A 48,288-nucleotide genomic window follows, 5' to 3' on the forward strand; every position below is an offset into this window, starting at 1 on the left:
ATGAATTGCGCGACTTCCGCCTCGGCGGCGCCGAATTGGCGGACGAGGTCAAACCTCGTTTCCAAGAGCTGATCGAGGAACTGGCGCGTCTCTCGGCCAAATTCGCGGAAAACCTTCTCGACGCGACCAACGCTTTCGCAGAGCGGGTCACCGACGAGTCCGAACTGACCGGCCTGCCCGACGACGCCCGTCAGGCGGCGCGCCAGGCCGCCGGGAGGGACGGCCTGGACGGCTGGAAGTTCACCCTGCACATGCCGTCATACCTCCCGGTGATGCAGTACGCGGACAGTCGGCGCCTGCGCGCGGCGATGTACCGTGCCTACGCGACCCGAGCTTCGGAATTCGGCGCCCCGGAATTCGACAATACGCCGCTGATCCGCAGGATTCTCGAACTCCGTCGCGAACAGGCCCGGATGCTCGGCTACCCGCACTTCGCCTCCCTCTCGCTGGTCCCGAAAATGGCCGAGTCGGTCGACCAGGTTCTCGACTTCCTGCGCGACCTCGCGCGCCGCGCACGCCCTTTCGCCGAGAAGGACGTCGCCGAACTGCGCGAGTTCGCGAGCAGCGAACTGAACATCGACAACCTCGAGGCGTGGGACGTGGCCTACGCATCCGAAAAGCTCCTGCAGGCGCGCTACGCCTTCTCGGAAAACGAGGTCAAGCAATACTTCACCGAGGACAAGGTCCTCGCCGGACTGTTCAAGCTGATCGAGACGCTGTTCGACGTACGCATCTCCGAGGACCAGGCGAGCACCTGGCATGACGATGTGCGCTTCTTCCGCATCGACAGGCCGGGCGGCGAGCTCGTCGGCCAGTTCTATGTCGATCTCTACGCGCGGGAAAGCAAGCGCGGGGGCGCGTGGATGGACGAAGCCAGGGGTCGCCGCAGGCTTCGTGAAAGGCTTCCGGCAAGCACCGGCCCGACTGCCCAGACGCCGGTGGCTTACCTGAACTGCAATTTCTCGCCTCCCGTGGCCGGACGCGACGGGCGATCGCGTCCGGCGACCTTCACTCATGAAGAGGTGGTCACGCTGTTCCACGAGACCGGCCACGGGCTGCACCATCTGCTGACGCGAGTCGACGAACTCGCCGTCGCCGGCATCCACGGCGTCGAATGGGACGCCGTCGAGTTGCCGTCGCAGTTCATGGAGAACTACTGCTGGGAATGGAGCGTCGTCGAGGGAATGAGCGCGCATGTCGACAACCGCGCGCCCCTGCCGCGGCAACTGTTCGACCGGATGCTCGCCGCGAGGAACTTCCAGAGCGGCATGCAAACGCTGCGCCAGGTCGAGTTCGCGCTTTTCGACCTGCTGCTGCACAGTGGCTTCGACCCGGCGAGTGAGCGGAGCGTGCTCGACCTGCTCGACGAGGTTCGGCGCGAGGTCGCGGTCATCGTTCCACCCGATTGGCACCGCTTTCCGAACGGATTTGCGCACATTTTCGCGGGCGGCTACGCGGCCGGCTATTATAGTTATAAATGGGCGGAGGTTCTGTCAGCCGACTGTTACGCCGCTTTCGAAGAGGCGGGCAGTCCCTTCGACCCGAGTACCGGACAGCGCTTCCTCAGCGAGATCCTGTCGATGGGCGGGAGTCGACCGGCGCTCGACAGCTTCCGGGCCTTCCGCGGCCGGGAGCCACAGGTCGATGCTCTGCTCCGGCATAGTGGAATGACTGCTGCGCCGGGCTAAGCGGCTACCGAGACACCGTCGGACGCGGAACGACGCGGGCTGTCTTGTTCGCCAAACCGCATCCGGATGCCTGGCAGAGGCGATCCGGTCTTTCGTCCTGCTCAGAGGAGACCACAGGTGCTCGCCGAAAAGCTCAAGCTTCCCGCCTGTTTCATCGCCGCGCTCGTCACCTGCACGACGGCGGACGCCGAAACGACCTACCGCTGGGTCGATCCGCTCACCGGCACCACCGTCCTCTCCGACCTGCCGCCACCTCCCGGAGCGAAGCAGGTCAGCCGCATCACGACCACGAGCAGCCAGAGCAGCGAGCGCCCCATCCCCTACGCCGTGCGCCGGGCGAGTGAGAAGTACCCCGTCGTGCTCTACACGTCGGTCAACTGCGCGGTCGGCTGCAGCGAGGGACGATCCCTGCTCGACGGCCGAGGCGTGCCGTTCACCGAGAAGGTGCTCAACAACCCCGCGGAGCTTGCCGAACTCACTCGCGATCTCGGAAAGGAGGTCAGCATTCCGGCGATCCAGGTCGGCCGACAGCACGAGATGGGTTTCGACAAAGCATCGTGGAACGCGCTGCTCGACGCTGCCGGGTATCCCGAAGCAGCTTCCGCAGCCGGCGAGAGGCGGGCCAAGGCGGAGCGCTGAAGCCGGTCAACCCGCCCTTCATGCTGCGCCTGCCCGCCTGCGCCAGAGGAACTCCGCCCGCGACTTACTGAACCTTCGCCTTCTCGCGGAGCTCCATGACGAATCTCTGCAACTGCTCCTGCTGCAGGCGCTGCGCGAGCTGTGGCTTGATCTGCTCGAAAGTCGGCGGAGTCAGTGGGCGAGTGTCCTCGAGCAGGATCACGTGAAAGCCGAAGTCGGTCTTCACCGGGGTCTCGGTGTACTTGCCCTTGGCCAGACCGCCGACGGCATCGGCAAAGGGCTTCACGTAGGCAGCCGTGCTGCTCCATCCAAGATCACCGCCCTTGTCGCGCGAGCCAGGATCCTTCGACTGCTTGGCCAGTTCGTCGAACTTCGCTCCCCGCTTGAGGTTGACGATGATCGCCTTGGCCTCGTCTTCCTGCTCGACGAGGATGTGGCGGACCTTGTATTCGGTCGTCCCCATCTGGCTCTTCACGCGGTCATAGGCCGTCCTGAGTTGTTCGTCGCTGATCGGGTGCTTGCGAATGAATTCCTGGACGAAAGCGCGGATGAAGACCGCCTGGCGGGCCAGATCGGCCTGCGCGGCGACCTCGGGCTTCTTGTCCAGCCCGAGCTTCTTCGCTTCCTGGACGAGCAGTTCGCGACGGATCAGTTCCTCGCGAACGGCATTCTTCAGTTCCGGACTGTCGGGCGCGCCCTGAGCCTTCTGCTCGGCCATGAACGCATTGGCCAGATTCTGCGAGATGGCGACGCCGTTCACCGTGGCCACCGCCCCGCCGCTCGCGCCTTTCTCGGCAGAAACGGCGGGCAGCGAAAGGAGGCTGCAGACCAGCAGAGCGCTGGCCATTCGCGAGAGATTGTGCATGTCAGGTTTTCCTTTTCTGCGTGGGGGTTGATCAGGGATGGAAACGGTCTCTCAGGCAACAGCGCCGGAGCGCTCCGGTGCTGCTTCCGTACCGGTTGGCGCCTGGATGCTCAACGCGTGGATGCGTGTGTGCAGGAGGTCACCGAGCGCGTCGTGAACCAGGCGGTGACGAGCCACGCGCGACAGTCCGACGAATTCAGCGGAAGCGATCAGCAGCCGATAATGCCGCCCGCCGCCTCTTGCGCCGGGATGGCCGGCATGCCGTGCCGAATCGTCGACCAGCTCGAGGCGGGTCGGCTGAAGGACCGCCAGTCGCTGGCGAATCGCCGCCTCGAGCTGCGCCGGGTCGGAATCCGTAGACGACTGGGTCACGCCGGCAGAACCTTCCTGAACGGTCTGACCGTCACCGCAGCATAAACGCCGGCAGCCACATACGGATCGGCTTCGGCCCAGCCTTGCGCGGCATCGAGCGAAGCGAACTCGGCAACGATCAGGCTTCCCGTAAAGCCGGCCGGCCCCGGATCGGGAGAGTCGATCGCTGGAAATGGCCCGGCGAGCAGCAGGCGTCCCTGATCCTGCAGTGCCCTGAGGCGCTCGAGGTGCGCCGGCCGGGCGGCGAGGCGCTCGGCCAGCGACCCCGCACGATCCTCTCCGATGATCGCGTAGAACATCACTTGTTGTCCTCGAGGTGACGCGACAGCAGCAGACCCTGCGCAATGACGAAGACGAGCATCAGTCCCATGCCCCCAAAGAGCTTGAAGTTGACCCAGTCGTCCGTCGAGAAGTTGAACGCGACGACCAGATTAGCCAGCCCCATGAAGGTGAAGAAGCCGATCCAAGACCAGTTGAGCCGGTTCCAGGCGACTTCGGGAAGGTCCATCTGCCCGGCGAGCATCGAGCGGATCAGGTTCTTCCTGAGGAAGACCATGCCGCCGAGCAAAGCGGCCGCGAAGGCCCAGTAGAGCACCGTGGGCTTCCACTTGATGAACGCCTCGTCGTGCAACAGCAGCGTCATGCCCCCGAAAACGGTCACGATCACCAGACTCACCCAGAGCATCCTGTCGATCTTCTGCCGGCGAAGCCACAGCCAGCCGACCTGCGCGAAAGTAGCGGCGATCGTCACCGCCGTCGCGACCATGATGTCGGCGAGCTTGTAGGCAATGAAGAACAGAATGACCGGAAACAGGTCGAAAAGAAATTTCATGATCGCCAGTGTCGGATAATCGCGTGATTATGGCCGATTTCGTCTCCCACTGTCCATGTGGCGGGCAGTCGTTGCCATGTGGCTTGGGGGTCGGCGGCGACACCCCGCGCACCAGGCGAAACCAAAGCCGCGGTCAGTCGAGCTTCCGCCAGCTCGCGTCGGGATTGAAGCGGGTCATCCGCCGAGCGACGGCCTCGCTGGCCGGGCCGAGGTTCTTCTGGTAGATGGTCCCGTCGTGACTGACGATGAAGCTCATCACGCCGGATACACCGTACCGTGCCGGATAGGCGAGAACGGCGAAGCCACCGATCAGACGGTCACCGACGAGATAGTCGTAGGCCCCACCGGGCGCGTCCTTGCCCTGCGCCGTCAGAATCCGGTAGCGATAGCCGTGATACGCAGCTGGCTCGTTGCCAGCTGCACGAGCAGCGTATCCCTCACGCGCCGCGGCGCCGACCAGTGGCCCGAGCGGACTCGGCCGCTCGCCTTCGGCGACGGGCCAGTACAGGCCGTCGCGCTGGCCCGTGCTCGAGATGAAACGCCGGGCGTAATCGTACGATCCGTTGCCGTCGAGGTCGCCGGCCGCATACTCGCGCTGGGCATCGACGACGGCCAGCAGCGTCTGGATGGTGTCGAGCTCGTTGCGGCCGATTCGCCGGTTGAGGATCTCGTCCTTTCCGGCAGCCGAGTCGAAACGCCAGCGCTCTCCGTTGCGCACCAGCGGAGCCGGGAAAGGCCAGCCGTCGTCGCCGACGAGCAGGATCGCGCGGCCATCCGATACTTCGCTGATCGTGTGCTTCCGGTCGTAAGCAGCAAGAAACCGCTCCCAGTCACGACGGTCGATGACCGGATCACCGCTCGACAACCAGCTTCTCGACGCGGTCCCGAGCACCCCGACGAGGGCCTTGAGGTCCTCGGCGCGCACCGCTTCGGCCAGCGCCTGCGCCGCGTCGCCGGGAGTCGCGTAGCCCGGCTGCGCGACGGTCCGGGCTGCCGCTGCGGGCGACGCGGCAGCGACCGTGGGTACCGCCGAAACCAGCAGGGCGGCGGCCAGTGTTCCGATGAGAAACTTGCAGTTCATGTCCTCTACTCCGCGGAAAGGGGGAAACAGTCGACTCTAGCGCCCGCGGCCACCGCCACCGCGGAAGCCACCGCCGCCAGCGGCACCACCAGCGCGACCGCCACCACCGGCAAAGCCCGCCTGCGGCCCCCCTCCACGACCACCCATGTCAGCCCGGCTGGAACTACCGCGCTGGCTGGCTTCTCGAGTCGCCGCGCCATGGCCCACCCCGGAAAAACCGCCACCGGCTGACCGGTCGGCGATCCCAGCGCCTCGCTGCTCACCGCGACCTTCGAAACGGCCTCCGCCCTCTCCTCGACCGCCGCCTTCGAAGCGGTCGCCCCCAGGCGCACCCGGCCCCCTTTCTCCAGCCTGCCCGCGCCGATCGGTTGCCGCGTCGCCCCGGCCCCGCCGATCGGCCTCCCGGACCCGATCGTCGATCTGCGCGCGATCCATGCCCTTGAGTTCGGAGCGCCCGGATTCGGCACGGCCGCGAAAGTTCTCGCGCGCCTGCGCGGCCTGCAAATCGCCGCCGCGGTTGTACTGCCTCGCGACGTTCTGATCGCGATAGGCGACGCCGCGGCGATGATCGACGTTGTGCGTCCAGTTGCTGTTGCTGATGTTGGTCCGGTTGAACGAGTTGTAACGATTGACGTTGACGTTCACGTCGCTGTGGCCCCAGCCCCAGTTCATGGCGCCCCAGATCGCCGCTCCGACGACGGCGCCGGTGGCAAAGGCGAGGCCAGGGGGATAGACGTAAGCCGGCGGATAGACCGCGTAGGGAGGCACGGGATACCACCAGCTTCCATACACCACCGCCGGGTTGTAGGTCGGCACGTACACCACCTCGGGTTTGGGCGACTCGATCACGTAGATCTTCTCGCTACCCTGCGCCCGTGTCGTCACCACCTGCTGCTCGGTGGTCTTGAGATTCCCGGCGGCATCGGCCCTCGCGCGCAGACTCTGCACCGTGCTCATCACCTCCTGCTGCTGGGCGAGGAACGCGTCGCCCAACTTCTGCATCCAGTCGAGGTTGTCGTTCATCTGCTGCAGCACCTGCGGGACGGCGGTCAAGGCCTTGACCGCCGGATCCCACGACTGCTTGCTCATCGCCGTCTCCAGCGCACTGCCGGTGACCTTCGGGTTCGCCTTGACCCAACGCGCGGCCTCGACGACTTCGAGTGGGTACGTCGAGGCCATCAGAATCTGCGCCAGCAGCGGATCGGGGTACAGCGCGATCGGCGCCAGGAGCCGGTCGAGGTCCTGCTGCGAGAAAGTGCTGGCTGACCGGCTGGCGGCACCTTCCGCCGCAGCCACCGCCGGCTGCGGCGCAATGGCCGGCGACAAGGCAAGCACCAGTGCCATGAGCAAAGCTGCGGGACGCGAGCTTGTCGATTTCATCGGGACATCCTCTGACGCGAGAAAAGTGGCCAATGGAGTGGCGGCCTGCGCGCCGGGAAGCGTGCGACTGAGGCCGCGGGGCGAAGACCAGCATAATCGCTCGCTGGCACACTGACAAGTGGACGATCCTCGATCAACGCCGCGGCGCTCGCCCGCCGACCGTTCCTGAAGCGCGCGCGGCGCTCATTCCTTTGGCCGCTTGTCGACGACCCGCCGCGCCTTGCCGAGCGAGCGCTCGATGCCGCCGATGTCGGCAATGCGCACCTCGGTCGAGATGCCGATGAACGACTTGATGTGCCGCTGCAGCGTGTGCGCCAAGTATTCCTTGTCGACCGGCGGCAGGTAACGATACTCGCGCTTGAGCTCGACATTGACGGCCAGCGAATCGAGATGGCCGTCGCGCCAGACCTCGATCAGGTAATGCGGCGACAGCTTCGGCTGCTTGAGGATCAGTTCCTCGATTTGCGATGGAAAGACATTCACGCCGCGAATGATCAACATGTCGTCCGAGCGCCCGGTGATCTTCTCGAGCCGGCGCATTGAACGCGCCGTCGGCGGCAGAAGGCGGGTCAGATCGCGTGTCCGGTAGCGGATCATCGGTAGCGCCTCCTTGGTCAGCGAGGTGAACACCAGTTCGCCGTGCGAACCCTCGGGCAGCACTTCACCGCTCACCGGGTCGATGATCTCCGGGTAGAAGTGATCCTCCCAGATCACCGGCCCATCCTTGCTTTCGATGCACTCGCAGGCCACCCCCGGGCCGATGATTTCCGACAGCCCGTAGAGATCTATGGCGTCGATGGCGAAGGCACCCTCGATCTCGAGTCGCATCTGCTGCGTCCATGGCTCGGCGCCCAAAAGGCCTGCGCGCAGGCGAGTCGACGCCGGGTCGATGCGCTGCCGCTTGAACTCGTCGGCGAGGTTCAGCAGGTACGACGGGGTGACCATGATGATGTCCGGCTGGAAGTCGGCGATCAGCTGCACCTGCTTTTCGGTCTGCCCGCCGGACATCGGAATCACTGTGCAGCCGAGCCGCTCGGCACCGTAATGGGCGCCGAGCCCGCCGGTGAACAGCCCGTAACCGTAGCCGATATGCACCATGTCGCCCGGTCGGCCGCCAGCCGCGTACAGTGAACGGGCCATCAGTACCGCCCAGGTGTCGATGTCGTTCTGCGTGTACCCGACGACGGTCGGCTGTCCAGTCGTTCCCGAAGACGCATGGACGCGGACGACCTTCTCGCGCGGCACCGCAAACATCCTGAACGGGTAGTTCTGCCGCAGATCGTCCTTGGTCGTGAAGGGGAACTTGCGCAGGTCGTCGAGGGTGCGCAGATCGTCCGGATGCACCCCGCGCGCTTCGAAGCTGCGCCGGTAGTGCGGCACGTTTTCGTAGGCCTGGCGCAGCGACCAGCGCAGCCGCTCGATCTGCAGCGCGCTGATCTCGTCACGGCTGGCTGTCTCGATCGGCTCGTAAGCCACTGCAACGTTCGCTGCACCCATCTCGCGGATCCCCTTGCTGGAAAAAGTCGGAACCCTAGTACATGCGCGGATATCTTTCAACAAGCAGGCACTCTCCCGGCCACCTTTTTTTGGGCGGCGACGATCGCCTGGCGCTCCCCTGGAAATATCTGCCCGTCCGGCGCGGTAATCGGTTAGCCTGCGCAATCGGAGATCACGCTCGAAGTCGATGCTCGCCCGCCAATCCCGCCTGATCCTCGCGCATGCCACCCCGGTCCTGTTCGCGCAGCTGGGTTCGATGGGCATGATGGTTATCGACACCGCGCTCCTCGGGCACTTCGCCGCCGAGGATCTCGCGGCAGTGGCCGTCGGCGGCGGCCTGTACATCGCCATCGTCTTCGCTTTTGCCGGAATCCTCCAGGCGATCTCGCCGACCGTCGCGCACCTGCACGGAGCGGGCGACGAAGCGGAGATCGCCGGCGCTGTCCAGCAGGCCCTCTGGCTGGCCCTGTTTCTCGCCATACCGGGGATACTGCTCCTGCGCCACCCCGACCTGCTGCTCGCCGCAGCCGACGTCGACCCGCTGGTCGCGACCAAGGCTCGGGGTTATCTCGGCCTGCTCGCCTGGGGAATGCCGGCCGTGCTCCTCTACCGCAGCTTCCACGCTTTCTGCAACGCGCTCGGCCAGCCTCGTCCGCTGCTGCTGATCAGCGTCGCCAGCACGCTGCTGCACGGTGTCCTCGCGTCGCTGCTGGTCAACGGCCTCTGGGGCGGCGAAGCCCTCGGTGTCCTCGGGTGCGGGCTGTCGAACGTCATCGTCAGTGGCTGCGCGCTGCTCGGCGCGGCAGTTTACCTGCACTTCGGGCAGTCGGTCCGGCGTTACCGGCTGTTCGCCAGCTGGCAGGCGCCGCGACCGGCAATGCTCGCCCAACTGTTGCGACTCGGTCTGCCGATGGGTTTGTCCCACTTCGTCGAGATTTCCTCGTTCACGCTGATCGCGCTCTTCGTCGCCCGGCTCGGAGCCACCGTCGTCGCTGGCCACCGGATCGTCGCCAACCTCGCGGCGATCCTTTACATGCTGCCGCTGGCGCTGGCCATCGCCACCCTCGCGCAGGTCGGTCAGGCGGCCGGAGCGCGCGACTGGCCACGCGCCGAGGCGTCGATCGGCGCCGGACTGCTCCTCGCCGGAGTCCTGTCGACGCTCGCCGGGCTGCTGCTCTGGTTGCTCGCCGAGCCGTTGACTGCCGCGTGGTCCGATGATCCAGCTGTACGGGCGGTGGCCCGGTCACTGGTCGGCTACGTCGCCCTCTACCAGCTCTTCGACGCGATCCAGACGATTGCCGCGCACGCGCTGCGCGGCTTGCGGGTCGCTTTCGTGCCGATGCTCGTGCATGTCACCTGCTTCTGGGGTGTCGGTCTGTTCGGCGGTTGGTGGCTCGCCTTCTCCAGCGATGAGCCGATGGGCGCAGCGGGCTTCTGGCTGGCTTCGCTGCTCAGTCTGGTACTCTCCGCGCTGCTGCTCGTCGGGCTTCTCAAACGAACGCTCGATGCACTCAGGCTCTGAAAGACTCGGCCAGTGACGAACGATCGCCGACCAGGCTCGCCGGATGCCCGGCAACGGCCAACCGATCGACTTCCCCGTGGGCGATCCGTGCGTACCCGATCGATTTCGCCGCCCGCCACCGTTCGCGAGAGCGCGCTGCGTGCAACGGGTTGCTTGTCGCATAATATCCGCTGTGTATCGAGTCCGGCCGATCCAGGGAAAGCGAGCGGCTGGAAGACTCCGCGAGGATGAGGAAAAACAGATGAAGTATCGCCACACCACGGCTCAGAGCGCCGAGTACCTTCGCCTGGCCGTCAAGCGGATGACGCAACAGGATGCCGGACTGCATCCGGCGAGCTATGCGGTCTGGTACGAATACGTCTCGGGAATCAACCCCGATCTGCAGGCGACGATCGACGCACGCCTGAAGGCTGGCCAGCGGCTCGACGACGAAGTCACCTATGCGCTGTATGCCAAGCATGTCGCCGGACTCGACGCGCAGTCCGCGCTGCGCATCGGCAACAGCGTCGGGCGGCTCGTCGACGAGGTCGCTGCTTCGGCTACGGAGGCGGGTGATGAAGCCTCGCGCTTCGGCAACTCGCTCGAACAGTGGAGCGAGAGGCTCGCCCCGGCCCCGACCGTGATCGGCGAGATCATCCCCGGCGTGGCCGACATCCTGCGCGGCACGCGCGAGATGCAGCGCGCGATCAGCGCACTGCAGGGAAGGCTCGAGGAGAGCACGCGCGAAGCGCTGCAGCTCCGCCAGGAGGTCGCTCGCGCCCGCGAGGAGGCCCTGCTCGACGGTCTGACCGGTCTCGCCAACCGCAAGGGCTTCGACCTCGCGATGAGCACCTGCCTCGAGCAGGCCGGACAGGAAAAGGCCGGGCCGTGCCTGCTGATGATCGACATCGATTCGTTCAAACGGCTCAACGACACGCACGGCCACGTCTTCGGCGACCGGGTGCTGGCGACGATCGGGGAGGTTCTCAGGGCGAACGTCAAGGGCAAGGACACCGCCGCCCGCTACGGCGGCGAGGAGTTTGCCGTCCTGCTCCCGGCAACGCCACGCGGCGGCGCCGTCGGCCTCGCCGAGGCGCTGCGTGCGCTCGTCGCCGCCAGCCGGGTCAAGCACGGTGGCCAGAAGGAAAACTGGATCGGCAACATCACCGTCTCGATCGGCGTCTCCGACTACTGCGCCGGCGAGTCGGCCGCCGACTTCGTCAGCCGCGCAGACCGCGCGCTGTACGCGGCCAAGGCGCAGGGACGCAACCGGGTATGCCTCGCCCCGCGCCCGCAGCCCGAGCCCGGCCAGTGATCCGGGCAGCGGTTTCGCCTTCCTGACCCCGCGCGCCGGACAGATGACCAAGCCCTAGGCGGGCTCGGCGAGCCAGGCGTCGCTCGGCAGGTCCGGCGCTCCGGGAGTGATCGTGAAGCGGGTCATCGCGTGCGGATTCATCAGCCCGATCCCGCCGTGCGGCAGCCGATAGGACACCATCGGCCGCTCGAAGAGGCTGGTCAGGTTCATCAGCCGTTCAGCGAGAGCCGCCTTCCGGACCCCCTCGGCGAGAGTGACGAGTGCGTGACCGCCGGCAAAGAAGAACTCGATCCGGGCAGTGAAATGATCTCCCTGAAGTCCTCCCGAGAACGGCTCGGCGCTTTGTTCGGGGGTCAGCGCAGTCAGCTTCAGGTTCGGCGGAATCGCCACGTGCTCGGTGAGGTCGAGACGGGTTTCGATCTCGATGCAGGCGATCGAACTGGTCGCGAAGACCTCGGTCTGACCAGCCGAGCCGACGATCAGCGGCTTGCCCGAGAACAGCTGGGCGCTCCGCTTGAGGCTCTCGAGCAACTGGGCAATCGACGCCTCGTCGGTCTGTGTGAAGCGGCGCGCCCGGTTCGCGGTAGTGATCACGGTGATGCTGACGGCCATCTCGGTCCTCCATCAGGAAGCAGCGCTCGCCCCGCCGCTGGGTCGGTCGGCGCAGGGCAGCAGAGCAAGGAATTCAGTCGCTGCCGTCGCTGCCGGAATGCCTTGCCTTGACCCACAGGACGTCGCCTCGCCCGGCCGCGCGATTGAGCACCCGCCCAAGCACGAAGAGCAGGTCGGAAAGGCGGTTGACGTAGCGGCGCGCCGAGTCGGAAACCGCTTCGCTGCCCGCCAGGTGCACCAGGCAGCGTTCGCCCCGGCGGCAGACCGTGCGGGTCAGATGAGCGAGCGCCGCGGCGCGCGAACCGCCCGGCAGGATGAAGTCCTTGAGCGGCGGGAGATCAGCGTTGAAGCGTTCGACGAGTTGCTCGATGCGCGCCACGTGCGCGTCGCCGATGATCGACATACCCGGGATGCACAGTTCTCCGCCGAGGTCGAATAGGTCGTGCTGGACACCGGTCAGCGCGTCGCGAATCGGCTCCGGCATGTCTTCAGCGAGCAGGATGCCGATCGTCGAGTTGAGTTCGTCGAACTGGCCGATCGTCTCGATCCGCAAGCTATCCTTGGCCACCCGGGAGCCGTCGCCGAGACCGGTCGTGCCGGCGTCCCCGGTGCGCGTGACGATTCTGGAAAGACGATTGCCCATGGCCGATTTCCTGATCAGAATGCCGCTGATTATAGCCCATGGAGCGTCGATGGCCGGCCGGACACTCAAGCTGAGCGCAAACCTGAGCTTTCTCTTTGCCGAATTCCCGTTCGCCGAACGCTTTGCGCGCGCCGCACAGGCCGGCTTCCGCGGCGTCGAGTTCATGTTCCCCTATGACCGGGAAGTCGGCGAGCTGCGGCGCCTGCTGCACGAATACCGCCTGACCCAGGTTCTGTACAACCTGCCGGCCGGCGACTGGGCGGCCGGCGAACGGGGGATCGCCTGCCTCCCGGGCCGCGAGCGCGAGTTTCGCGAAGGCGTCGACCTCGCCCTCGACTACGCGCGAGCGCTTGGCTGCAGCAGACTGAACTGTCTCGCCGGCCTGACCCCGATCGGCGTCGCCGACGACGAAATCCGGGCGACCTTTGCTGCGAATCTTCGCCACGCCGCGCGCCGGCTCTCCGCGCACGGCATCCAGCTGCTCGTCGAGCCGATCAACAGTCGCGTCGACATGCCCGGCTTCTGGCTCGACACACCGGCCAAGGCTCTGGCGACGATCGCCGCGGTCGCCGACCTGAACCTCTACCTGCAGTACGACCTCTACCACGCGCAGATCATGCAAGGCGACCTCGCGCGAACGATCGAGGCGAACATCGGGCGGATCGCGCACGTCCAGATCGCCGACAACCCCGGACGCCACGAACCCGGAACCGGAGAAATCGGCTATCCGTTCCTGTTCAGGCTCATCGAAACCCTGGGCTACCGGGGGTGGATCGGTTGCGAGTACCGTCCGCTGACCGGGGACAGCGCCGCCAGCCTGGGCTGGGCGCGCGAATGGCTGTCGGCCGACGGATGACCCCGGGCGCTCACCAGAACTTCCACCACCATTTCTTCTTCTTCATCGTCTTCTCGACTTCCCTGCTCCAGTTCGCGTAAGACGCGAGACCGGCGACCTCGAAATGCCGGCCGAAGCGCCGGTCGCTGTCGCTGATGTGCTGGACCAGCCAGTTGCGCAGGAAGTGCAGCAATTCGAAGCTGATCGCCACGTTCTCGGTCGCCACCTTGCGCTGGAGCGCTTCGACCTGATGCATCAGATCTTCGTGCTGCTGCTTGTGAATCGCGAAGCCCGGGTAGTGGGTCAGGCGCATCAGGCTCTCTTCGAGGAGGAAATGCGTGCGCGTGTATTCGGCGAGACGGTCGAGGATCTCCTTCGACGTCGCGCGACCGTGGTGCTCCCGAATTGCCCGATGCAGCTGATTGAGCAGGCCGACGAGCACCTTGTGCTGTTCGTCCACCTCTTGGATGCCGACGCTGAAGGCATCGGACCATTGAATCAGGTCTGGTACAGCGATCATCGCTTCCTCCTGGCAAGGGAATTCGGTCGGGGATCGGCGTCGCAGCCGGGGGATTCCGGACAGCGTGCACGGCTCACCGGTTTTCCGACCGTTCAGGATTTCGCAAAAGCCCTGCAGAAACGCAGCTCTTCGGGATAGGGGAAGAAATCCTCGACATGGCCGGCGCGAATCCTCTCCTGCGTCGTCTGCCAGAACTGCACGTCGAGCAGCGCCCTGTGGTACTTCAGGAAGGCCGAGCGGACCTTCGGCGAACCGAGCAGGAAGCTGGCGAACTCCTCGGGAAAGACATCGTGCCTGCCGACCGAGTACCACGGCTCGCCGGACATCTCCATCTCCGGATAAGGCGGCTCGGGAATCACCCGGAAATTGGTGTCGGTCATGTACTCGATCTCGTCGTAATCGTAGAACACGACCCGGTTGTAGCGCGTCACGCCAAAGTTCTTCCAGAGCATGTCGCCCGGGAAGATGTTGGCGATCGCCATCTCGCGAATCGCGTTGCCGTATTCGAAGACGGCGTGGTCGACCTGCTCGGGTGTCGCCGAATCCAGATAGATGTTCAGCGGCGTCAGCCGGCGCTCGATGTAGAGATGCTTGATCACCAGATCGTCGCCCTCCTCCTCGAGCAGCGACGGCGCCTGTCTGCGCAACGCGTCGAGCAGTTCGCCCGAGAAGCGTTTCTTGGGCAGCAGGACATACGAGAACTCGAGCGTGTCCGCAAGCCGGCCGACGCGGTCTACCTGCTTGACCATCAGGTACTTTCGTTTGACGGTCGCGCGATCCATCTCCTTCGTCGGCCCGAAAACGTCCTTGATCAGCTTGAACACGTACGGATACGAAGGCAGCGTGAACACCAGCATCACCAGACCGGCGATCCCCGGGGCGATGATCAACTGGTCCTGCGAGTGCCGCAGATGCTCCATGAAGTCGCGGAAGAAAAGGATCTTGCCCTGCTTGCCGAGTCCGAGCATCGTGTAGATCTCCGACGGCGGCTTGAGCGGCATGATGCTGCGCAGGAACTTCACGTATCCCGAAGGAACTTCCATGTCCACCATGAAGTAGGCGCGCGACAGCGAGAAGAGAACGCTGATCAGGCCGCTGTCGAGCAGGATCGTGTCGAGCACGAGCTTGCCCTCAGGCGAATGGACGACGGCGATGGCGAACGAGTACTCGGCGTGACCGTTGATCGCCTTGCCGAAGATGTATGCCCCCTTGTTGCGGTAGAACGCCGAGTGCAGCACCTGCACCTGAACGTTGGCCTCGGCCTGCGGCCACTCGCCGAGCCGCGCATGGACCGTGCGCATGACGTAGTCGACGTCGCGGTCGAGGTCCTCGAAGGGGCGGTGCCACTCGAAGTCGAGAACGATTTCCCTGACCGTCCGGCGCAGTCCCTTCTCCGCCGGGTAGTAGCTGCGATAGACCGGCGGAGTCGAGCGGATGTACTCGGTGGACACCGCTGGCCGCGCGAAAATGTAGTCGTTGTTGAAATAGGTCCGGTGCAGGATCTTCGAACACACCGAGTTGAAGAAAGTCTCGGCGAGCTCGGGCTGCTTGTGATTGATCAGTTGACCGATGTAGAAGAGCTTGAGTTGCTGCCACGTCGCGTCGTCGAGCGTCGCCGCGCCGAATTCGGCGCAGAGCAGGTCGGCCGTCTCGCTGACCCGGTCGTCGTAGGAGCGGATGCGCTCGCGAACGGCATCATGGACCCCTCTCCAGTCGGCCGCCTCGAAGAGCAGCCTGGCCTGCCGACCGTACTGGCGAATCAGGCTGTAATGCCGGTCGAAGCCGTCGATCATCGCCTCGGCGATACGCCTGGGAAGAACGTTCTCAACGCTGGGGATGTCCACGAGCCGGTCCGCCTGACGGTAGTGCAGCGATTGTAGCACCGCTTCTGGTGCACCGCATCAGAAGCGGCGATCGCCCGCTCAGGGGCTCGCGCAAAGCTCTCGCCGCTCCCTCGCGGACTGGCAAAATGCCTGTATTTCCGACATAATGACGTGTGGTGCCACAGGAGAATGTGCTTCGGACAGATCCCTCGTGCCCCAAGTGCGCAGCACCGTCCGGTCCCCGCTTCCCGAGCGAGGATGTCCAGCCGGCGGGCGGCGGTGCAGCGAGCGAACCGGATTCAACCACCCCTCACTAAACGGAGTTGGCATGAGCGCAAGTCTGATCAAAGTCCCGCAAGGCGGCCAGAAAATCGTTCCAGGACAGGCAATTCCCGACAATCCGATCATTCCGTTCATCGAAGGCGACGGGATCGGCATCGACATCACGCCGGTGATGATCAAGGTGGTCGACGCGGCGGTCGCCAAGGCCTACGGTGGAGCGAAGAAGATCTACTGGATGGAAGTCTACGCCGGCGAGAAATCGACCCGGCTGTACGGTTCGGACGTCTGGCTGTCGGCGGAGACCCTCGAAGCGCTCAAGGAATTCTCGGTGTCGATCAAGGGACCGATGACCACGCCGGTCGGCGGTGGCATCCGCTCGCTGAACGTTGCGCTGCGCCAGGAACTCGACCTCTATCAGTGCGTACGGCCGGTGCGCTACTTCCGCGGCGTGCCCTCGCCGCTCAAGGACCCGGCGAAGACCAACATGGTCATCTTCCGCGAGAACACCGAGGACATCTACGCGGGCATCGAATGGGAAGCCAATTCCGAGGGCTGCCGCAAGGTGATCAAGTTCCTGCAGGAGGAAATGGGCGTCAGGAAGATCCGCTTCCCGGCGACCTCGGGAATCGGCGTCAAGCCGGTTTCGCAGGAAGGCACCGAACGCCTCGTGCGCGCGGCGATCAAGTACGCGATCACCAACAAGCGCAAGTCGGTGACCATCGTGCACAAAGGCAACATCATGAAGTTCACCGAAGGTGCCTTCCGTGACTGGGCCTACGCGCTGGCCAAGCGTGAATTCGGCGGTGTCGAGATCGACGGCGGGCCGTGGCTGCGTCTGCCGAACGGCATCGTCATCAAGGACTCGATCGCCGACGCCTTCCTGCAGCAGATCCTGCTGCGCCCGGCCGAGTACGACGTGATCTGCACGACGAACCTCAATGGCGACTACATTTCCGACGCCCTGGCCGCGCAGGTCGGCGGCATCGGCATTGCCCCCGGGGCGAACATCTCGGACCTCTACGCGTGCTTCGAAGCGACGCACGGAACGGCGCCGAAGTATGCCGGACTGGACAAGGTCAACCCGGGTTCGCTGATCCTCTCGGCCGAAATGATGCTCCGCCACCTCGGCTGGTTCGAGGCCGCCGACCTGATCATCGTAGCGATGGAAGCGGCGATCGGCGACAAGGTGGTGACCTACGACTTCGCACGGCTGATGGAAGGGGCGACCGAAGTGTCTTGCTCGGCCTTCGGCGACGCGATGATCGAACGGATGTAGGGTCGTCCCTCCCGGCTGGAAGCCAGAGGCCCCCGCGAAGGGGGCCTCGTCACCTCCAGGGGGCTTGATCGGCGCCGGGTTCTTTCGTGACCCGCGATGACCGGATCGCCGGATCCCACCTTTCGAGACTTCCGCGCACGGCACTGGTTGATCGTCGGCCTGCGTGCCGTGCACCTCGTCGGAGTCGTCGGAGTCGGATCGCGCCTGATCAGTTCCGGGCCGACCGAGACCGGTGACGCATTCGCCGGAGTGCTCGTCGGCAGCGGCCTGGCGATGATCGCGATCGATCTGTGGACCAGACCGGCCTGCATCGGCGAGGTCACCGGCCTGGCGATGCTCGCCAAGCTCGGATTGCTCGCCTGGATGGCCGCCGACGACACCAGCCGGATCGCGCTGTTCCGGATCATCCTCGTCTTTTCGGCGCTCATCGCGCACGTCCCGGCGCGGCTGCGCCACCGACGCGTTGCCGGACTCGGACGCGGCGGCGCCGCCGACCACTGACCGCGCCGACCGCCCCGGATCAGGATCCGCCCTGCCCGCCCGTGCTGCTTGCGTCACCTGACTCGGAGTCGCCGCGCCCGGTCGGCCAGCCCGGCGAGTAGTCTTCGGCCTGATGGCCCCAGCTGAACCAGCCCGGCCGCGAACCCCGGGCGAAGAGTTCGATGAATGGTCCGGGCGAACACGCCTCGATGATCGCGTACGCCTCCTCGGGTTTGCGCGAGTGCTCGCGCTTGCGGCTGCGGATGATGTTGACCTGCCGCCGGCCAGGCGCCAGAGTGCGCGCGTTCCTGCCGCGAACACCGAAAAGGATCAGTTCGGTGGTGTTGCGGAAATAGAACCCGACGCCGCGACCGTCCGGCCCCCCGTCCTGGCGGACCTTGTGCCAGACGATGTTGCTCTTGTACTCGAAGCCCCAGGCGGCGAGCACGCGCAGGCCTGCAGGCAGCAGCGCGTTGGGCACCCAGAGGTAGAGGTGCGCCGGGTCCTCGATGATCGCGGCGACCGGCAGATCGAGGATCTCGTCCAGACCCATCGTCGCGTAGCGGTTGAGACGCCGGTGCTCCGGGGCCATCTTCCCGGTCCGGTTGTCGAACTGCCACGGTGGGTCCGCCAGAACGGTGCGGAACCTTCGTTCTCCGACCGCCTGCAGCAAGTCGGAGAGAGCCTCGGGAGAATCTCGCGTCATCACTTCGCCTTCGCCACCACGCGCCGGACAGCCGAAGCGCCGGCCGCGGGCGGCGGAGCGGCACGACGGCGGCTCCGGCCTGACGAAATTCCGGGCAATGGCCTCCGGCGCGGGTTCGGGATACCATCGCCAGCTGACTCGTATGGAGCAGACGAAAGATGCCACAAATCGACCCACATCGCCAGACGCACAGCCGGCTGCCGCGAGTTCGCGACGGAGCGGCCCGCGCGTGCTCATCGAGGTAGATCTGCGCCTCATGCTTGGACGCGAGATCAGCTACTTTTTCGGGGCCCTGCGCTTCTTCACCCGCCTGCCGGTCCCTGCCTGGGTCGGCCACAGTAGCGACGCGCTCGACCGGGCGAGCCGCTACTTTCCGCTCGTCGGGATGCTCGTCGGCTCGCTGGCCGCGCTCGCTTTCCTTCTCGCCTCCCGGGTCTGGCCGACGACGCTCGCCGTCCTCATCGCGATCACCGCTTCGCTCTACCTGACCGGCGCATTCCACGAAGACGGCTGGAGCGACATGGTCGACGGTTTCGGTGGCGGCTGGGAAAAGGGACAGATCCTGGCGATCATGAAGGACTCGCGAATCGGCAGCTACGGTGCGATTGCGCTGATCGTGCTGCTGCTCGCGCGCTTCTGCGCGCTGATCGAGTTTTCCGCGCAGCAGATTCCGCTGATCCTGATCAGCGGCCACACGCTCTCCCGCTTTGCCTCGACGACCCTGCTGCGCGGGCTCGACTACGTACGCGACGAGGGGAAGGCCAAACCGCTGGCGACTCGCATCGGCCGCGGCGAACTGGCCTTCGCCGGGCTGACCGCGCTGCTGCCGCTGCTCTTTCTGCCACCGGCCATCGCGATCTCCGGTTGCCTGCTCGCCGCGCTGGCCACGCTCTGGCTCGCCCGGCTGTTCCGCCGGCGGATCGGCGGGTACACCGGCGACTGCCTGGGCGCCACCCAGCAACTCTCCGAGGTCGCCTTTTACTGGGGCCTGCTGTGCAGCTTTTCCTGATCCGCCATCCCCGTCCGGTCGGCCTCGCGGGGATCTGCTACGGTCGCCTCGACGTCGCTGCCGAGGACCCGCAGGCGGCGGCCGAGCGCCTCCGCCCGCTGATTCCTCCGGCGACCCCGCTGCTCGCCAGTCCACTGAGGCGCGCACGCGAACTGGCCAGAGCGCTGCACGCGCAGGCCGTCCTCGACGACCGGCTACGGGAGATCGATTTCGGCGAATGGGAAGGCCGCAGCTGGGAGTCGATCGACCGCCGCGAGATCGACGCGTGGGCCGCCGACGTGCTGCACTTCGTGCCTCCGGGCGGGGAATCGGTGGCCATGCTCCAGCAGCGAGTGATCGATTGCCTCGTCGGCCTCGCCGGACCGCGTTTCGGACTGGTCACCCACGCCGGACCGATCCGCGCGGCTCTCGGCTACTGGCTGCACTGGCCGATCGGCGAGTGGAGCCAGGTGGTGATCGATTACGGCAGCGTGACGCTGCTCGATATCGATCCCTCGACTGAGCGACCCGGACGACGGCCCGGGCGCGCAACGCTGCACTTCCTCAACCGCTGATCCGCGGACCGGGGCCTGCGGCGACCCGGACGCGGCGGTCAGCCGCGCGGGTGGTGCTGTGCGTGCAGCGCCTTGAGCCGCTCGCGGGCGACGTGGGTGTAGATCTGCGTCGTCGAGATGTCGGCGTGCCCGAGCAGCAGTTGCACGACGCGCAGGTCGGCGCCGTGATTGATCAGGTGCGTCGCAAAGGCATGGCGCAGCACGTGCGGCGACAGGCGCGCCGGGTCGATTCCGGCGACTTGCGCGTAGCGCTTGATCAGCTGCCAGAAAGCCTGTCGGGTCATCGCCGAGCCGCGCGAGGTCACGAACAGGTCGTCGCTCTGTCGGCCGGCGAGCAGCGCGCGACGCGCCTCGACGAGGTAACGCTGCAGCCAGTCGCGAGCTTGTTCGCCGAGCGGCACGAGGCGCTCCTTGCTGCCCTTGCCGAGCGTGCGGACGACCCCCATCTCGAGGCTCAGTTCGTACACCCTGAGCCCGACGAGCTCGGAGACACGCAGCCCGGTCGCGTAGAGCGTCTCGAGCATCGCCCGATCGCGCTGGCCGAGGGTTGTCGAGCTGTCGGGCGCGGCGAGCAGGCGATCGACCTGCGCTTCGGAGACGACCTTCGGCAGGCGCGACGGCCTCGCCGGCATGGCGATCAGGCGCGTCGGATCGCTGCTGCGCCGACCGCGCCCGACGAGATGACGGTAGAAGCGTCGCAGTGTCGACAGGTAGCGCGCCTGCGACGAAGGACGAAGGTTTCTCGACACCTCGGCGACGAAACCGAGCAGTTCGGGTTCGCCGACCGTGCACAGCTCACCGGCGTGGTTCGCGGCGAGCCACGACGCGAGCTGCAGCAGGTCGCTGCGGTAGCTGGCCAGCGAAGCCCGCGCGAGCCCGTCCTCGAGCCAGAGGCTGTCGCAGAAGGCATCGATTTCGGCAAGATCCGACGCAGCCGGCTCAGCCGCTCTCATGCGCGAGAAGCCAGCGCTTGACTTCGAGCAGGAAACCTCCGCGCTGTCGGGCGAAGCCACCGAGCCGACCGCCACTGGCCAGAACCCGATGACACGGGACGATCAGCGGGTACGGGTTGGCCCCGCAGGCCCGGCCGATGGCCCGCGGAGCGCTGTGCAGCGCTCCGGCGATCTCTCCGTAGCTGCGCGTTTCGTGCACCGGGATCGCCGCGATCTGCTCCCAGACGCGACGCTGAAAAGGCGTTCCGGCGGGGCGCAGTGGCAGCACCAGACGACTTTCGGCGTCCTCGAGGTAGGCCCTCAGCTGGCGCACCGCCTCGGCGGCGAGAGCGTTCTGCGGAGTGACTTCCGGCCGCGGTTCGAGAAACTCGACGCCGATGACCCGTTCTTCGTCGCAGCGCACGCCGAGACAGAACGTCGGCGCGCGGACGACCGCCGCGAAGTCGTCGCCAGCCAGCCGGGTCGTTCTCTTCACGCTCGTCGCGCGTTCACGAAGCCTTGCCGAGCAGCGCCTGCTTGAGGTCTTCCTGCACCGGTTTGCTGCCCAGCCAGATGCGCAGCACTGCCCGGTAGAAATCCTCGCCGGCGATGTCCTTGCCCTTGACCTGCCCGTTGACCGTCAGCCGGGTCCCACTCTCGGGAAGCCAGTCGATCAGCACGCTCGTCCCCGTCTTCGGCTCACCAGCGGCGAGCAGCGAATCGGAGAACTGCTTGAGCCGGTCCCTGAGCGCAGCCATTTCGGCTTCCGTATGGTTGTTGGCCATCCCTTCCTGGAGAGCCTCGACGAACTGCTGAGCGGTCACGTCGCGCAGCAGGCTGATCGAGATCCGCTTCGCTCCTCGGGTAGCGAGTACAGCGTCGGCGTCGCCGCGCTTTTCGGGCAGGTAGAGCGCCATCGCGTAAACCTTGACGATCAGCTTCCTGCGCAGACCGGCGCCGTTGAGCACCAGATCGCTGCTCGCCAGATGGGTCCGGTCGTCGAACCTGACCCCGGCGACCTCGACCGCCGCGGCGAGATTGAAAGTCAGCGCGGCGATCGCCGCAATCAGCAACTGTTTCATGGTTCCTCCTGTAGAGCCTGTGGTCTCGTCGTGCGATCGACGTCGGCTGGTCAACTGCGCACCTCGCCGTTGCCGAGAACGACCCACTTCTGGCTGGTCAGACCCTCGAGACCGACCGGACCGCGGGCGTGGATCTTGTCCGTCGAAATGCCGATCTCGGCGCCGAGTCCGTACTCGAAGCCGTCGGCGAAGCGCGTCGAGGCATTGACCATCACCGAAGACGAATCGACCTCGCGCAGGAAACGCATCGCCGACGTATAGTTCTCGGTGACGATCGCGTCGGTATGATGCGAGCCGTAGCGGTCGATATGCTCGATCGCCTGGTCGAGGCCATCGACGACACGGACCGAGATGATTGGCGCCAGAAACTCGGTGGCGTAGTCCTCTTCGGTCGCCGGTCGCGCTTCGCCGACGAGGCTCAGTGTCTCCGGGCAGCCGCGGATCTCGACGCCCTTGTGGATCAGCAGAGCGGCGATCGTCGGCAGCAGCCGCGAAGCGACCGAGCGGGCGACGAGCAGCGACTCGGCCGTGTTGCACGTGCCGTAGCGCTGCGTCTTCGCGTTCTCGACGATCTGCAGTGCTTTCTCGGGATCGGCGTCGTCGTCCACGTAAACGTGACAGTTGCCGTCGAGGTGCTGGATCATCGGCACGCGCGCTTCGGCGAGCAGGCGCGAGATCAGACCCTTGCCACCCCGCGGGACGAGCACGTCGACGTACTCGCGCATCGTGATCAACCGACCGACGGCGGCCCGGTCGGTGGTCTCGATCACCTGCACGGCGGTCTGCGGCAGGCCGGCACTGGCCAGTCCCTCGTAGACCAGGCTGGCGATCGTGCGATTCGAGCGAAAGGCCTCCGAGCCACCGCGCAGGATCGAGGCGTTGCCCGACTTGAGGCACAGCGCCGCAGCGTCGGCCGTGACGTTCGGCCGCGCCTCGTAGATGATCCCGATCACCCCGAGCGGCACGCGCATCCGCCCGACCTGGATGCCGCTCGGTCTGACCTTGAGATCCGAGATCTCGCCGACCGGATCGGCCAACGCGGCGATCTGCTCGACGCCTTCGGCCATCGCCGCGACCGCTTTCGGCGACAGCGCGAGCCGGTCGAGCAACGCGGCTTCGAGGCCGGCCGCTCGCGCCGCGGCGAGGTCCTCCTGGTTGGCCGCCAGCAGTGCAGCCGACTCGCGCCGGATCGCCCCGGCGATCGCGCGCAGCGCCTGGTCCTTCGCCTGGCTGTCGGCGCGGGCGACGAGTCGCGAGGCCTCGCGCGCCTGGCGGCCGACGGTGTGCATGTAGTGCTCGATGTCCATGGGCGACCCTGTCCGCGGAAGGCGTGAGGCCGATGATCGGCTCGGCCGAGTTGGCGATGAGACCGGCACGTCGCAAGACGGAGTCACCGCGCTCCGATGGGCCGGATTATAGCCGTCGATCACGCAGCGACGTCAACGGAACCTCCGGAAAGGAATACACTCTCAGTCATGTCCTCGACCGATCTCCCCGTACCCGCCATGAACAAAGTGATCGTGCCCACCGAAGTGAAAGTCTGCGCAACCTGCACTTTCTGGGATGGCGAACGAACGGTGGACAGCGAAATGGGCCTCGTCGTCGTCTGTCCCGATGGCGAGGGCGAGTGCCTGGTCCAGACCAAGTGCAGCCACGGACTCAACGACGTACGCGGCGAAAGCGTCCATTGCGCCTGGGAGCACCTGGCACCCGATCAGCCGTCTCCAGAAGCGGAGGCCTGAGCGCGAGACCGGACGGCCGTTGACGCCGCGGTCACGGACAGCGCGAGACGCCGGAACTCATCCCACACGTCGCCGCTCGCCAGACCCTTGATCATCCTGTCGATCCGCGCCGCTGCGGCGAGCGCGTCGCGGGTCTGTCGCCGGTCGACCCTGTGCACAGCCCTTCTGATCAACGTCTGGCGTTCGGCGCGGATCCGCGCTTCGCGCAAGAGCACGTCGAGCGGCCTGCCGAGGTCGAGACCGTTGCGCATCTTCGCCAGCACGCGCAGTTCCTCGGTCATCGCCCAGAGAACGAGCGGCGGCGGCTCGCCTTCCTGCTCGAGTCCGTCGAGCGTTCGCGCGATCCTCGCCACGTCGCCGGCGAGCAGCGCTTCGCGCAGGTTGTCGAGGTCGTAGCGCGCGACGTTGAGCACGGCGTCGCGAATCTGCCCGAAGCTCAGCGCGCCGGGAGGGTACAGGACGCCGAGCTTGACGATTTCCTGATGTGCGGCGAGCAGGTTCCCCTCGACCCGTTCGGCGATGAAACGCAGGCCGTCGGCGTCGGCGCTCTGCTGCTGCCGCGCGAGCCGGCCGGCGACCCACGCCGGCAGGTCGGCTAGCCCCGGTGGAACGAGCCTGACCACAGCGCCAGCCGCGGCGAGTGCGCCAACCCACGGGGCCTTTTCCTCCTTCCAGTCGAGCGCCGGCAACGTGACCAGCAACAGGCAGTCCGGCGACGGGCGCAGGCAGTACTCCTGGATCGCCACTGATCCCTCTCGGCCGGGCTTGCCTCCGGGAATCCGCAACTCGATCAGCGTGCGACCGCCAAACAGCGAGAGTGTGCCTGCGGCGTGGCGCAGCTCGTTCCAGCTGAAACCGGGCAGAACGGTGAGTACCGTACGCTCGTCGAAGCCGCGGCGGCGGGCTGCCGAACGGATCGCGTCAGCCGCTTCGATGACCAGCAGAGGCTCCTCACCGTGGAGCAGATAGACCGGCAGCAGGTCGCGTGCGAGATGCCCGCCGAGATTCTCACCCCTGAGCTGCACGCCGGCCGCCTACTGTTCGGACTCGGGATAGACGGGCTTGGCAGCGGCGAGGCGACGCAAGAGCTGCTGGACGAGATCGTTTTCCATGTCCCGCCAGAGCAGCGTTTCCTCCTGCTGCTTGGCGAGAATCTGCGAATCGTCGTAGGTCAGGTCGCGAATGATCTCGACGCTGTTCGGCGGAACCAGATCCCTTCCCTTGTCGTCGGTGATCCGGTAATTGAACAGGTAACGCAAGCGCAGCTCGCTGACCCGCCCGGTACCCGAGACCGAAAGGATCACCCGGTCGCGATACTGGGTTCCCGAAATCAGGCTGGCCTGGGCGTCGCTCTGGGTCAGGGCGATGCGCGTCGTCCCCGAAGCGCGGATCGCGCGCTTGAGGTTCGCACCGACCACGTCGTAGTCGGCGAATGCCAGGTAGAGGCTGTCGAAGGGCAGCGTGTACGCACCCCGCAACTGGAAACCGCAGGCCACGAGCAGCGAGACCACCACCGCCAGTCCGGCCGAGCGAAGCAGGACACGCATGCGCCGAGATCCCTCCGGGGAATCAGGTGACGACATTGACCAGCCGGCCGGGAACGACGACCACCTTCTTCGGCGCGCCGCCGGCGAGGTGCTTCTGCGCGACCTCGCTGGCCACCGCCGCGAGCTCGATCTCCGCGCGACCGGCGCTGGCCGGAACGCGCAGACTGCCGCGCAGCCGGCCATTGACCTGCAGCACGAGTTCAATCTCGTCCACCGCCAGCGCCCGCGGGTCGGGCTTCGGAAACGGCTGCGCGCTGGCCGTCTGGCCAGGCCGCAGCGCCGAATGGAGCGCCTCGCAGATATGTGGGACGATCGGCGCGAGCATCAGCGTCACCGCCTCGAGCGTCTCCTGCCTGACCGCGCGCGCAGCCGGCGACTCGTCCCCGACCCGCGCGTACACGTTGAGCAGTTCCATCACCGCGGCGATCGCCGTGTTGAACTGCTTGCGCCGGCCGTAGTCGTCGGCGACCTTGCCGATCGTCTGGTGCAACTGCCGGCGCAGCGCCTTCAGCTCGCCCGAGAGCGCACCGTCGTCGACCTTCGCAGCGACCGGTCCGGCGGCAACGTGCTCATGGACCATCCGCCAGAGGCGCCTGAGAAACCGGTAGGCGCCTTCGACTCCGGCGTCGGACCACTCGAGTGACTGGTCGGGCGGACTCGCGAACATGATGAACAGGCGCGCCGTGTCGGCTCCGTAGCGATCGATCAGCGCCTGCGGATCGACGCCGTTGTTCTTCGACTTGGACATCTTCTCGACGCCGCCGACGATCACCGGTGCGCCGTCGGCGCGCAGGGTCGCACCGCTCAGCCGCCCGCGCTCGTCATGCACGGCATCGACGTCGGCCGGGTTGATCCACAGCTTCTTGCCTTGGCCATCCTCGCGATAGAAGGTCGGCGCGACGACCATTCCCTGCGTCAGCAGGTTGGCGAACGGCTCGTCGAGCCGCGTCTCGCCGAACAGTCCGAGGTCGCGCATCAGCTTGGTCCAGAAGCGCGAGTACAAGAGGTGCAGGATCGCGTGCTCGATACCGCCGATGTACTGGTCGATTCCGCCCTTGCACCAGTACGCGACGCGCTCGTCGACCATCGCCGACGCGTTGTCCGGGCAGCAGTAGCGCAGGAAGTACCAGGACGACTCGACGAAGGTGTCCATCGTGTCGGTCTCGCGCCGGGCCGGCTCGCCGCAGCGCGGGCAGCGGCACTCGTGGAACCCGGGCATGCGGGCGAGCGGCGAACCCGCGCCGGTGATCGTCACGTCTTCGGGCAGGACGACCGGCAGGTCCGCATCGGGCACCGGTACGTCGCCGCAGCCGGAGCAATGGATGACCGGAATCGGGCAGCCCCAGTAGCGCTGGCGCGAAATCCCCCAGTCGCGCAGCCGGAACTGGACCTTCTTCCCGCCGAGCTGCCTCGCCGCGAGATCGGCGGCGATCGCCTCGACCGCTGCAGCGAAGCCCAGACCGTCGTACTTGGCCGAGTTGATGCACACGCCGTGCTGCTTGTCGGCGTACCACTCCTGCCAGCCGTCGAGCGAAAAGGTCTCCCCCTCGACGGCGATCACCTGGCGGATCGGCAGGCCGTAGCGGACGGCGAAGGCGAAATCGCGCTCGTCGTGCGCCGGAACGGCCATCACCGCGCCGTCTCCGTAGCCCATCAGCACGTAGTTGCCGATCCACACCTCGACCGGTTCACCACTCAGCGGATGAGTGACGAAGATGCCGGTCGGCACCCCCTTCTTCTCCATCGTCGCCAGGTCGGCCTCGGCGACGCCGCCCTGCCGGCATTCCTCGACGAACGCGGCGATCGCCGGATCGCGCGCGGCCGCGTAGCTGGCCAGCGGGTGTTCGGCGGCGACGGCACAGAAGGTGACGCCCATGATCGTGTCGGCGCGCGTCGTGAACACCCAGAGCAGCCCCGCCTGGCCGTCGAGTTCGTAGGGAAACGCGAAGCGCACGCCGGTGCTCTTGCCGATCCAGTTCTTCTGCATCAGCCGAACCTGTTCGGGCCAGCCGTCGAGGCGGTCGAGATCGGCGAGCAGTTCCTCGGCGTAGGCGGTGATCTTCATGTAGTACATCGGGATCTCGCGCTTCTCGACGAGCGCCCCCGAGCGCCAGCCGCGCCCGTCGATCACCTGCTCGTTGGCCAGCACGGTCTGGTCGACCGGATCCCAGTTCACCGTCCCGAGACGCTTGTAGATCAGGCCCTTCTCGTACAGCCGGGTGAACAGCCACTGCTCCCAGCGATAGTAGTCGGGGGAGCAGGTGGCCAGTTCACGCCGCCAGTCGATTGCGAAACCGAGGCGCTTGAGCTGCTCGCGCATGTACGCGATGTTCGCGTAGGTCCATTGCGCCGGCGGCACACCGTTCTGGATCGCCGCGTTCTCGGCCGGCATCCCGAAGGCGTCCCAGCCCATCGGCTGCAGCACGTTGTAGCCGAGCATCCGGTGAAAGCGCGCGAGCACGTCGCCGATCGTGTAGTTGCGCACGTGGCCCATGTGCAGTTTCCCCGAGGGATAGGGAAACATCGACAGGCAGTAGTACTTGGCACGACTGCCGTCCTCGATGGCCTGCGCCGCACCGCTGCGTTCCCAGAGTTCCTGGGCGGCGACCTCGACTTCCGCGGGCTGATACCTTTCCTGCATGGCTGCTGAGCGTCCGGACGAGAAAAGGGTCGATTATCCCCGAAAAACCGGCGCTGCAGCGAACCCGCAGCCTACGTTCCGGCCGATGGCGCCGCGCCGCCGGCCGCGGCGCGATGGCGCGCGCGCAGCGCCATGGCCATTTCGAACGCTGCCTTCGTGAAGCTCAGAATTTCGGCGAACTCCTCGTCGCTCAGCGAGCGCGCCTCGTCATGGCTGCGATAGACATTGACGAACTGATGCTCGCGCACCGTCTGCAGGACGAGCTTGCCGACGCCGAGCGCCTCGAGGCTCTTCCACAGTTCGGGATTCGAGGTGCGCGTCAGGCGCATCACGAAGCCGACCGGGTCGTTGCGCCCGAAGACCGCGGCCAGACGCAGGATCACCTCGAACGACAGCGCCAGCCGTCCCTGCTCGATCGCCTCGATCAGCGACGGGTCCTTGAGATCGATCGCTGCGCCGACCTCGGCAATCGTCAGCCCGGCGGTCTCGCGCATCGCGCGGACCATCTCGCCGGTCTTCACCCAGGCGGCGGTATCGCCGACGCCGGGCAGGACCGCGCGGACGACCTCGCTGGCCGCGTCGATCGGATGGCCTTCCTGAAGCGCCCGCGTGACCCTGCCCGCCGTCTCGAGTGCCTTGCCCGCGACGACCGTCGCTGAACTGATGTCGAGCAGGCGACCGGCCATCGCGCGCACCTGATCGACCAGCCCCGGCTCGGCGGATTCGGGGCTTGCGGCGGCCGGCTCGGCGGCGGACTTCTTCGTCGTCCTCCTGCTGGCTGAAGGACGGCGCTTATCGGGCGGAGAAGGCGGAGCATTCATCGGGAGACGACCCTCGGCTGACTGACACGGAGCGAGCGCTAGCGTACGGCGCCAGCCCGACGAGGGCAAGCTCCCCGCCGTCGGACCAAGCCAGGCGCGCCGCATCGGCATCGCCCGATGGACCCGGGACCCCTCCGGCCGACAGGCCGTCGAGCCCACGGCAAGAGCACGGCAGGACACAGCCCCCGTTCCTGGAGGACAACCGGCACGGATGCTGCTTGCGTTTTCCCCGGCATTCGGCGAAGCGCCGTGGCCAGGGCTCTGACGACGACCTGATCGTCTGGCGAATCAAGGCCTTGTGGAGACCTAGGCGGAGCCGGGACGACGCCGGCGAGACCGGCCCGCGCCCGCGCGCGGTGCGCCGGACGCGTACGATGCCCCGAAGTGGCGCAGCGCACGGAGACGCCGAAACGCGTGACCGCGCTGGGCGGCCGTAACTCAAAAGACTTCCGGAAAGGAGCAAGGCAATGCACTGCGTGGGCGAGGCGACGTTCACAGCCGATGGCGACAAGTCCGTGCCGATCCCGATCATCGTGCCGACCTACGGCCGACCGTGTCTCGACATCCGCAGCCTCGGCACGACGACGGCGTGCTTCGCCTACGACCCGGGATTCGTGTCGACAGCCCCGTGCCGGTCGAAGATCAGCCACGTCGACGACGAGCGCGGCGAACTGCTCTACCACGGCTATCCGGTCGAGCAACTCGCCGAGCGTTGCGACCATTTCGACGTCGCCCATCTGCTCAGGCACGGCGAGTTGCCCGACTCCGCCGAGAAGCGGCGCCTCCGGACGGCGATCGCCAGCCAGGCGCTCGTGCACCAGCAGATGGTCCGGCTTTACGAAAGCTTTCGCCGCGACGCGCGTCCGCTGCCGGTGATCATGGGCATCGTCGCGGCGCTCTCGGCTTTCGACGAGGCCGACGCCGACTACGCCGATCCCGCGTGGCGAGCGATCTGCTTCGCGCGGCTCGTCGCGCGGATGCCGGCGATCGTCGCGATGGCCTACAAGTACTCGGTCGGCCAGCCGTTCATGACCCCCCGGCCGGACCTCGGCTACGGCGAGAACCTGCTGCAGATGCTCTTCGGCACTCTGCGCGAGACGCCGCCAGACAACGCCGTGCTCGCGCGCGCCGTCGAGCGCCTGCTGATCGTCTTTGCCGACTATGGGCAGGACGCCGCGACGACAACCGTGCGCATGGCCGGGTCTTCGGGCGCCAACCCCTTCGTCTGCATTTCGGCCGGCATCGCCTGCCTTTCGGGCCCTGCCCACGGCGGCGCCAGCGAAGCCTGCCTGGCGCTGATCGACCAAATCGACGACGCCGCGCCGGCCGCCGCCTTCGTTGCGCGGGCGACGAGCGGCGACGGCAGGCAACCGTGCCTGCCCGGATTCGGCGATCCCGATTTCGGCGCGCGCGACCCGCGGGTTCCGGTTCTGCGCCGGACGCTCGCCGAGGTGATCGAGGAACGCGGGCTCGAGCAGCACCGCCTGTTCAGGAAGGCCCGGGCGATCGAGCAGGTGGCCTTCGAGCACCCCGAACTCGTCGCCCGCGGCCTGCAGCCCAACGCCCACTTCTACGCCGGACTGATCCTCGGCGCGATCGGCCTGCCGCCGTCGATGTGGGGTTGCCTCCTCGCCCTCGCGCGCACCGCCGGATGGCTCGCGCACTGGGAGGAAATGCTCACCGACCCGGAATACCGGATCGCCCGCCCACGCCAGATCTACTGCGGAGTGACCCGGCGCCACCTGGCGCGACCGCCGGCTTCCTGCGCCAGCACGCCGGCTTGTGCAGCGCTTCGAGGTCCGGGCGACGCCCGCTGAACACCTGTTGCACGAGCGTCCAGCGATCACGCTCGACGAGGGGAACCCCGATGATCTTCTCGAACCAGTTCTGAATGCGCTGCACGGTCACTGCCTCCTGTGAGATGTTGGGCTGCCGGACCCTCGAGGAAAGCGCTCACAGCATAGCCGAAGACTGTACACATGTACAGGCTTTTTTTCTTGCGAGGCTACTCGGGAAGACGCAGGCGATGCAGCAGGCAGGCGAGCAGGACGAACAGCGGACCGTTGATCAGCAGGCTGACCGGCAGGAAGCCCCAGGTGAGTGCGTCCTGCGCGTAGTATTCTTCTCCCATCGCGGCCAGCCAGACGTAGCAGTCCTTGGCCAGCAGGTGAACGATCCGCTGGGATGCGGCGACGTGGAAGCCGAGCACGACGGTATGCACGGCGGCGACGACCAGCACGGCCGAGAGCGCGACGCCCCGCACCCCCGGGTTGTCGCGCAGGAACTGCCGGGCGTCCCTGGAGGTCAGCAGCCAGCCGAGCGCAATCAGGAGCAGGCTGAAGCTCGACCAGACGACCTTGGTATAGGAATCCTTCTCGGCCTTGAGCGCGTCGTGGAGCAGCTCGAAGCGGACCTTGGCGATCTCCGCCAACAGCGGGTCGCTGCCCTGCACGGCGTCGCGCGTCGCCTCGCTGGTCGCCGCTTCAGCAACGGCGGCTGGCGCGCCAGCCGCGCCCGTCGCGATCAGGCAACGGTCGACCCGCCGGTCGTCGCTATCGGCCGCGCCGGCGGCTGCGGCGAAAACGCCGGCGAGCAGGACGATCAGCGCGATCACCCGGTGCATCGCCCGCCTCTGGCCCGTGCCGTGGCTCGCCGAGCCCACGCCCGCAACACCAATTCCGCGATCCACGCCACGGGCCAGCGGCCCGGACGAGCGTCGCTGGCCACGGCGGCAGCCGAGCCCGACGAACGGGCGATCAGTTGAAGCGGCAGGCTCCCGGTCCATCCGGGTGGCCGCAGCTGCCGCAGGGGCCCGGTAGCGCGCTGGCGGCCGGCTGGGCGCTCAACGCCGAGAAAGACGAGAGCTTCTTGCGCAGGTCGGTGCCGTGGCACGCCGGACACTCCGGCTCGGGCGACGAAGAACGGACGAGCGTTTCGAACTCCTGACCACAGGCCACGCACGCGTATTCGTAAATGGGCATGATCTCGATACTCCGGATGATGGAGGGACACAGGCGCGACCCGTCCGCGGTCGGCGGACGCGCGCCCCGGGGCGCCCTGCGGCGAATCCGCCGGACGTCCCGGGCCGTAGTCTACCGACGCCGATGGTCGCCCGTCCACCCGCTCGCCGGCCCGGCAGCGAACTCCCGCTACCGGCCGGTGGACGCTTCGGGCCAGCTGCGGAAAGGATTGCGGATCAGGTTGGCGTTGAAATAGCGCGCATCGCTGGTCACCTCCTCGCCGACCCAGTCGGGCTTGTCGAAGACCTGGTCCTCGCTCTGCAGCTCGATCTCGGCGACGATCAGCCCGGCGTTGTCGCCGAAGAACTCGTCGACCTCCCAGGTCAGCGGACCGGCCGGAATCCGGTAACGGGTCTTCTCGATCAGCGGCTTTTCGGCGAGCGCGTCGAGCATCGCGTTGCACTCGTCGAGCGGGATCGCATACTCGTACTCGGCGCGCGTCGCCCCGACCGACCGGCCCTTGATCGTCAGGAACGCCTTGTCGCCGACCGTGCGCAGCCGCACGGTGCGCTCGGCGTCGCTGTTCAGATAACCCTGGCGATACGCCTGGCCGGTGCCCAGCTGGCGCCAGGCGTCACCCCTGACGAGAAACTTGCGCTCGATTTCCTTGCCCATTCGCTCTCCTCCCTTCGGCTGCCGACCGGACGAGGTCACTCGCCTTGCGCGGCCAGGCTCGTTCGTTACCGCCCACCCCGGTCACGCATCGCCGGGCAGCGGACGAAGACTACGCGCTTGACGCGAGCGAGGTCAACGGCGAGCAATCGCCGCAGCGGCGGCCGGAGGCGGCGGCCTGGCAGCGTCTATAATGAGCTTCGAGGCGCTTGGCCTGGAAACTGCTCGCGGCAACAGGCCGTCGCCGCAAACCCCGCCGGGACGCCCTCGAGGTCAGGACGCAGGACAGGTGTCAGCCATGTTTCGTTTCGCCGATCAGTTCGGTCCGGCCAGGACCATCCACGTCCACGAACCGTCGCTCGGCCTCAAGGGCATTCTGGTCATCGACAACGTCGCCTGCGGGCCGGCGATTGGCGGATTGCGCATGGCCCCCGACGTCGGCGTCGAAGAGTGTTTCCGCCTGGCGCGCGCGATGACCCTCAAGAATGCGGCCGCCGGCCTGGCCCACGGCGGCGGCAAATCGGTGCTCTTCGGTGACCCGCGAATGCCGCGCGAGCGCAAGCAGGCGCTGATCCGGGCCTTCGCCCACGCGCTGCGCAACGAGCGCGACTATCTCTTCGGTCCGGACATGGGCACCGACGAAGCGTGCATGGCCTGGGTCCGCGACGAGATCGGCCGCGCCGTCGGCCTGCCCGCCGAACTCGGCGGGATTCCGCTCGACGAGATCGGCGCGACCGGCTGGGGGCTCTGTCACGCGGCGCTCGCCGCTCTGCCGTACTGCGGCCTGGACCTCGCCGGAGCGCGCCTGGCGATCCAGGGATTCGGCGCCGTCGGCCGGCACGCCGCGCGCTTCCTGACCGCCCGGGGGGCAGTGCTGGTCGCCGCCGCCGACAGCCGCGGCACGCTCGTCGACGACGGCGGAATCGACGTCGAGGCGCTGATCCGCGACAAGCGCGCCGGCCTCGGGGTTTGCGAACACGCGCGCGGCGAGCGGCGATCGGTCGACGCGGTGATCGACGTCGAGTGCGACATCTGGGTTCCCGCCGCCCGCCCCGACGTGATCCGCGAGGACAACGTCGATCGCCTGCGCACACGGCTCGTGCTCGAGGGCGCGAACATCCCGTTCAGCGCCGAGGCCGAGCGCCGGCTGCACGAACGCGGCGTGTGCGTCGTTCCCGACTTCATCGCCAACGCCGGCGGGGTGATCTGCGCGGCGCTCGAGTATCGCGGTTCGACGCAGGCGGCGGCGTTCGCGACGATCGCCGAGCGGGTGACGCAGAACACCGCCGAGACGCTCGAACGCGCCAGGGTTGCCGGGATCCTGCCGCGCCGGGCAGCGCTCGACATGGCCACCCAGCGCGTGCAGAAAGCGATGAGTCTGCGCCGCTTCACGATCTTCTGATCGCCCCGGGCATGTACCGGATCCGTTTTCACGGGCGCGGCGGCCAGGGAATCCGCACCGCGGCGAGCGTCCTCGGCAGCGCCCTCTTCGCCTCCGGCCGCGAGGTCCAGGATGCGCCGCGCTACGGCGCCGAACGGCGCGGCGCGCCGATGTCGGCCCACGTTCGCGCCGGGCGGTCGGTGATCGTCGAACGCGGCGCGATCGCTCAGCCGGATCTCGTCGTCGTCGCCGACCCGACGCTGCTCGCCGGCGGCGTGCTGCAGGGCCTCTCCGCGCAGAGCGTGCTGTTCCTCAACGGCAGCGAGCCGGCCGACGAGTTGCGCACGCGACTCGCCTGCCCGGGCCGCGTGGTCACCTGGCCCGGCGCGGCGCGCGAGCTCGAAGAGACCACCGGGGTGGCGATCGGCGCGCTCTGCGCCGGCGGCGCAGCCCGCCTGCTCGGGGTGATCTCGCGCACGACGCTCGAGCAGGCGCTGCTCGCCGAGATCGCCGGCCACGGCAGCGGCGCCGCCGAGGCCGGCCGCGCGCTCGGTCTCGCCGGCTTCGACGCGCTCGCCGACAGTGCCGGAATGGTCGGCGAAGGCGTCGACGACCCCGGAGCCGGCGACGCGCCGCCCGACTGGGTGCGCCTTGCGCTCGACGACGCGAGCCTCGCCGCCCCCGACGTCTTTCGCGAAGCGACCAGCGAGCTCGTCCAGACCGGCCTCTGGCGGACTTCACGACCGGTCATCGACGCGGCGCTGTGCTCGCGCTGTTCGTGGGTGTGCACCACGCTCTGTCCGGACAGCGCGATCCACGCCAAAGCCGGCGAGGTCCCGCAGATCGACTACGAGCACTGCAAGGGCTGTCTGGTCTGCGTCCTCGCCTGCCCGCCGCACGCCATCCGGGCGCTTCCCGAGCGCCAGCCGGCGACGGCCGGCAACCCGCGATGAGCCGCGTCCTGCTCAACGGCAACGCCGCCGCGGCATGGGGCGCGCGGCTCGCGCGCGTCGACTACGTCCCGGCCTTTCCGATCACCCCGCAGACGGGAATCATCGAGACGCTCGCCGCGTGGTTCGCCAGCGGCGACGCCGAGGGCCGGATGACCACCTGCGAATCGGAGCACTCGATGGTCACCGCGGCGGCCGCCGCGGCGGCCACCGGCGTGCGCGTGTTCACCGCGACCTCGAGCCAGGGCCTGCTCTACGCGATGGAGATGGTCTTCGCCGTTCCCGGCTGGCGCGCGCCGTTCGTGCTGGTCAACGTCTCGCGCGCGCTGGCCACGCCGATCACCCTCGAGCCCGACCATAGCGACGTCCTCGCCGCGCGCGACAGCGGCTTCCTGCAGATCCACTGCGCGAGCTGCCAGGAAGTCCTCGACAGCGTGCTGCTCGCCTACCGCCTCGGCGAAGACCCGCGCGTGCGCCTGCCGGTGATCGTCAACCAGGACGGCTTCCACCTCTCGTTCACCCGCGAGCCCGTCGACCTCCCCGACGCCGCCGCGGTCGACGCCTTTCTACCGCCGTTCGACGCGCAGCAGGCCGGCTTTCGCGCCAGCCGCCCGGTCAGCCAGGCGGTCGCGGTGCTCGGCGGATCGCCCTATTCGTACTTCCGCTATCAGGTGCACCTCGCCCAGAACGCCGCGCTCGCCGCCTACGACGAGATCGCCGCCGACTTCGCCGCACGCTTCGCCCGGCAGCACCCGGCGGTCGAGGCCTACCGCTGCGACGACGCCGAGATCGTCTACTTCCTGATCGGCTCGCTCTCGGCGAGGGCGCGACTCGCCGCCGACCGGTTGCGCGCGAGCGGCCTGCGCGTCGGCGTCGTCCGCCCGCGCCTGCTCCGCCCCTACCCCGCTGCCGCGCTGCGCGCGCTGCTCGCCGGCAAGCGCGCCGTCGCGGTGGTCGACCAGAACCTGTCGATGGGCAGCGGCGGCATCCTGCACGGCGAACTCGGCGGCGCGCTGCACGGGCACGCGGACATGCCGCTGCTGCTCAGCTTCGTCGGCGGACTCGGCGGCCGCGAGGTCAGCGACGGCGAATTTGCCGCGATGGCCCGCGAAGCGTTCGCCGCCGCGCGCTCGGGCGAGGTCCCCGAAGCCCGCCTGCTGTACACCGCAGGCGAACTGCGCGAACTGCGCAAGCTGCAGGCCGTCGCCGGCCTGGCGCCCGGGAGCCCGCGGTGAGCGAGGCGCGCTACCGCAGCCTCCGCGAGTTGCCCGGAGTCCATGCGCTGGCCGCCGGAACGGCGATGTGCGCCGGCTGCGGCGGCCTCGAAGCGCTCCACGAAGTGCTCGACGTCCTCGGCACGCGAACCGTGGTGATCAACGCCGCCGGCTGCATGACGCTGCTCGCCAGCTACCCCTTCACCCCGTTCCACGGCTCGTGGCTGTACACCTCGATGGCCTCGGCGCCGGCCGGCGCGCAGGGCGTGCGCGACGCCCTCGACCTGCTCCGCAGCCGCGGCCGGATCGGCGCGGACGACGATCTGACCGCCGTCGTACTCAGCGGCGACGGATCGGCCTACGGCATGGGTCTGTCGGCAACCTCGGCGGCGATCGAGCGCGGACTCGACTTCATCTACCTCTGCTACGACAACGAGGGCTACGGCAACACCGGGCAGCAGACCTCGGCCGCGACGCCGCACGGCGCGCGCACGCCGACGAGCCCCGGGCCTGCCGGTCATGCGGGCGAGAAGAAGGACCTCTTCGACGTCTGGGTCGCGCACCGGCCGCGCTACGCGGCGACGGTCATCGGCGCCGAGCCGCTGGACCTCGCGCGCAAGGTCCAGCGCGCGGCAAGCCTCGCCGGCCCGCGCCTGATCCTCGCGCTCGCCCCCTGCCCGACCGGCTGGGACTACGATCCGATGCACGGCGTCGACATCGGCCGACTCGCCGTGCGCACCGGAATCTGGCCGCTCAAGGAATACGTCGACGGCGCCGTCGTCCACACCCACGTGCCGCACCCGCGCCTGCCCGTCGAGGCCTACCTGAGCACCCAGGGGCGCTTCCGCCATCTCTTCGAGCCGCTGCGCAACGACGCGCTGATCGGCGAGATCCAGCAGCGCGTCGACCGCTACTGGCAGAACGTCGGCTGAGGCCGCGCGCAAACCGGCGCGCACCGGCCGGACCGCCCGGCGACGCCGAGTGGTGCGCCCGGGGCCGGCCGGCGACTCGCTCAGGACGCCGGCCGACCCAGCCGGAGACGGCCGACTCGCCGCCCAGCACGGCGCTGCGCAGGCCCCGGCGACGCGCCCCTCGACGCACACCGAGCAAGGGCTTGCCCATTCCGTAAGCGGTACCGACGAAACGCACCGCTGGCCTACGAAAGCGCCGCTACGCACAGGCTTCTCCCCAGACTTGTCCACAAGATCTGTGGTTTCCGCTGCCCGACCGCGTCGCGCACCCCGACCGGCCGCTGGTCGCCGGGCGCAAGCGACGATCACCGCGCCTGCCGGCCTGCCGCCAACCGAAGAACGGCCCAGCGACGAGCCGCCGGGCGCCTGCGCAGCGCCTCGCGCGTTCGGCGGGGAGCGGCTTAGCGCCGCGCGCAAGCGCCCGCGAGGAAGCTCGCGCGGCGACGTCGCCAAACGCCTGCCCGAAGCCTCGCGGTGCTCAATGGAGCGGCCGCGATGCTCAGCGAACCGGCCGCGATGCTCGCCTGGGGAGTCGGGCTGCTTCCCTGAGGCATCGCGATGCTTCCCTGAGCCATCAGGATACCTTCCTCAGGCGTCAGGATGCTTTCCTGAGCCATCAGGATGCCTTCTTCAGGCGTCAGGATGCCTTCCTGAGGCATCAGGATGCTTTCCTGGGGCGTCAGGATGCCTTCCTGAGCCGTCAGGATGCTTCCCTCAGGCATCGCGATGCCTTCCTGAGACATCAGGATGCTTTCCCGACGCGTCAGGATGCTTGTTCGCGCCGTGAAAATGTCTATTGACACGCCCGTCAGCCGCACCCTAAGATTTTTCCCACGAGGGCCAGCCGGCTTTCGGCAACCTGATATTTCTGGGGGGAAAAATGGCCAAGAACGAGAAGGTCCGGCTATCACCGGAGATCCTGCAGGCCGACGAGAACGCTTTCCTGGCCGTGAAAGCCATGGTCGGCTACAGTCCAGCCAACCCGGCTTACAACCTGGCCACGCTGACCGCCAAGTACGAAGCGATGCGCGCAGCTCAGGAAGCCGAACTGCGCGCCCAGAACGCGCTGGACGCCGCGCGCGACACGGCGGTTGCCGCCCAATGGGAACACCACAACCTCATCCTCGGCGTCAAGGACCAGGTGACCGCCCAGTTCGGCGCCGACTCCGATCAGCTCGCCTCGCTGGGCCTGAAGAAGAAATCCGAGCGCAAGACGCCCGCGCGCGGCGGCAAGACTTCCGCGTAGCGTGCCCCATGCCACGCCGGGCGGCGAGCATGACGGCACCGAGGAGAGGCGCGGCTGCAGCGATCGCCTGCCGTCCGCATCGTACAGCGCTCCTCCCCGAGCCTTTGCCTGGACCAAGCCCGCGCCGCTCGATGCGACTGGGCGCCCCACCGGGGTGACGCGTTTGTCGGCGCTTTTGGTCCACTCCTCCACGTCGCACCTCGCTGATTCAAGACAACTCTCCGGCCTGGCTGCACGGTCATACAATATAAGGACGCAAAATTCTGCGTCGATCAGGGTGTCGACTTCACGTCGGGCGCACCAGGCTGGATTACATAAGCACCCTTCAAAGCGACTGCTGCGTTAAAGAGAGGTAACACTGAAGCTCCATATCCTTTCGGACCTGCACCTGGGTGTGCACGACATGCCACCGCCGCGCACCGGCGCAGATCTGGTCATTCTCGCAGGCGACATTGCTCGTCCGCAGAAGGCCATCGCTTGGGCTGTGGCGTTGGACAAACCTGTGGTATACGTGCCTGGCAACCATGAGTTTTACGGCTCCAGCCTCCAGGCCGCGGTACAAGAGTTGCGGCACTTGGCAACTGGCACAAACATCTACGTACTGGACAACCAGGTACTGAAGTGGCATGGCGTTCGTTTTGTGGGTAGTACGCTGTGGACAGACTTCCTCTGCGCAGGCACTGGCGCCAAACAGACCTTGGCCATAGCGCAGTCGCTGGCGTTCAACCGTGACTTCAGCCGTATCTACTGCGACGAGCCAGTCAACGGACGGATGTTCACCCCACACGACTGCGCCGCACTCTTTGCGGACAATGCCCGCTGGCTGGACACCGTACTACGCCAGCCCTTTGATGGCTCCACGGTGGTCGTCACCCACCACGCTCCATCGTTGCGCAGCGTCCCCCCGCGATTTGTTGGCTCTGCACTCAACGTCAACTTCGTCTCTGACGCTGAATACCTGCTCGGCCGCGAACGCACCTGCCTGTGGGTGCATGGCCACTTGCACGACAGCTCTGACTATGAGATCAATGGCACGCGAGTGCTGTGCAACCCCAGGGGCTACGCGAAGGCTGGAGTGACCGAAAATCAGGCATTCGATCCGCTGCTGACCGTGGAAATCTCATAGGCCTGGCATGCGTCAGCTTGGGCCATGCGAAGAAAGCTAGGTGGCAAAGGTTCGCCCAACATTTCGCTCCAGAGGGACGCTCCGCCGGCGAGCCGGCTCCGCGCCCCTGAGCTTGGTCGTTAGCCCGACAAAAAAGGGGGCCGAATAATTGCACTGGACAGCTCCTACCGAAAAGGACGCCGCCTCCACCTCGCTCGAGAAGCGCCTCTGGGACGCCGCCGACCAGTTCCGCGCCAACTCCGGCCTCAAGGCTCAGGAATACTCCGGCCCCATCCTCGGCCTGATCTTTCTGCGTTTCGCCGAGGTGCGCTTTGCCGCCCAGCGGGCGAAGCTGGAGAAGGCCGGCGCTTCGTCCCGCCGGGGCAGCCGCGTGGATGAACCCGCCGCCTACCACGCCGACAACGTGCTCTACCTCGCCCCCGAGGCGCGCTTCGACTACCTGCTGACGCTGCCCGAGGCGGCCGACATCGGCGGCAAGGTCAACGCCGCCATGCGCGAGGTCGAGAAGCACAACCCGCAGCTCGCCGGCGTGCTGCCCAAGACCTTCAACCTCTTCACCGGCACCCTGCTCAAGGAGCTCTTGAAGAAGATCTCCGAGATCCCGGCCACGCTCGACTTCGACGCCTTCGGCCGCATCTACGAATACTTCCTCGGCGAGTTCGCCATGAGCGAGGGCCAGGGCGGCGGCGAGTTCTACACCCCCGCCAGCATCGTGCAGTTGCTCGCCCAGGTGATCGAGCCCTTCCACGGCCGCATCCTCGACCCGGCCTGCGGCTCGGGCGGCATGTTCGTGCAGTCGGCCGGCTTCGTGGCCGAGCACCACAAGAACCCGGCGGCTGAACTCGCCATCTGCGGCGTGGAGAAGACCGACGAGACCGGGCGCCTCGCCCGCCTCAACCTCGCGGTGCACGGGCTGGAAGGCGACATCCGCCACGGCGGCAACGTCAACAGCTACTACGACGACCCGCACGCGGCCACGGGCCAGTTCGACTTCGTGCTCGCCAATCCGCCCTTCAACGTGAACGCGGTGGACAAGGAGCGGCTCAAGGACATGGTCGGCGCGGGCCGCCGCTTCCCCTTCGGCCTGCCGCGCACCGACAACGCCAACTACCTCTGGATCCAGCTCTTCTACTCGGCGCTCTCGGCCCGTGGCCGAGCCGGCTTCGTCATGGCCAACTCGGCCTCCGACGCCCGCTCATCCGAGCAGGAGCTGCGGCAGAAGCTGATCGAGGCGCGGGCGGTGGATGTGATGGTGGCCGTCGGCCCCAACATGTTCTACACGGTGACGCTGCCCTGCACGCTGTGGTTCCTCGACCGGGGCAAGGGCAAGACCAACCGCGCCGACACGGTGCTGTTCATCGACGCCCGCCACATCTACCGGCAGGTGGACCGCGCCCACCGCGACTGGACGCCCGCGCAGATCGGCTTCATCGCCAACCTGGTGCGGCTCTATCGCGGCGAGGCGCCCGACCTGACCGTGGGCGGCGAGGAGACGGCGGCCAGGCTCGCGGAGGTGTTCGGCAAGCAGCCCGCCTACGCCGACATCCCCGGCCTGTGCAAGGCGGCGACGATTGCGGAGATCGAGACGCAGGGCTGGTCGCTCAACCCCGGCCGCTATGTGGGCGTGGCCCCGGGCGAGGAGGTGAGCGACGAGGACTTCAAGGCGCAGCTCGAAACGCTAAACGAAGAATTGGAAACCCTCAATGCCCAGGCGCGGACGCTGGAGCAGACCATCGCCGTCAATGTGGCGGGGATTCTGGAGGGGTGAGGGATGGCAGCGCAGCTTGATTGGCCAACGAAGCGCCTCGGCGATTTGGCTGAGTTCCGCAACGGGGTGAACTACAACAAGACCAGCTTTGGCGAGGGCGTGAAAGTTGTCGGCGTCGCGGACTTCCAGGACTACACGAAGCCTAGGTATGCCGAGCTTGACCAGATAAACCCAGAAGGCATCGTCACTGAGCGAAACATACTCCGTGACGGTGACATCGTTTTTGTTCGGTCGAATGGCAATCGGGAGTTGATAGGCCGAAGTCTGTTCATTGAGCAGCCTCCGGAGGAAATCACTCATTCGGCTTTCACGATCCGCCTTCGGTTCACCGCTCGCGAGGTTCATCCGAAGTTCTACGCCTACTGCTTCCGCACTCGGCTGATTCGCCAAGCGCTGACGGCCCAAGGTGGCGGCACAAACATCAACAACCTCAACCAAGACATTCTCAGCGCGCTCGAAGTTCCGCATCCCCCCCTCCCGATCCAGCGGCGGATCGCGGGCATCCTGTCGGCCTACGACGAGTTGATCGAGAACAGCCAGCGGCGCATCAAGGTTCTGGAGTCGATGGCCCGCGCCATCTATCGCGAGTGGTTCGTCCACTTCCGTTTCCCTGGCCACGAATCCATCTCCCGCGTCTCGTCGCCTATCGGCGACATCCCGCAGGGGTGGGAGGCGAAGAAGCTGGGCGATTTGTGCGAACTACGAAAGGACCCTTACAAAGACGTGGACCATGCGGGGCTTCCGTTGCTGGATATGGCCCGTATGCCCTCACGCTCGCTCGCTCCGGGCGACACTGGCACGCCGGCTGAGCTAACGACCTCGCGGATCCTGTTTCAGAGGGGCGACACGCTGTTTGGAGCGATTCGCTGCTACTTGCACAAAGTCGTTGCCGCTCACTACCCCGGCGTGACGAACACATCGGTTTTGGTTCTTCGCCCGAGGTCTCCATCCTTCCGCTCACTTGTCGCAATCGTCGCAAGTGATATCGACACGATTCGCTGGGCGGAAACGCAAAGCACGGGCACAAAGATGCCCGTGATCAATTGGGGGGTCTTTCAAAGTATGCCTTCGCCCATTCCGTCGAAAGCGCTGGCGCAGGCTTTTGAAGACATCGCAGGCCCGATCTTGGATGAAATCGGTATTCTCGCGACGCAAATCCAAACCCTCCGCCGCACCCGCGACCTGCTGCTGCCGCGCCTGCTCACCGGCCAGATCGAGCTCGACGAACTCGAGGCCGCCTGAGCCATGCCCGACGTCGCGCCTCTGCCCGCCGATTACGCCGGTCTCCTGAAGGAGATTCGACACCGTGTCCGGCATGCGCAGACCCGTGCGGTCCTGGCGGTCAATGCGGAACTCATCCGCCTGTACTGGGAAATCGGCGCACTGATCGACGAACAGCAGACCAGGCAAGGGTGGGGAGCGGCGGTGATTCCCCGTCTCGCTCGGGACCTGCACAACGAGCTGCCCGAGGAGAAGGGTTTCTCCGAGCGGAACATCAAGCGGATGCTGGCGTTCTACCGCGAGTACCCGCACCTGAACTTTGTGCCACAGCCTGTGGCACAAGGCGCCTCTCGCGAGGATGGGCCACAGGCCGTGGCACTTTTCCCGCCGGACCTGCTCATGGCCGTGCCTTGGGACATCATGCCGAGCTGATGGCCAAGGTGAAGGATGCCGCCGCGCGCCGCTGGTACATGGAGGCGACAGTTCGGAACGGCTGGAGCCGGAACATCCTGCTCATGCAGATCGAGACCGCGGCCCACCGCCGACAGGGCAAGGCCGTCAGCAATTTTGCCGCGCGACTGCCCCCCTCGGAGTCGGATCTCGTCCAGCAGACGCTCAAGGACCCCTACATCTTCGACTTCCTGACGCTGGAAGCGGGCTTCCATGAGCGCGAACTCGAGACCGGGCTCATCCGCCATCTCGAGAAGTTCCTGCTGGAGCTCGGGCAGGGCTTTGCCTTCGTCGGTCGTCAGTTCCGTCTGGATCTGGGCGACCAGGACTTCCATATCGATCTGCTTTTCTACCACCTCAAGCTGCGGTGCTTCGTGGTGATCGACCTCAAGCGGGGCGACTTCAAGCCCGAGTACGCGGGCAAAATCAACTTCTACTGCAATGTCGTCGACGACCGGTTGCGTCACGAGAGCGACAAGCCCACCATCGGATTGATCCTGTGTCAGCGACCCAATCAGGTTCTGGCTGAATACGCGCTGCGTGGCGTGGACAAGCCCATCGGCATCGCCAGCTTCGAACTCACCCGACAGCTTCCCGCCGAGCTGCAGAGCAGCCTGCCCAGCATCGAGTCCATCGAGCGGGCGCTGGCCGACGAGGCGGGCGACACCGAGCCGTGACCACCCACGCCTACAGCGAAGACCAGCTTGTCGAGCAGCCGGCCATCGCGCTGTTCGCGGCGCTCGGCTGGCAGACGGTGTCGGCGCTGGAAGAGACCTTCGGCCCCGGCGGCACGCTCGGCCGCGAGACCAGGGGCGAGGTGGTGCTGGTGGACCGGCTGCGCGCGGCGCTCACCAGGCTCAACGCCGGCCTGCCGCCCGAGGCGATCCACACCGCGATCGACGAACTCGCCCGCGACCGTTCGGCAATGAGCCTCCCGGCGGCCAACCGCGAGGTCTATCGGCTGCTCAAGGACGGCATCCCGGTCTCCATCCCCGACCGCGAGACCCTCACCCCCAGCCCCTCTCCCGGAGGGAGAGGGGAGTCTGTGGTGCGGCTGCAGGTGGTGGATTGGGCGCAGCCGGAGCGCAACGACTTCCAGCTTGTCAGTCAGTTCAGCGTGGTGGGCAGCCTTTACACCTGCCGCCCCGATCTGGTGGGCTTCGTCAATGGCCTGCCCTGGGTGGTGATCGAGCTCAAGAAGCCCGGCGTGCCGGCGCGGGCGGCGTTCGACGAGAACCTGACGCACTACAAGCAGGAGATCCCGCAGCTCTTCTGGTTCAACGCGCTGCTGATCGCCAGCAACGGCACCGACAGCCGCGTCGGGTCGCTCACCGCCGACTGGGAGCGCTTCTTCGAGTGGAAGCGCATCGAGCGCGAGGACGAGCCTCGTCGCGTGTCGCTGGAGGTGATGCTGCGCGGCACCTGCGACCACGCCCGCCTGCTCGACCTCGTGGAGAACTTCACCCTGTTCTCCGAGCACAAGGCGGGGCTGGTGAAGGTGCTCGGCCAGAACCACCAGTTCCTCGGCGTGAACAACGCAATTCGCTCCATACTGGAGGCCCGCAAGCTCGGCCACGGGCGCGGCGGCGTGTTCTGGCAGACGCAGGGCAGCGGCAAGAGCTTCTCGATGGTGTTCTTCGCGCAAAAGGTGCTGCGCAAGCTCGCCGGCAACTGGACCTTCGTGGTGGTCACCGACCGGGTGGAACTGGACGAGCAGATCGCCAAGACCTTCAAGACCGTGGGCGCGGTGAGCGAGGCCGAGGGCGACCAGTGCCACGCCGCCAGCGGTGCGCACCTGCGCGAACTCTTGCGCGGCAACCACCGCTATGTCTTCACGCTGGTGCACAAGTTCCAGACGCCGGAGCAACTGACCGACCGCTCCGACGTGATCGTGCTGACCGACGAGGCGCACCGCAGCCAGTACGACACGCTGGCACTCAACATGCGCGCCGCGCTGCCCAAGGCGCTGTTCCTGGCCTTCACCGGCACGCCGTTGATCGCGGGCGAGGAGCGCACGCGCGAGGTTTTCGGCGACTATGTCTCGATCTACGACTTCCAGCAGTCGATCGAAGACGGCGCGACGGTGCCGCTGTTCTACGAGAACCGCACGCCCGAGCTGCAACTGGTCAACCCGGACCTCAACGACGACATCTACGACCTGATCGAGGGCGCGGGACTGGACGCCGAGCAGGAAGAGAAGCTGGACAAGGTGCTGGGCCGGCAATACCACCTCATCACCCGCGACGACCGGCTGGAGACGGTGGCGCAGGACATCGTGCGCCATTTCCTGGGGCGCGGGTTCGTGGGCAAGGCGATGGTCGTGTCGATCGACAAGGCCACGGCGCTGAGGATGCACGACAAGGTCAGGAAGCACTGGGCCGCGGAGCGTGAGCGCGTGCACAGGGAGATCGGCGAGTTGGCCTATCAGGCCGGTGGTGGAGAGATGACACCCGAACAGGCGCGACGCGACATGCGCATGGCCGAACTGAAGCAGCGGCTGGAGGTGCTGACCAGCACCGACATGGCAGTGATCGTTTCGCCGGGGCAGAACGAGGTCGAGCAGATGAAAAGGCTCGGCCTCGACATCGAAGCGCATCGCAGGCGCATGAACGACTCGCAGCCGGGGCTCGACGAGAAGTTCAAGGACACGGGCGACCCGCTGCGGCTGGTGTTCGTCTGCGCGATGTGGCTGACCGGCTTCGACGCGCCAAGCTGCTCGACGGTGTATCTCGACAAGCCGATGCGCAACCATACGCTGATGCAGACCATCGCCCGCGCCAATCGGGTGTTCCCTGGCAAGCACAGCGGGGTGATCGTGGACTTCGCCAACGTGTTCGCCTCGCTGGAGAAGGCGCTGGCGATTTACGGGGCCGGCAAGGGCGGTACCAACCCGGTCAAGGACAAGGCGCAGCTCGTCGAGGCTCTCCGTGAAGCCATCGCCGCGGCCACGGCGTTCTGTGCCGCTCAAGGCGTCGATCTGGCCGCGCTGGAAGCGCTGCCGCTCGGTGGCCTGGAGCGACTGACCGCCATCGAGAATGCGGTCAATGCGCTGATCGGCCCGGATGTTCTGCGGCGCGATTTCTTCGGCCACGAGAGGTTCGTCGGCACGCTCTATCGCGCCGTCAAGCCCGACCCGGCGGCGATCGAGTTTTCGCTCCGCGCGGCGGGCATCGCCACGCTGGCCGGCGCGATCCGCGCCAAGCTCAGACCCAACCCGCCGGACATCGCGACGATCCTCAACCAGCTATCGGGGCTGCTCGACGAGTCGATCACCGGCCTGAAAATGCACGAGGGCGGGCCTCCGGCCATCGATCTTTCGAAGATCGACTTCGAGGCGCTGGCGCAACGCTTCAAGGAATCCAGGCACAAGAACACCGACCTCGCAGCGCTCAAGGCGGCCATCGCCGCCAAGCTCGAAAAGCTGGTGCGCCTGAACCGCACGCGGGCGGACTTCGCGGAGAAGTTCGAGGCGCTGATCGAGAGCTACAACAACGGTAGCCGCAACATCGAGCAACTCTTCGAGGAGCTGCTGCAGCTGTCGAACAGCCTCGATGACGAGCAGGAACGCCACGTCCGCGAAAACCTCAGCGAAGAGGAGCTGGTGATCTTCGACATCCTGACGCGGCCCGCGCCGGAGTTGAGCGCTGCCGAGCGCGACGAGGTGAAGAAGGTCGCCAGAGATTTGCTTGCCCGCGTCAAGACGTTGCTGGTGCTCAACTGGCGTCAGAAGTCGGCGGCGCGTTCGTCGTTGAAGCTGGCCATCGAAGACACGCTCGACACGCTACCGGCGGCCTATGACCGGCCGTTGTTCGCGCAGAAATGCTCAGCGCTTTTCGAACATGTGTACGAAAGCTACCCGGAGCGGAACACAGGGGTCTATGCCGAGGTGGCGTGAACACGCAGCGGGGCCGACAAGCGGTTGCAGCGAGCGGTCCGCCGCAGAACCGGAGAGATGAACCATAGCTGCTCGAGCACCGACCATGCCGAAAAACCTGCTCACCGCCATTTCCATCTTCTGTTTTGCCGTCTTCGCCCACGCAGAGGATACGGCGATGGCCGATCTGTTCAGCAAAGCGGGGGTTGCCGGAACCCTGCTGATTGAATCCGCAAGGACCGGTCAGCGTTTCGTACATGACGACGCCTGCTCGCATCAGGCCTTCACCGCGGCGTCCACATTCAAGGTGCTGAACACCCTGATCGCGCTTGAAGAAGGCGTGATCGGCGGAGCGGATTCGACCATTCGATGGAATGGCACCGTCCACGAAATCGCCGACTGGAATCGCGACCAGACTCTGGAAACTGCATTCAAGGTCAGTTGCGTGTGGTGCTATCAGGAGTTGGCGCAGCGGGTTGGGGCAAAAAAATACCCTGCCTATATCCGCCGCTCGCACTGCGGCGAGTTGCGCGAACCGTTCGATGGGACGCAATTCTGGCTGGACGGCTCGCTGACCATCAGTGCCGAACAGCAGGTCGCTTTTCTCAAACAGGTGGCCTCGGGCCGCCTGCCATTTCGGGCGACCAGTTACGCGACCCTCAAGTCGATCAGGCTCGCTGAAGAAACGCCGGACTATCGCCTGTACGCCAAGACTGGCTGGGCGACTCGCAATGCACCGGCCGTCGGCTGGTATGTCGGTTATCTGGAAGTCGCCGACGATGTATGGCTGTTCGCCCTGAACATGGAAACCCGCAGCGCCGCTGACTTGCCGCTCGGCAAGCAGATCACCCTCGAGGCGTTTCGGTCCAAGGGGATTCTGCCGGCGAACTGGGGCTCGGCGAGGTGAAGAAGGGTCGCCTATCGAAGGTCGGCGTTGCCGAGACGGCGGCCGCCGGGCCAACACGGCGCGCGAGCGGACGCGGCGCGTGAAAGCCGCGTGGTGCCGCCGAGCCTGAAGGTCAGGACCGGCAAGCAAAGCCGCGCCTGCTCCTGCGTCCGGAACTCCCCGCCGACTCGGCAGCGAGACATTCGCTCACCGAGCGGGGCTTTGCGGGTGTACCGCACTCCGTTGGGTCGGAAGGACACGTCGTCGGCGCTCCGCGCGACGCGGGCGCACTGGCGGTCTCGATGGTTGCTGAGGCTCAGGGAAGAATCGTCGGTGACGTCGCGATCTGTGCGGTCACCCTCACCGACGGGCCGGCGGGTTGGTACGCGTTGGGGCCAGTCTCGGTGGAGCCCTCCATGCAGCGCACAGGCGTCGGGTCCGAGCTCGTGCGCGCTGGCCTGCAGCGGCTGATCGAGCTCGACGCAAAGGGCTGTGTCATGCTGGGCGACCCCGCCTTCTACTCCCGGTTTGGTTTCGCGCACCAACCAGAGCTTCGCGACCCGGGTCCGTCCGCCGGGTACTTCGTGGCCTTGTCCTTCCTGCCTTCTCGGCCGCAAGGTCAAGTCAGACATCACGCCGCGTTCACCGGCGAGGCCCAGCCCCTCGCTCGAGCCGACCCGCTCCGGCAGGCGCCGCCTGGCCGCTCCGGGCCATAGTGGTCATCGTCCCTCCGCGGGCAACTCGTCCAGGGCGACGAAAGGCCGCAGAAAAGAATCAAGTATCTTCTCAGAATCAACAACTTACTGGCGGAGAGAGCGGGATTCGAACCCGCGTTAGGAGATTATCCTAAACACGCTTTCCAGGCGTGCGACTTAAACCACTCATCCATCTCTC

Annotated in this window: 46 protein-coding genes and 1 pseudogene (1 of these 47 running past the window's edge); 23 read left to right on the forward strand and 24 right to left on the reverse strand. The window is 66.7% G+C overall.

From position 1 onward, the window contains the following. Window positions 1-1,688, forward strand: the 3' portion of a protein-coding gene (locus NFW05_RS02015) for a M3 family metallopeptidase (protein ID WP_295302327.1). 412 nt of this gene lie to the left of the window's left edge; the window shows 1,688 of its 2,100 coding nt (coding positions 413-2,100); its start codon lies beyond the left edge, outside the window; it ends in the stop codon at window positions 1,686-1,688. Between the two features lie 117 nt (window positions 1,689-1,805). Beyond that, on the forward strand, window positions 1,806-2,327 hold the full coding sequence (locus tag NFW05_RS02020; protein WP_295302329.1) for a glutaredoxin family protein: 522 nt from the start codon (window positions 1,806-1,808) through the stop codon (window positions 2,325-2,327). 64 nt (window positions 2,328-2,391) lie between these two features. Here the strand turns inward: NFW05_RS02020 and NFW05_RS02025 are convergent, their stop codons facing one another. From NFW05_RS02025 to paaK, 7 genes are all read right to left on the reverse strand, one after another. Beyond that, window positions 2,392-3,192 (reverse strand): peptidylprolyl isomerase, encoded by an 801-nt coding sequence (locus NFW05_RS02025; RefSeq protein WP_295302331.1) that lies wholly within the window; start codon window positions 3,190-3,192, stop codon window positions 2,392-2,394. Window positions 3,193-3,243: 51 nt separating this feature from the next. Continuing rightward, window positions 3,244-3,564, reverse strand: coding sequence for a BolA family protein (locus NFW05_RS02030; RefSeq protein ID WP_295302333.1), 321 nt, complete (start codon window positions 3,562-3,564; stop codon window positions 3,244-3,246). Then, window positions 3,561-3,863: a YciI family protein gene (locus NFW05_RS02035; protein ID WP_295302335.1), complete on the reverse strand. Its 303-nt coding sequence runs from the start codon at window positions 3,861-3,863 to the stop codon at window positions 3,561-3,563. Before NFW05_RS02035 ends, NFW05_RS02030 begins: the two co-directional genes overlap by 4 nt. After that, window positions 3,863-4,396 carry a septation protein A gene (locus NFW05_RS02040; RefSeq protein WP_295302336.1) on the reverse strand — a complete coding sequence of 178 codons (534 nt, stop codon included), beginning with the start codon at window positions 4,394-4,396 and terminating at the stop codon, window positions 3,863-3,865. Before NFW05_RS02040 ends, NFW05_RS02035 begins: the two co-directional genes overlap by 1 nt. 133 nt (window positions 4,397-4,529) lie before the next feature. After that, a complete protein-coding gene (locus NFW05_RS02045; RefSeq protein ID WP_295302338.1) occupies window positions 4,530-5,477 on the reverse strand; it encodes a DUF2950 domain-containing protein in 948 nt (315 codons plus the stop codon). 36 nt (window positions 5,478-5,513) lie between these two features. Then, complete coding sequence (locus NFW05_RS02050; RefSeq protein ID WP_295302339.1) at window positions 5,514-6,857, reverse strand: DUF3300 domain-containing protein; 1,344 nt, start codon at window positions 6,855-6,857, stop codon at window positions 5,514-5,516. 183 nt (window positions 6,858-7,040) lie between these two features. Further along, window positions 7,041-8,354 (reverse strand): phenylacetate--CoA ligase PaaK, encoded by a 1,314-nt coding sequence (paaK, locus tag NFW05_RS02055; protein ID WP_295302340.1) that lies wholly within the window; start codon window positions 8,352-8,354, stop codon window positions 7,041-7,043. Between the two features lie 187 nt (window positions 8,355-8,541). Between paaK and NFW05_RS02060 the strand changes: the two genes are divergently transcribed. Continuing rightward, window positions 8,542-9,876, forward strand: a complete 1,335-nt coding sequence (locus tag NFW05_RS02060) for an MATE family efflux transporter (protein WP_295302343.1) — start codon at window positions 8,542-8,544, stop codon at window positions 9,874-9,876. A gap of 241 nt (window positions 9,877-10,117) precedes the next feature. After that, the gene (locus tag NFW05_RS02065) at window positions 10,118-11,170 is read left to right on the forward strand and encodes a GGDEF domain-containing protein (protein WP_295302345.1); all 1,053 of its coding nucleotides are present in this window, start codon (window positions 10,118-10,120) and stop codon (window positions 11,168-11,170) included. Window positions 11,171-11,224: 54 nt separating this feature from the next. On the opposite strand, the gene NFW05_RS02070 is transcribed toward NFW05_RS02065, so the two are convergent. Both NFW05_RS02070 and NFW05_RS02075 read right to left on the reverse strand, forming a co-directional pair. Beyond that, the gene (locus NFW05_RS02070) at window positions 11,225-11,782 is read right to left on the reverse strand and encodes a hypothetical protein (RefSeq protein WP_295302347.1); all 558 of its coding nucleotides are present in this window, start codon (window positions 11,780-11,782) and stop codon (window positions 11,225-11,227) included. Window positions 11,783-11,855: 73 nt separating this feature from the next. After that, entirely contained in the window at window positions 11,856-12,425 is a 570-nt protein-coding gene (locus tag NFW05_RS02075) for a cob(I)yrinic acid a,c-diamide adenosyltransferase (protein ID WP_295302348.1), read from the reverse strand. A gap of 49 nt (window positions 12,426-12,474) precedes the next feature. Here NFW05_RS02075 and hyi point away from each other — a divergent pair, with 49 nt between their 5' ends. Continuing rightward, window positions 12,475-13,281 carry a hydroxypyruvate isomerase gene (gene hyi, locus NFW05_RS02080; RefSeq protein ID WP_295302350.1) on the forward strand — a complete coding sequence of 269 codons (807 nt, stop codon included), beginning with the start codon at window positions 12,475-12,477 and terminating at the stop codon, window positions 13,279-13,281. A gap of 10 nt (window positions 13,282-13,291) precedes the next feature. On the opposite strand, the gene NFW05_RS02085 is transcribed toward hyi, so the two are convergent. Together NFW05_RS02085 and aceK are read right to left on the reverse strand one after the other, a co-directional pair. Further along, window positions 13,292-13,780 carry a bacteriohemerythrin gene (locus tag NFW05_RS02085; RefSeq protein ID WP_295302352.1) on the reverse strand — a complete coding sequence of 163 codons (489 nt, stop codon included), beginning with the start codon at window positions 13,778-13,780 and terminating at the stop codon, window positions 13,292-13,294. A gap of 92 nt (window positions 13,781-13,872) precedes the next feature. Continuing rightward, window positions 13,873-15,624, reverse strand: a complete 1,752-nt coding sequence (aceK, locus tag NFW05_RS02090) for a bifunctional isocitrate dehydrogenase kinase/phosphatase (protein WP_295302412.1) — start codon at window positions 15,622-15,624, stop codon at window positions 13,873-13,875. Between the two features lie 307 nt (window positions 15,625-15,931). Here aceK and icd point away from each other — a divergent pair, with 307 nt between their 5' ends. Both icd and NFW05_RS02100 read left to right on the forward strand, forming a co-directional pair. Continuing rightward, window positions 15,932-17,161, forward strand: coding sequence for an NADP-dependent isocitrate dehydrogenase (icd, locus tag NFW05_RS02095; protein ID WP_295302354.1), 1,230 nt, complete (start codon window positions 15,932-15,934; stop codon window positions 17,159-17,161). 96 nt (window positions 17,162-17,257) lie between these two features. Then, window positions 17,258-17,662: a hypothetical protein gene (locus NFW05_RS02100; protein WP_295302355.1), complete on the forward strand. Its 405-nt coding sequence runs from the start codon at window positions 17,258-17,260 to the stop codon at window positions 17,660-17,662. A 19-nt stretch (window positions 17,663-17,681) separates the two neighbouring features. Here NFW05_RS02100 and NFW05_RS02105 read toward each other — a convergent pair whose 3' ends face one another. Then, on the reverse strand, window positions 17,682-18,347 hold the full coding sequence (locus NFW05_RS02105; RefSeq protein ID WP_295302356.1) for an MT-A70 family methyltransferase: 666 nt from the start codon (window positions 18,345-18,347) through the stop codon (window positions 17,682-17,684). 229 nt (window positions 18,348-18,576) lie between these two features. On the opposite strand from NFW05_RS02105, the gene NFW05_RS02110 reads away from it, so the two are divergent. Then, window positions 18,577-19,356 carry an adenosylcobinamide-GDP ribazoletransferase gene (locus NFW05_RS02110; protein WP_311104715.1) on the forward strand — a complete coding sequence of 260 codons (780 nt, stop codon included), beginning with the start codon at window positions 18,577-18,579 and terminating at the stop codon, window positions 19,354-19,356. Further along, the gene (gene cobC, locus NFW05_RS02115; protein ID WP_295302358.1) at window positions 19,341-19,910 is read left to right on the forward strand and encodes an alpha-ribazole phosphatase family protein; all 570 of its coding nucleotides are present in this window, start codon (window positions 19,341-19,343) and stop codon (window positions 19,908-19,910) included. The genes NFW05_RS02110 and cobC overlap by 16 nt, the downstream gene beginning before the upstream one ends. Before the next feature lie 38 nt (window positions 19,911-19,948). Here the strand turns inward: cobC and xerD are convergent, their stop codons facing one another. From xerD to NFW05_RS02135, 4 genes are read right to left on the reverse strand one after another with little or no spacing between them, the layout of a single operon-like run. Then, complete coding sequence (gene xerD, locus NFW05_RS02120) at window positions 19,949-20,863, reverse strand: site-specific tyrosine recombinase XerD (protein WP_295302359.1); 915 nt, start codon at window positions 20,861-20,863, stop codon at window positions 19,949-19,951. Then, complete coding sequence (locus NFW05_RS02125; protein WP_295302360.1) at window positions 20,850-21,338, reverse strand: methylated-DNA--[protein]-cysteine S-methyltransferase; 489 nt, start codon at window positions 21,336-21,338, stop codon at window positions 20,850-20,852. The genes xerD and NFW05_RS02125 overlap by 14 nt, the downstream gene beginning before the upstream one ends. Window positions 21,339-21,351: 13 nt before the next feature. Continuing rightward, window positions 21,352-21,924: a chalcone isomerase family protein gene (locus tag NFW05_RS02130; protein WP_295302362.1), complete on the reverse strand. Its 573-nt coding sequence runs from the start codon at window positions 21,922-21,924 to the stop codon at window positions 21,352-21,354. Between the two features lie 50 nt (window positions 21,925-21,974). Further along, window positions 21,975-23,231 carry a glutamate-5-semialdehyde dehydrogenase gene (locus NFW05_RS02135; RefSeq protein WP_295302364.1) on the reverse strand — a complete coding sequence of 419 codons (1,257 nt, stop codon included), beginning with the start codon at window positions 23,229-23,231 and terminating at the stop codon, window positions 21,975-21,977. 198 nt (window positions 23,232-23,429) lie between these two features. Between NFW05_RS02135 and NFW05_RS02140 the strand changes: the two genes are divergently transcribed. Next, window positions 23,430-23,666: a hypothetical protein gene (locus tag NFW05_RS02140; RefSeq protein WP_295302366.1), complete on the forward strand. Its 237-nt coding sequence runs from the start codon at window positions 23,430-23,432 to the stop codon at window positions 23,664-23,666. Here the strand turns inward: NFW05_RS02140 and holA are convergent. From holA to NFW05_RS02160, 4 genes are all read right to left on the reverse strand, one after another. Then, entirely contained in the window at window positions 23,639-24,691 is a 1,053-nt protein-coding gene (gene holA, locus NFW05_RS02145) for a DNA polymerase III subunit delta (RefSeq protein WP_295302369.1), read from the reverse strand. The two genes, NFW05_RS02140 and holA, sit on opposite strands and share 28 nt — an antisense overlap. Before the next feature lie 9 nt (window positions 24,692-24,700). Continuing rightward, on the reverse strand, window positions 24,701-25,213 hold the full coding sequence (gene lptE, locus NFW05_RS02150) for an LPS assembly lipoprotein LptE (protein WP_295302371.1): 513 nt from the start codon (window positions 25,211-25,213) through the stop codon (window positions 24,701-24,703). Between the two features lie 22 nt (window positions 25,214-25,235). Then, window positions 25,236-27,854, reverse strand: a complete 2,619-nt coding sequence (leuS, locus tag NFW05_RS02155) for a leucine--tRNA ligase (protein WP_295302373.1) — start codon at window positions 27,852-27,854, stop codon at window positions 25,236-25,238. Window positions 27,855-27,925: 71 nt separating this feature from the next. Then, window positions 27,926-28,540 (reverse strand): helix-turn-helix transcriptional regulator, encoded by a 615-nt coding sequence (locus NFW05_RS02160; protein WP_295302374.1) that lies wholly within the window; start codon window positions 28,538-28,540, stop codon window positions 27,926-27,928. Window positions 28,541-29,142: 602 nt separating this feature from the next. Here NFW05_RS02160 and NFW05_RS02165 point away from each other — a divergent pair. Continuing rightward, complete coding sequence (locus NFW05_RS02165; protein ID WP_295302375.1) at window positions 29,143-30,492, forward strand: citrate/2-methylcitrate synthase; 1,350 nt, start codon at window positions 29,143-29,145, stop codon at window positions 30,490-30,492. Between the two features lie 188 nt (window positions 30,493-30,680). On the opposite strand, the gene NFW05_RS02170 is transcribed toward NFW05_RS02165, so the two are convergent. The 3 genes from NFW05_RS02170 to NFW05_RS02180 form a co-directional block, all read right to left on the reverse strand. Beyond that, window positions 30,681-31,298 carry a hypothetical protein gene (locus NFW05_RS02170; RefSeq protein WP_295302377.1) on the reverse strand — a complete coding sequence of 206 codons (618 nt, stop codon included), beginning with the start codon at window positions 31,296-31,298 and terminating at the stop codon, window positions 30,681-30,683. A 133-nt stretch (window positions 31,299-31,431) separates the two neighbouring features. Continuing rightward, window positions 31,432-31,656 carry a zinc ribbon domain-containing protein gene (locus NFW05_RS02175; protein ID WP_295302378.1) on the reverse strand — a complete coding sequence of 75 codons (225 nt, stop codon included), beginning with the start codon at window positions 31,654-31,656 and terminating at the stop codon, window positions 31,432-31,434. A 168-nt stretch (window positions 31,657-31,824) separates the two neighbouring features. Continuing rightward, entirely contained in the window at window positions 31,825-32,310 is a 486-nt protein-coding gene (locus NFW05_RS02180; protein WP_295302379.1) for a CYTH domain-containing protein, read from the reverse strand. A gap of 295 nt (window positions 32,311-32,605) precedes the next feature. Between NFW05_RS02180 and NFW05_RS02185 the strand changes: the two genes are divergently transcribed. Genes NFW05_RS02185 through NFW05_RS02200 form a run of 4 tightly spaced genes read left to right on the forward strand, consistent with a single transcriptional unit; the run spans window position 32,606 to window position 36,784 of the window. Then, window positions 32,606-33,709, forward strand: a complete 1,104-nt coding sequence (locus tag NFW05_RS02185) for a Glu/Leu/Phe/Val dehydrogenase (RefSeq protein WP_295302380.1) — start codon at window positions 32,606-32,608, stop codon at window positions 33,707-33,709. Between the two features lie 11 nt (window positions 33,710-33,720). Beyond that, window positions 33,721-34,641 (forward strand): 2-oxoacid:acceptor oxidoreductase family protein, encoded by a 921-nt coding sequence (locus tag NFW05_RS02190; RefSeq protein WP_295302381.1) that lies wholly within the window; start codon window positions 33,721-33,723, stop codon window positions 34,639-34,641. Continuing rightward, on the forward strand, window positions 34,638-35,873 hold the full coding sequence (locus NFW05_RS02195; RefSeq protein WP_295302383.1) for a pyruvate synthase: 1,236 nt from the start codon (window positions 34,638-34,640) through the stop codon (window positions 35,871-35,873). Before NFW05_RS02190 ends, NFW05_RS02195 begins: the two co-directional genes overlap by 4 nt. Further along, entirely contained in the window at window positions 35,870-36,784 is a 915-nt protein-coding gene (locus NFW05_RS02200; protein ID WP_295302385.1) for a thiamine pyrophosphate-dependent enzyme, read from the forward strand. The genes NFW05_RS02195 and NFW05_RS02200 overlap by 4 nt, the downstream gene beginning before the upstream one ends. Window positions 36,785-37,224: 440 nt before the next feature. Here NFW05_RS02200 and NFW05_RS02205 read toward each other — a convergent pair whose 3' ends face one another. Further along, a complete protein-coding gene (locus NFW05_RS02205) occupies window positions 37,225-37,641 on the reverse strand; it encodes a hypothetical protein (protein WP_295302387.1) in 417 nt (138 codons plus the stop codon). 62 nt (window positions 37,642-37,703) lie between these two features. Here NFW05_RS02205 and NFW05_RS02210 point away from each other — a divergent pair, with 62 nt between their 5' ends. The 8 genes and pseudogenes from NFW05_RS02210 to NFW05_RS02245 all read left to right on the forward strand — a co-directional run bounded on the left by NFW05_RS02210 (window position 37,704) and on the right by NFW05_RS02245 (window position 48,110). After that, a complete protein-coding gene (locus tag NFW05_RS02210) occupies window positions 37,704-38,069 on the forward strand; it encodes a hypothetical protein (RefSeq protein WP_295302388.1) in 366 nt (121 codons plus the stop codon). Window positions 38,070-38,427: 358 nt separating this feature from the next. Further along, a complete protein-coding gene (locus NFW05_RS02215; RefSeq protein ID WP_295302415.1) occupies window positions 38,428-39,195 on the forward strand; it encodes a metallophosphoesterase in 768 nt (255 codons plus the stop codon). Window positions 39,196-39,343: 148 nt separating this feature from the next. After that, the gene (locus tag NFW05_RS02220; protein ID WP_295302390.1) at window positions 39,344-40,963 is read left to right on the forward strand and encodes a class I SAM-dependent DNA methyltransferase; all 1,620 of its coding nucleotides are present in this window, start codon (window positions 39,344-39,346) and stop codon (window positions 40,961-40,963) included. A gap of 3 nt (window positions 40,964-40,966) precedes the next feature. Continuing rightward, window positions 40,967-42,205 carry a restriction endonuclease subunit S gene (locus NFW05_RS02225; protein WP_295302392.1) on the forward strand — a complete coding sequence of 413 codons (1,239 nt, stop codon included), beginning with the start codon at window positions 40,967-40,969 and terminating at the stop codon, window positions 42,203-42,205. A gap of 3 nt (window positions 42,206-42,208) precedes the next feature. After that, a pseudogene (locus NFW05_RS02230) lies at window positions 42,209-43,311 on the forward strand (PDDEXK nuclease domain-containing protein). Continuing rightward, window positions 43,308-46,529: a type I restriction endonuclease subunit R gene (locus NFW05_RS02235; protein ID WP_295302394.1), complete on the forward strand. Its 3,222-nt coding sequence runs from the start codon at window positions 43,308-43,310 to the stop codon at window positions 46,527-46,529. The pseudogene NFW05_RS02230 and the gene NFW05_RS02235 overlap by 4 nt, the downstream one beginning before the upstream one ends. Before the next feature lie 85 nt (window positions 46,530-46,614). Beyond that, window positions 46,615-47,415, forward strand: coding sequence for a class D beta-lactamase (gene blaOXA / locus NFW05_RS02240; RefSeq protein WP_295302395.1), 801 nt, complete (start codon window positions 46,615-46,617; stop codon window positions 47,413-47,415). A 281-nt stretch (window positions 47,416-47,696) separates the two neighbouring features. After that, window positions 47,697-48,110, forward strand: coding sequence for an N-acetyltransferase (locus tag NFW05_RS02245; protein ID WP_295302396.1), 414 nt, complete (start codon window positions 47,697-47,699; stop codon window positions 48,108-48,110). Window positions 48,111-48,288 lie beyond the last annotated feature (178 nt).

The sequence above is a fragment of the Accumulibacter sp. genome (assembly GCF_023806625.1).
Taxonomy (GTDB): Bacteria; Pseudomonadota; Gammaproteobacteria; order Burkholderiales; family Rhodocyclaceae; genus Accumulibacter.

Bases quoted from the DNA above. Each gene is read 5' to 3' on its own strand.
- NFW05_RS02105 (WP_295302356.1), bottom strand. From the start codon at position 18,347: ATGACGCGAGATTCTCCCGAGGCTCTCTCCGACTTGCTGCAGGCGGTC.
- NFW05_RS02175 (WP_295302378.1), bottom strand. From the start codon at position 31,656: ATGCCCATTTACGAATACGCGTGCGTGGCCTGTGGTCAGGAGTTCGAA.
- NFW05_RS02135 (WP_295302364.1), bottom strand. From the start codon at position 23,231: ATGGACATCGAGCACTACATGCACACCGTCGGCCGCCAGGCGCGCGAG.
- NFW05_RS02170 (WP_295302377.1), bottom strand. From the start codon at position 31,298: ATGCACCGGGTGATCGCGCTGATCGTCCTGCTCGCCGGCGTTTTCGCC.
- NFW05_RS02160 (WP_295302374.1), bottom strand. From the start codon at position 28,540: ATGGCCGGTCGCCTGCTCGACATCAGTTCAGCGACGGTCGTCGCGGGC.
- lptE (WP_295302371.1), bottom strand. From the start codon at position 25,213: ATGCGTGTCCTGCTTCGCTCGGCCGGACTGGCGGTGGTGGTCTCGCTG.
- blaOXA (WP_295302395.1), top strand. From the start codon at position 46,615: ATGCCGAAAAACCTGCTCACCGCCATTTCCATCTTCTGTTTTGCCGTC.
- NFW05_RS02245 (WP_295302396.1), top strand. From the start codon at position 47,697: ATGGTTGCTGAGGCTCAGGGAAGAATCGTCGGTGACGTCGCGATCTGT.
- NFW05_RS02085 (WP_295302352.1), bottom strand. From the start codon at position 13,780: ATGATCGCTGTACCAGACCTGATTCAATGGTCCGATGCCTTCAGCGTC.
- NFW05_RS02065 (WP_295302345.1), top strand. From the start codon at position 10,118: ATGAAGTATCGCCACACCACGGCTCAGAGCGCCGAGTACCTTCGCCTG.
- NFW05_RS02165 (WP_295302375.1), top strand. From the start codon at position 29,143: ATGCACTGCGTGGGCGAGGCGACGTTCACAGCCGATGGCGACAAGTCC.
- NFW05_RS02070 (WP_295302347.1), bottom strand. From the start codon at position 11,782: ATGGCCGTCAGCATCACCGTGATCACTACCGCGAACCGGGCGCGCCGC.
- NFW05_RS02060 (WP_295302343.1), top strand. From the start codon at position 8,542: ATGCTCGCCCGCCAATCCCGCCTGATCCTCGCGCATGCCACCCCGGTC.
- NFW05_RS02035 (WP_295302335.1), bottom strand. From the start codon at position 3,863: ATGTTCTACGCGATCATCGGAGAGGATCGTGCGGGGTCGCTGGCCGAG.
- NFW05_RS02040 (WP_295302336.1), bottom strand. From the start codon at position 4,396: ATGAAATTTCTTTTCGACCTGTTTCCGGTCATTCTGTTCTTCATTGCC.
- NFW05_RS02025 (WP_295302331.1), bottom strand. From the start codon at position 3,192: ATGCACAATCTCTCGCGAATGGCCAGCGCTCTGCTGGTCTGCAGCCTC.
- xerD (WP_295302359.1), bottom strand. From the start codon at position 20,863: ATGAGAGCGGCTGAGCCGGCTGCGTCGGATCTTGCCGAAATCGATGCC.
- NFW05_RS02225 (WP_295302392.1), top strand. From the start codon at position 40,967: ATGGCAGCGCAGCTTGATTGGCCAACGAAGCGCCTCGGCGATTTGGCT.
- NFW05_RS02195 (WP_295302383.1), top strand. From the start codon at position 34,638: ATGAGCCGCGTCCTGCTCAACGGCAACGCCGCCGCGGCATGGGGCGCG.
- NFW05_RS02210 (WP_295302388.1), top strand. From the start codon at position 37,704: ATGGCCAAGAACGAGAAGGTCCGGCTATCACCGGAGATCCTGCAGGCC.
- NFW05_RS02050 (WP_295302339.1), bottom strand. From the start codon at position 6,857: ATGAAATCGACAAGCTCGCGTCCCGCAGCTTTGCTCATGGCACTGGTG.
- NFW05_RS02140 (WP_295302366.1), top strand. From the start codon at position 23,430: ATGAACAAAGTGATCGTGCCCACCGAAGTGAAAGTCTGCGCAACCTGC.
- hyi (WP_295302350.1), top strand. From the start codon at position 12,475: ATGGCCGGCCGGACACTCAAGCTGAGCGCAAACCTGAGCTTTCTCTTT.
- NFW05_RS02180 (WP_295302379.1), bottom strand. From the start codon at position 32,310: ATGGGCAAGGAAATCGAGCGCAAGTTTCTCGTCAGGGGTGACGCCTGG.
- paaK (WP_295302340.1), bottom strand. From the start codon at position 8,354: ATGGGTGCAGCGAACGTTGCAGTGGCTTACGAGCCGATCGAGACAGCC.
- NFW05_RS02045 (WP_295302338.1), bottom strand. From the start codon at position 5,477: ATGAACTGCAAGTTTCTCATCGGAACACTGGCCGCCGCCCTGCTGGTT.
- NFW05_RS02190 (WP_295302381.1), top strand. From the start codon at position 33,721: ATGTACCGGATCCGTTTTCACGGGCGCGGCGGCCAGGGAATCCGCACC.
- leuS (WP_295302373.1), bottom strand. From the start codon at position 27,854: ATGCAGGAAAGGTATCAGCCCGCGGAAGTCGAGGTCGCCGCCCAGGAA.
- icd (WP_295302354.1), top strand. From the start codon at position 15,932: ATGAGCGCAAGTCTGATCAAAGTCCCGCAAGGCGGCCAGAAAATCGTT.
- NFW05_RS02185 (WP_295302380.1), top strand. From the start codon at position 32,606: ATGTTTCGTTTCGCCGATCAGTTCGGTCCGGCCAGGACCATCCACGTC.
- NFW05_RS02100 (WP_295302355.1), top strand. From the start codon at position 17,258: ATGACCGGATCGCCGGATCCCACCTTTCGAGACTTCCGCGCACGGCAC.
- NFW05_RS02130 (WP_295302362.1), bottom strand. From the start codon at position 21,924: ATGAAACAGTTGCTGATTGCGGCGATCGCCGCGCTGACTTTCAATCTC.
- NFW05_RS02075 (WP_295302348.1), bottom strand. From the start codon at position 12,425: ATGGGCAATCGTCTTTCCAGAATCGTCACGCGCACCGGGGACGCCGGC.